This window comes from Gilvibacter sp. CC01 (assembly GCF_055755295.1).
In genome coordinates, this window is record NZ_CM146909.1 from 1,438,849 (window position 1) to 1,496,519 (window position 57,671).

Here is a 57,671-nt window from a genome sequence, read left to right on the forward strand (position 1 = left end):
TGCTCAGCCTATTATTCCGATCACTACGGAGGTAGAAATGAACAATACCTTTAGCAATATTGTGGCTACTTTAAGCCAAGACCCAGAGTATGTGGATATGTTCGCAGCCGCCTTTGACAACGGGCAGATAGACCCTGATAATATTCTTAAGGCCTTGTCTCAATTTATGCTAATGATGGTCTCCGCAGACAGCAAATACGATCGTTATTTGCGAAACGACGGCACTACCCTGACCGCAGAAGAAACGGCCGGTCTAGGACTTTTTGAAGCCAAGTGTTCCAGCTGCCATGCTGGAGTGCTCCAAACAGATCAGACCTATCGCAATAATGGCCTAAGTATAGACCCTGAATTTAACGATCTTGGACGCTTTAGAGTGACCGGGCAGCCAAGTGATAGCTTAAAGTTCAAAGTACCGAGCCTGCGCAACATAGAGGCTACTTTCCCTTATATGCACGACGGCGGATTGCCCGACCTTGAGGCTGTTTTAGATCACTATGCAAATGGCATTACAGACAGCCCTACTTTGGATCCCTTATTGAGAAATGAGGACGGCAGCTTGGGAATCCCGCTAACTGCTTTAGAAAAAGCGCAGATTATTGCCTTTCTAAAAACCCTCACCGACGACAATTTTATCTTCGACGAACGCTTCGCTGAATTCTAGCAAAGAAGCATTGAAAAGCCTTATTATTCCATACGTTTTAATAATATGTTAAAACGTTAATGTCCGGGCCTTTTGCCGTATATTTGCATACAATTTAGAATCAGTCTACAAAAGAATGATCAAAGTAAGTGATATAGCAAAAACCAAGATAGCCCAGCTCATGCAAGAGGAGGGCTTCAATACCGACACTGACTACGTTCGCGTAGGAGTTAAAAGTGGCGGCTGTTCCGGCTTGTCATACGAACTCAAATTCGACAATACTAAAGCCGATGAGGACAAGGTGTTCGAAGATAACGCAGTTCGCATTTTAGTCGACAAGCGCAGCTTTCTGTATTTGGTAGGAACAACCCTGGAATACAGTGGCGGACTAAACGGCAAAGGCTTTGTGTTCAATAACCCCAACGCTAACAGAACTTGTGGCTGCGGAGAAAGCTTTTCGCTCTAATTTTTAAGCAATAATCAATCCATGAATAAGTTTACCGAAGACGATTTAAAAAAGGAACTCGAGACCAAAGAGTACGAGTACGGATTCTATACAGATATTGAGTCCGATACCTTTCCTGTGGGATTGAACGAAGATATTGTTCGCGCCATTTCTAAAAAGAAAGAAGAACCCGAATGGATGACCGAATGGCGTCTGGAGGCTTTTCGATATTGGCAAGAAATGGAAGAGCCTGAGTGGGCTAACGTGAACTACGAAAAACCAGATTTCCAAGCTATTTCTTATTATTCGGCTCCTGCAAAAAAAGCCAAGTATGAGAGTTTGGACGAGGTAGACCCAGAATTGTTGGAGACCTTCAACAAATTGGGGATCTCCTTAGAAGAGCAAAAGAAACTGGCCGGTGTTGCGGTAGACATCGTAATGGACTCGGTTTCTGTAGCGACGACCTTTAAAGAGACCTTGGCCGAAAAGGGAATCATTTTCTGTTCCATATCCGAAGCAATTAAAGAACATCCTGAACTGGTTAAGAAATATATCGGTTCTGTAGTGCCGCAACGCGATAACTTTTACGCCGCCTTGAACTCGGCAGTTTTTAGTGATGGATCTTTCTGTTACATCCCTAAAGGCGTTCGTTGTCCTATGGAGCTATCGACCTATTTTAGAATCAACCAAGCCGGAACCGGACAGTTCGAAAGAACTTTGGTGATCGCAGACGAAGGTTCTTACGTAAGTTATTTGGAAGGTTGTACAGCACCATCACGTGATGAGAACCAATTGCACGCAGCTGTAGTGGAACTTATTGCCCTAGACGATGCCGAGATCAAATACAGTACAGTACAGAACTGGTATCCAGGAGGTAAAGACGGAAAAGGTGGAGTTTACAACTTTGTGACCAAGCGCGGGCTTTGTGAGACCAATGCCAAAATAAGCTGGACACAGGTAGAGACCGGATCCGCAGTAACCTGGAAATATCCAAGCTGTGTTCTTAAAGGAAATAACTCGATCGGAGAATTCTATTCTATCGCGGTGACCAACAATTACCAGCAAGCCGATACTGGAACCAAGATGATCCACCTTGGGAAAAACACCAAGAGCACCATTATCTCTAAAGGTATCTCTGCCGGAAAGTCGCAGAACTCTTACCGCGGATTGGTACAGATCAACTCCAGAGCGGAGAACGCACGTAACTTCTCACAATGTGACTCGCTATTGATGGGGAACGAGTGTGGGGCGCATACTTTCCCATACATAGAGGCTAAGAATAAATCCGCAACCATAGAACACGAGGCGACCACCAGTAAGATCGGGGAAGACCAGATCTTCTACTGTAACCAACGTGGTATCGATACGGAAAAGGCCATTGCCTTGATCGTGAACGGATTCAGTAAGGAAGTACTGAACAAACTTCCAATGGAATTCGCTGTGGAAGCTCAGAAACTATTAGAAATCAGCCTAGAAGGCTCAGTAGGATAAAAATGAGAAAACTAGTTAGTCTATTTTTTGTTTTAGCCCTTCTTGCTAGCTGTGCAGAAGAGCAATCGACAACTACTAAAACGTACAAAGGCAACTTTTTGCTGTTCGAAGACAATGCCGTTTTGGAAGTTAATGAGGTGATGTACACCGTAACTAACGATGCCATGACGCAAGAGTTGGCTACCAAAGCAGCAAATTGGCAAAAGACACCTTACGATATGGTTCCAGTGACCTTGGAAGCCGTTGTTAAGGCAAAACCAGCTAATGCAGAAGGTTGGGATTCTATTCTGACCATTAAGAAAATTGTAGAAGTAAGTCCGACAGCTGTTGGACCCGATATAGAAATTGAAGAAACAAAACAGTAAGATGTTACAGATAGAAAATTTGCACGCAAGTGTAGAAGACAAAGACATTCTAAAAGGAATTGACCTGCAGATCGGTGCCGGAGAGGTACACGCTATTATGGGTCCAAACGGTTCTGGAAAAAGTACCTTGGCCTCTGTTATAGCAGGTAATGAGGACTATGAAATGACAGAAGGCAGCTTGCTGTTAGAAGGCAAAGATATCTCAGAAATGGATCCGGAAGAGCGCGCCCACAATGGCGTGTTTCTTTCTTTCCAATATCCGGTAGAGATTCCGGGAGTATCGGTAACCAACTTCGTAAAGACAGCCATTAACGAAACGCGCAAAGCCAAAGGCATGGAAGAAATGCCAGCCGCAGAGATGTTGAAAAAGATCCGCGAAAAAGCAGCGCTTTTGGAGATAGATCGCAAGTTCTTATCGCGTTCTCTGAACGAAGGCTTCTCCGGAGGTGAAAAGAAACGCAACGAGATCTTCCAAATGGCCATGCTTGAACCTAAGTTGGCTATTTTGGATGAGACCGATTCTGGTTTGGATATTGACGCCTTGCGCATTGTTGCAAACGGGGTGAATAAACTCCGCAGTGAAAATAATGCTGTTCTAGTGATCACACACTACCAACGTCTTTTGGATTATATCGTTCCGGACAAAGTACACGTACTAATGGACGGAAAGATCGTTAAATCTGGAGATAAAGATCTGGCTTTGAAGCTAGAAGAAAAAGGATACGACTGGATCAAAGAAGAAGTAAAAACGGCCTAATATGAGTTTAAAAGACAAACTGATCTCGTCTTATATGGCCTATGAAGATACCTTGGATCATCAACATGTGATTCACGATATTCGCGCTGCAGCCATTAAGAACTTTGAGAGCGGAGGGTTCCCATCGCGCAAGCAGGAAGCCTGGAAGTACACCCCGCTAGACAAGATGCTCAAAGCAGATTACACCGTTTTCCCAAAGAAATCGGATGCTTTGGAGTACAAGAATGTTAAGCAGTACTTCTTGCACGATGTTGACACTTACAAGGTTGTGTTTATCGATGGCGTTTACAGTTCTTTCTTGTCGGAGACAACACACGACGGCATAGACGTTTGCTTGCTTTCTGCGGCCTTAAGCAAAGACAAATACCGCCCTGTAATTGAAGCTTATTTTAATAAAGCTGCGGAGACAGACAGCATAACATCACTCAATACAGCTTTTGCCAAAGAAGGCTCTTACATTCACATCCCTGCACACAAGGAAGTTGAGAAGCCTATTGAGATCATCAACTTTGCTACAGGAAGTGAAGCGGCGCTGATGATTCAACCGCGCAATCTTGTTGTTGTTGGTGAGAATGCACATGTACAGATCATTGAGCGTCATCAGAGTTTGGCAGAACATCCGATCTTGACCAATTCGGTTACGGAGATCTTTGCAGAAAAGCGCGCTTTTGTTGATTACTACAAGGTGCAGAACGATGTTGAAACCGCTTCGCTGATAGACAGCACTTACATAAAGCAAGAACGCGACAGCAACTGCCGCGTGCATACTTTCTCCTTTGGCGGAAAACTCATTAGAAATAATTTGAACTTCTACCAGCAGGGAGAACATTGTGATTCCACGCTGAAAGGAGTGACCATTATTGAGAAGAAACAACATGTGGATCATTCCACCTTGGTACATCACCAGTCTCCGAACTGCGAGAGTCACCAAGACTATAAAGGCATCTATGACGATGCCGCTGTAGGGGTGTTCAACGGGAAAGTTTTGGTGGATAAGATCGCTCAGAAGATCGATGCTTTCCAGCAGAACAACAACATCCTTATCAGTGACAAGGCGACCATTAACGCCAAACCACAGTTGGAGATTTTTGCAGACGATGTGAAATGTTCGCACGGTTGTACCATTGGTCAATTGGATGAAGATGCACTGTTCTATCTGCGCTCTCGTGGTATTGGAAAAAAAGAGGCCAACGCCCTTTTGATGTACGCCTTTGCCAATAACGTTTTGGAAAGTGTTAAGATCCCAGAACTCAAAAAGCGTATCAACCTGTTGATCGCCGAAAAGATCGGAGTTCAACTCGGTTTTAACCTATAAGTAAGCCCTCAGACTTGATGAATCAAACAGCCAAAATACCCTTTGATGTTACCGCTATTCGCAAAGATTTTCCAATCTTAAAACGCGAAGTGAATGGCTATCCCTTGGTGTATTTTGACAATGCCGCCACCTCGCAAAAACCGCAAGTGGTCATTGACAGTATTGTTGATTATTACAGCAATTACAACGCGAACATCCACCGCGGAGTACATGCGCTTTCTCAAGAAGCGACAGACGCTTACGAGGCTGCACGTAAAAAGATTCAGAAGTTTATAGGGGCAGAAAAACAACACGAGGTAATCTTCACATCTGGGACCACGCACAGTATCAATATTGTGGCCAACGGTTTTAGCAACCTTTTGCACGAGGGAGACGAGATCATAGTGTCGGCCATGGAGCATCACTCCAACATAGTGCCATGGCAAATGCTTTGTCAACGTACCGGAGCGGTTTTAAAAGTGATCCCGATGAATGAGGAAGGTGCTTTGCAAATGCAGGAGTACAAATCCTTATTAAAGAGCAAGACCAAACTCGTATTTGTAAACCATATTTCCAATGCTTTAGGCACCATTAATCCTGTAAAAGAGATCATAGAATTGGCCCACCAAACCGGGGCAGCCGTTTTGATAGATGGAGCACAGGCCTGTGCTCACCAGAAGGTTGATGTGCAAGGTTTAGATGCCGATTTTTACGTGAGTTCCGCCCATAAGATGTGTGGTCCTACCGGTATCGGTTTTCTCTACGGCAAAGAAAGTTGGTTGAATAAATTACCGCCTTATCAAGGTGGAGGTGAGATGATCAAAGAAGTGAGCTTTGAGAAAACAACCTATTCGGAACTGCCGCACAAATTCGAGGCAGGAACTCCAAATGTCTCTGGTGGTATTGCCTTTGGAATCGCAATAGATTATTTGAATTCGATTGGTTTAGAAGCTGTCGCAGCCTATGAGCATGAGTTGTTGGAATATGCCACTAAGCAGTTGCTCGAGATTCCTGGACTTCGTATTTATGGAACCTCGGCCTCCAAGACCTCAGTTATTTCTTTTAATTTAGAGGGCGTGCATCCGTATGATGTTGGCACCATTCTTGACAAATTAGGTATAGCAGTGCGTACCGGACACCATTGTGCACAGCCTATCATGGATTTTTATCAGATCCCTGGAACTGTGCGGGCGTCCTTCTCATTTTACAATACTACTGAGGAAATTGATCGTTTGGTAGCTGGAGTAAAACGCGCACAGCAAATGCTTAGTTAAACCTAAATTTGAAGTCTATGCGAATCGCAATACTATTAGTACTCAGCTTAATGCTGAGTTGTAACGGCAGTAAACAAAGTGCTACCAACGGTAAAGCTAAAGCCGATATGGAGCTTAACGGAAATTATAAGATCGTGTCTATGAATGGCGAAGATCTGAGCAGCGAAGGCATGGAATTGACCTTTGACGCTAGCGGAAATAGCGTGAATGGCTCCTCTGGCTGCAACAAGATCTTTGGAAACTTTTCTCAGAATGGCAGCAGCATCAGAATAGAGGCCCTAGGGTCTACCAAAATGTTCTGTGAGGGTCGCATGGAATTGGAAAAACAATTCATGCAGGGGCTCGGTGCTGTTAATGGAGTTGCTGTTTCAGATGACGGCAAAGTCAATCTTGTCAATGCAGACACAGTTTTAATACAATTGGAAAAAATAGAAGAATGACCATAGCGGAAATTCAAGAAGAAATAATTGAAGAATTTGCATTCTTTGAAGATTGGATGCAGCGCTACGAGCATATGATCGCCTTGGGGAAATCCTTGCCCCTTATCGATCCGCAGTACAAAACAGATGAATTCATCATCAAGGGCTGCCAGTCTAAAGTATGGTTACATGCCGAACTTCAGGACGGGAAAGTCATGCTTACGGCAGACAGTGATGCGATAATTACCAAAGGAATAGTCGCCTTGTTGATCCGTGTATTTTCTGGACAATCTCCAGAGGCCATTGTAAATGCAGATCTCGCCTTTGTAGATGAGATAGGTCTTAAGGAGCATTTGTCTCCAACCCGAGCCAATGGCTTGGTTTCTATGATAAAACAAATCAAACTATACGCCGTGGCGTATCAATCTCAATTAAAGGCATAAATATGAGCGAGCAAACTGTAGATACTGCAGAACTAGGAGAAAAGATCGTTAAGGTCTTAAAGACCATTTTTGATCCGGAAATTCCAGTTGATATTTATGAATTAGGACTAATTTACGACGTGCTTGTCAATGAAGACATGGACGTTAAAATACTAATGACCCTAACCACACCAAACTGTCCGGTGGCAGAAACCCTGCCCAAGGAGGTAGAAGATAAAGTTAAGTCCATCAAAGCTGTAAAAGACGCCGAAGTGGAGATCACCTTTGACCCACCTTGGAGCCAGGACCTGATGAGCGAGGAAGCCAAACTGGAACTGGGCATGTTGTAAAAATTTAAGGTATGAGCACATACGGAATCGATGCCATAGCTGTCTATATCCCCAAATTGTATTTGGATATCGCAGATCTGGCCGAAGCACGAGAAATCCCTTATGAAAAACTGAGAAAAGGACTTGGCCTAGAGCAAATGGCCTTGCCCGATACAGATGAGGACGCTGCTAGTTTTGCAGCCAACGCACTCTGGAAACTCATTGACGACAACAACCTGGATCCGCGAGAAATTGGCCGCATCTACGTTGGAACAGAAAGTGCTGTAGACGGTTCCAAACCCACTGCAACCTATGCCACAGAGTATGTGGAACAGCGTTTAGCACCTCAATATGGCAATCGCTGTTTTAAAAACTGCGATGTTGTTGACCTGACCTTTGCCTGTGTTGGTGCTGTAGACGCCATGCAAAATTGTTTGGACTGGGTAAAAGGAGGACAGAACAGAAAAGCAATTGTCATTGCTTCAGATCTTTCTAAATACGAATTACACTCCACAGGAGAATACACCCAGGGTGCAGGAGCAGTAGCTGTTTTGATCACTGCGGACCCTAAAATAGTAAGCCTTGGAGATACATGGGGCATTGGAATGCAAAGTGTGGGCGACTTCTTTAAGCCACGCCGTAGCTTTGTTAAAGAAGACCTTTTAAAAGAGTTGACTGAATCCGCAGCTATTTCTCTACCGAAATCTGAACAGACAGGTTCCTTATGGTCGGACCCACATCGCATTGTAAACGTTTACCGCGAAGAGCCTGTTTTTGACGGGCAATATTCGAATGCCTGTTATTCCGACAGGATCACAGAAGCATTAGCGCATTATAAGGAGCAAAAAAGCACTGCCAATTTTATGAATTGGGACTACTTGGTCTTTCATTTGCCTTATGCCTATCACGGGCGTCGCATCATTTTGCGCAACTGGTTGGATTGGATCAAAGACAGCCCAACTTACGAAGCCTTGATAGCAGAGGTCGGTAGTCCAGATGAGGACCCTAAAGGCTGGAAACGGGCTGTTGCCAAATCGAGCTTATACACCAAGTTTGTCTCAGATCATATAGAGATTACGGAACGCGCATCTTCTGTAATTGGAAACATGTACACAGCCTCTATTTTCATGGCATTGGTGAGTTTGCTTATGCATGCCCAAGAAGATGGCATTGATCTAACAGGCAAATCACTTGGATTTATCGCTTACGGAAGTGGTTCCAAATCTAAGGTGTTCCAAGGAGAAGTGCTCTCGAGCTGGAATGCTGGGATAGCCAAAATGGATCTGAAAAAACAGTTGCAAGCCCGCAAGCAGGTGGATATTAATGCCTATCAGCAATTGCATACCGGGGCCCAACAACAACCCTTGGTTGTATCTGATGATATCGTACTTACCCATATCGAATCAGAAAAAGAAACCGCTATTGGTCTTAGAACTTACGCGCAAAACAAGGCCTAAAGTATGGAAGAACCCATTGTAAATAGAGTGGCCAAAAGCCCATTGATCAACCTAGATCTGGAAGCTTTGTTTCCAGAGGTGGAAGTTGTTGATCTCGACATTTCACAATGGCTGGAAGCCGGTTTCATTCTAAAGGAAAAAGAGTTTCGCGCGCATTTACAAAAAACTGATTTCAGTGTTTATCAAGACAAGGTGATAGCCGTGCATTGTAGCACCGATGCAATTTTACCAGGCTGGGCCTTTATGCTGGTCGCTTCTTTAGTGAATCCTGTGGCAAAGACTGTGGTTTTAGGAGACAAATCTACAGCAATGACGACTTATGCGCAGCAATTCATGGAGCAGCTAGATTTAAGCGAATTTCAAGACAAACCTGTTATTATTAAAGGCTGCGGAGATCGTGACATCCCAGAACAAGCCTTGATCGCCTTGAGCAACAGACTGCAAGGAGTGGCCAAAAGCGTACTCTTTGGCGAAGCCTGTTCTTCTGTGCCCATATACAAGCGCAGGTAAAACATCGAAGTTTTACGTCCTTTCATCCAAATTCCTAAACTTTAATACACCTCGATTTCTACAGGAATTATATGCCGTATCTTTGCATGGTAACTAATTAAGAGGGATAGCGCCCTGTTTTATCAATAAAAAACACTCAAGCAATGAAGAGAATTGCACTACTTTTTGCCCTATTGGTATTACCCGCACTCAGTTGGGGACAAGAAACCGAAGAAGAACTAAAAGCTGCCATTGCAGTTAAGAAAGACTCTATCGCTGCCATTCAAGGTCGCGCAAACGGACTACAAGCACAATTGGACGCCCTGCCGGGTTGGAAATTTGGAGCTTTTGGAACCGTAGGATTCAACGTTTCTGAATTCAGTAATTGGTATGCGCAAGGAACGCCGAATGTATCTTCAGGAAATATCGGGATCACCTTTAACAGCTTTGCCAACCTAAAACAAGAAAAGTTTTTCTGGAGAAACGCACTTAACGTGAATCTGGGCTGGGTTAAGTTTGACGATCAAGATGACCCAACAGACGATGACAGCTTTCAAGAGGCTACAGATGTATTCAACATCAGCTCGCTTTACGGTCGTAACATTGCGAAGAACTTAGCTATTTCCGGTTTGGCCGAATACCGTTCTACTATCTTGAACAACTTTAACGATCCTGGGTATTTGGATCTTGGTGTGGGTGCCACTTGGACACCTATCGAAAACTTAGTTGTGGTAGTACACCCGTTGAACTACAACTTTGTATTTGCAGATAACGACGCCGTGTTCAATTCCTCTTTAGGAGCAAAGATCTTGGTAGACTATACCCGATCTATCGGAAAACTAAACTTTAAATCCAACCTATCGGCATTCCAGAGTTATGAGTCTAGCGACTTGTCTAACTGGACTTGGATCAACTCCTTGGGCTACACCCTTTGGAAAGGTATCGGTATTGGATTTGAATTGGGTCTAAGAGGTAACCAACAAGAAGCTCTGGCAAATGCCTTGGCCAATGTTATGGACGGTGACCCAACTCCTACTTTCGACAATGTAGACAACGATATTCAGAGCTACTGGCTCTTTGGTGTGAACTACAAGTTCTAAATCCTTAGTATTGAAAACAAAAAGAAAGCCGCTTTAAAAAGCGGCTTTTTTTATTCTTGATCTCCCTCTTCGTAAGACGGATAAAGGAAATGATTATACGGAAAACGCGTGATATGTATCTCGCGAACTTTCTCGTAAACCGTCTTTCTGAATTCTTCGAGATTCTCTTTGTTCAAGGCGGATATAAAAATGGCATCCCCGTTAGCTCGGGCCATCCAGGTACGTTGCCACTGTTCTAAAGTATTGTGCTTGTTTGTGCGCTCTGTGGTAAGATCATCTGCTGCAATGACCTCATGGGTATAGGCATCGATCTTGTTGAAAACCATAAGTGTGGGCTTATCGGTACAATGAATCTCATCTAAAATACCATTTACAGATTCGATATGCTCCTCGAAGTTCGGATGCGAGATATCTACCACATGTAACAACAGGTCTGCTTCGCGAACCTCGTCCAGAGTACTTTTAAAGGATTCTACCAATTGCGTTGGCAGCTTTCTGATAAACCCAACAGTGTCACTCAACAAAAATGGCAAATTGCCGATCACTACCTTTCGCACCGTAGTATCAAGTGTTGCAAAGAGTTTGTTCTCTGCAAACACATTGGATTTAGAGATCACATTCATCAAGGTGGATTTTCCCACATTGGTATAACCAACCAAAGCCACGCGCACCAAAGCTCCACGATTTCCACGTTGCACGGCCATTTGTTTGTCAATGGTCTGAAGTTTCTTTTTAAGCAAGGCGATTCGATCTCTTACGATACGACGGTCTGTCTCAATTTCCGTTTCTCCAGGACCACGCATTCCAATACCCCCGCGCTGTCGTTCCAAGTGCGTCCACAAACCGGTTAATCGAGGTAATAAGTATTCGTATTGCGCTAATTCCACTTGTGTTCGGGCATAACTAGTCTTGGCCCTTTGGGCAAAGATGTCAAGAATCAGCCCGGTTCTGTCTAGGATCTTACAGCGCAGTAATTTTTCTATATTATTCTGCTGCGCAGGAGTGAGTTCGTCGTCAAAGATCACCGTAGTGATGTCGTTCTCATTTACGTACTCCTGCAGCTTTTCCATTTTCCCTGTTCCGATAAAGGTCTTAGGATTTGGACGTTCCATGCGTTGGGTGAATCTTTTGGTCACCTCTCCTCCGGCCGTGTAGGCCAAAAATTGGAGTTCGTCCAAATAGTCCTCTAGGGTATCGGCATCCTGACCCTGAGTCACTATGCCGACCAACACGGTTTTCTCGTAAGCTATTTCTTTTTGCTCTAGCATGGGTGCAAAGGTACAAAACCACTTGATTCGATGTATTTTTTACTGCTTCAATTCCTTATAAAAAGGGAGGTTGCAGCGAATTTTCGTAATTTGACCAACTCCTTCAGCTATTCGCATGAAACAACAGAACATTGCCTTTTACAATTTGGAGAATCTGTTCGATCTCCACGATGATCCATATACTTTGGACGATGATTTTACACCCAAATCCGAACGCCGCTGGAACCGAAAACGCTATGAAAAGAAACTTAAGAAGCTCGGCTCCGTAATTGCCAAAATAGGTGTGGACGAACTTGGAGAACCTCCGGCAATTGTAGGAATCGCCGAGGTGGAGAACAAAACCGTGATTCGCGATCTAGTTGGCAGCAAACACCTCAGAAAATACGGCTATCGCTATGTGCATTTTGATGCTCCAGATGAGCGCGGTATTGACACGGCACTACTCTACCGAGACAGCCATTTTGAAGTGTTAGACAGCAAAACGGTAGCGGTATATGTGAATAATTTGGATGGACAAAGAGACTATACGAGAGACATCCTCTACGTTAAGGGCCTTTTGGAAGGAGCTCCAGTACATCTTATGGTCAACCATTGGCCTTCTAGACGAGAAGGAGCCGAACTTACCGAATACAAAAGAGTAAAAGCAGCTCAGACCTGTTTGGAAGTGGTGGAGAGCATTCGAGCAGAAGATCCAGAAGCAGATATGGTAATTATGGGCGACTTTAACGACAATCCAGATTCTGCAAGTATTAAAGAAAATCTAGTTCCATCGGCCTTTTACAACCCCATGGAAATGCTTCATACCCGCAAACGCGGCAGTTCCAAATACAGAGACAGTTGGTATCTGTTCGATCAGATTCTGGTAAGCGAATCTTTGAGAACCAAAGACAAGTTTGGACTCCGGTTTGAATCCGCAGATATTTTTGACCCTCTCTACCTCAGGGAATACAGCGGACGATTCAAAGGAAATCCGTTTAGGACCTATGTTGGGAAGAAACATTTAGGCGGATTCAGCGACCATTTTCCCGTCTATGCGAGCTTCTCAATTCATAAATTTTAGGATTTCAACCCCGCGTTTGTCGATGAATTCTGTCGCTTATCTATTATTATAGATTGGGGGTTGAACTATCATAATTTTGGTTAAATTAGTGTTTCCATTGGTTTGGCTAAGCGGCTATAAACACTGCTTTACCCCTTAAAATACCAAGCGTGAAACATCAAAAATTTGCATTGATATAACTAAACAGGAATGAAAAAACTCTACACGCTACTACTCGTATTTTGTGTTCTTGGTTTACAGGATGCTGACGCTCAGCAAGATCCGCAGTACACCCAGTACATGTATAATATGAATGTGATAAACCCGGCCTATGCAGGGTCTAAAGAATCCCTGTCAATGACAGCGCTTTACCGCAGACAATGGTCTGGTTTTGACGGTGCTCCAGAGACCATCACTTTTTCTGGTCACGCGCCGATAGGTGAGAAAACAGGACTTGGACTTTCTGCCATTAAGGACGAACTAGGTCCAGTGAAAGAGACCAACGTATTCATCGATTTCTCTTACACCCTTCAGGTAAGCGATAATGCTAAGTTAGCCCTTGGTCTTAAAGCCGGTGCCACCTTCCACGATGTAGCTTTGTCTACATTATTGTTGACAGACCCAGGAGATCCATTCTTCTCTCAAGATATTAACAACACTTATCCGAATATCGGTGCCGGGGCGTTCTTCTACACCGACAGATTCTACCTGTCTGTGTCTGTTCCGAACTTGTTGAATTCGGTACACTTGGACGAAAACGGTCTGAAGTACGGTTCTGAAACCAATCACTTCTTTGCCGCCACAGGATATGTATTTGATATTTCAGAAAATGTGAAGCTTAAGCCACACGTTCTGGTTAAAGGGGCCTTTGATGCACCCTTCTCTTTTGATGCGAACCTAAACGCACTGTTCTACGAAAAATTCGAGCTGGGTGCCTCTTACCGTCTAGACGACTCTTTTAGCGGTCTTATCGGTTTTCAAGCCACACCAAACTTTAGAATCGGATACGCTTACGACAGCGTAGTTTCTGATCTGGATGTGGTGACCAGCGCATCGCACGAAATCATTCTAACCTTTGATATCTTCTTAAATAAGCGCGTGCTCAAGTCGCCTAGATATTTCTAATCCTATTCTTCGAAGAACATGAAAAAAATATACCTCTTTATATTCGCACTAACGGTTAGCACGGCCAGCTTGACTGCTCAGAACAGAGATACAAAGGCAGCCGACAAGCACTACGATCGCTTGGAATATACCGAAGCAATTGAAGACTACGAGCGCCTTATAGCTCGCGGTAAAGCTGATTCTTACGTTTACGAGCGTTTGGCGAACAGCTACTACAACATTAACGACACAGAAAAAGCGGCTACATATTACAAGCGTATTATGGACGACAGCGATGTAGATGCAGAAGCCGTATACAATTATGCGCAGAGTTTAAAGGCAAACGGCGATTTCGCTGCATCTAATGATGCGATGAAAAAGTTCGCGGGCATGAAGCCAAGAGACAAACGCGCTGTTGAGTTCATGAAGAACCCGAACTACATTCCTGGACTGCTTAACAGCACTCCTCAGTATACTGTAGAGAACGCCGGAGACATCAACTCCGAATTTTCGGAATTTGGTGGTACCATGAGTGGCAACACTATGTTTTTCTCCTCTGCCAGAAATACGAGCAGAAGAGACTACGGGTGGAATGACCAGCCATTCTTAGATATCTACGCCGCCAATTGGACCGATGGAACTATTGGCTCCGCAGAATTGATCCCTGGTGATGTAAACACCAAGTTTCACGAAGGAACTGTAGCATTCTCTGCCGATGGGAACCGCATCTATTTTGACAGAAACAACTATTATAAAGGAAAGTACAAAAAAGATGAAGACGGTGTAAACCAACTGAATCTGTACTCTGCAGAATTGGTAAATGGTAAGTGGGTTGACGTAAAGCCGCTTCCGTTTAACAGCAGTGAATATTCTACAGGACATCCTGCCTTAAGTAAAGATGGTAAGACACTTTATTTTGTGTCAGATATGCCTGGAGGTAAAGGTATGGCCGACATCTACAGTGTGAGTGTTAATGCTGATGGCAGCTATGGCACGCCTAAAAATGTATCTGCTGTAAACACCGAAGGAAAAGAAGTTTTCCCTCATGTTACCGACTCTGGAGTTCTGTTCTTCTCTAGTGACGGACATCCAGGTCTTGGTGGTTTAGACGTTTTCAAATCAGAAGGCAATGAAGTAACCAACCTTGGAGTACCTGTAAATAGCGGAGGAGATGACTTTGCCTTTATGTATGACGAGGCGAGCATGAGCGGATTTGTTTCTTCGGATCGCGAAGGCGGTAAAGGAAGTGACGACATCTATCAGGTAGCTGGAATTCCTCCTTGTGATGTGAACATGGTAGTAACCGTGGTAGACAATGTAACAGGATCAGTTATAACAAATGCTAAAGTTGATATTTACGACAGCAGCCGTAATCGTTTAGGCACTAAAATGACCAACGATCGTGGGCAAGTTGAATTTATGGGCGAGTGCGATGTGAACTACACCTTGACCGCAGAAAAAGAAGACTACGAAAGCGGTACTGCCGTAGCTAGTTCTTCTGAAGATGGTCCGTTGCCTGTACGCATTGGTCTAGATCCTATAGAAGAGATCATTCAAGAAGATCGTGTGGTACTAGAACCTATTTTCTTTGACTTCGATAAGTCTAACATCAAGCCGCAGGCTGCTTTTGAGCTAGACAAACTGGTTCAAGTTATGAAGAAGTATCCGAACATGGTGATCCGTGTTGAAAGTCACACCGACAACCGCGGTGGTAACCGTTATAATATGCAGCTCTCTGAACGCAGAGCGCAATCTACTGTTCAATACGTGATCTCGCAAGGAATTGACGCCAGCCGTATTAGCGGAATTGGTAAAGGTAAGACCGATCCATTAGTGGATTGTTCTGGCGGATGTACCGATGAGCAACATCAGCAAAACCGTCGCTCTGACTTTATCATAGTGGAGCGTTAGAAAAACTAAAAATTGCTTGGAAAAGACAAGTAACTAACCAACCAAGTGAACCCTCCGTTGCCATAAGCTTCGGAGGGTTTTTTAATACTTGATAAATCGATCGCGATGCATTCGCCCTTGATCATCACTCAACTCAATAATATAAGTTCCGGCAGAGAAGTCAGAGACATCTAATTGGCTTTTATAATCCCCGCAAAAGATCAGTTGTCCAATTACAGAATAAATTTTTAGGGATGGATAGCTTAAGGTAGTTTCAAAATTTAAAGTCTCAGTTACAGGATTTGGAAACAAGGTAATGCCTCCCAATTCCTGCTCTTCAACGCTTAACGGACTTATCACCGACAATGCAAAATCCACCAAAAACTGAAAACGGTCTGTATTTCCTGAGTATTCAATACTATGCACTAAGGTGTGTCTATCTCCAATTCCTAAATCATCATAAGCCTCTATAATGATGATCCCATTTTCGGGATCATGGCTATCATCGGTACCAGGTTCAAAACGGTAAACGAAAAATATAGATGGCGAATCTAGATTGACCTCATCGGTTGGCAACCACCACGAAGGATTTGCCCAAATACCATCTGGCAAGGCATTGTACATATACAATCCTTTTACATTGGGATTCGGTCTATGACCGTAGATCCAACTCACAATGGAACCTCTTGAAGAGCCACCAATAATCTTATTGGTCATATCAAAGTTATAGACTTCGGCGTTGGCTTCAAGCCATTCGAACATAAGTTCAGCATCTGCCCATGCAGTTTCTACGTCTTCTATTGAAGTCAAGCTTGTAATTGACTCCCAAGAGACCACAGAGATTCCAACGTTTTTTAGATCGTCCGTAATGGAGCTTGGCAAGTCCGTAGTGCCGCCGTTTGGATGGGCATAGATAAATACTGGAGTAGGTGCGCTAGATGGCGCAATCCAAATGTCTAGAAACTGACGGTCTTCTGGGCCGTATGAAACTCCCGTATGGTCTTGGGCGCTTAGACTGAAGCTAAAAAGGAGGAAGAGAAAGATGGGGCTTATCTTTTTCATGGTAGGATGGTTTTTTCAAATTTAGTGATTCTGTAGATATATAGTTGACTCCCAGAATTCTAAAAGGTTTAAAACAAAAAACCCGCCTGTTTCTAGGCGGGTTCTTAAGTGTATATAAAATCGTTCTTAGATTCCGGTCACCTCTACATTATCTACGTGATAACGCGTAGATGCACCAGATTCAGATCCGGTGTACAAGAATGCAAAGTGTACAGTACCTTCTAAACAAGAAACATTTACAGGACCTACAGCTTCAAAAGTTCCGAATCCACTAGAAGGACCTACAGGAATAGTTGCATCCAATAAGTTCCAATCTGCTGTGGTTGGATCTCCGGTGAAGTTAGTAGAGAAAAGTACACTCAGTACAGTTCCGTTGTCAAAGTTAGCTTGTACGTCGAACATAAGTTCTTCTGCAGTAGTTCCATCCATATCGATACCTGGAGTTACCAACCAGGACTCGATAGTATCTTCTCCACTAGAGAAAGCGGTGATCTGCGCATAGTTGTTTCCGCTAAAAGTACCCAATACCCACTCGGTGCTTCCGCCCACAGTGTTTACGTTGGTCCATCCGGCAGAAACGAGATCTGCAAGGCTACCAATTCCTTCAAAGTCTTCGCTAAAGAAAGCTGAACCTCCACCAGAAGGCCCACTACAAGCTGTGAAATCAGGATCGCAACGTTCAGATACATCACCAAAGGCAATATCAGCTGGCTCGTTGATTACCATAGTGAAGAAATCATCAAAGAAATCACGAGATAGGATCCCGTCTATAGCTCCACGACCGTTTGGCAACAATAGTGCTTTAAAGTCAGCAAAAGTAGAGGTTTGTACAATGATAGAACCGCCTTCACAACCTTCAAGGGTACGATCGCCGTCAAACTCGTCTGTCGGCTCTGCAGCAAAGGTCAATGGGTTTTCACCAAGTACGTCGTTTCTGTTGAACTGTACATCGCTAATGCGGATGTATACATTCTCTAGGTCAGAATCACCACCAGAAGCGCTGATCTCTGCCAAAGTGGTCTCACGAGGCACGATAGTAGCAACCTCATCGGTTCTAAAGATTCTCCAAAGGTTTTCATCAGAACCTTCACCAACCAATACAGATGGAGGCAATTTGTCGATGAAGTCTCCTCCACCTAATCCAAGGCCAAGTACTCCATTGGTAACCGCCACAGTCAATCCGTCTAGTTTAACTAAGATCTTACGACCTTTTTCAAAACGGGTAAACAATGGGTTTACGTCTACCAACACCTTAACTCCAGTTGTTGGGTTCTCTGCTTTGTCTTGAATAACGATCTCCTCGAACCAGTTTCCACCTTCGTCGCTAGAGACAACATATCCTTCTACCACCAAGTTGTCCTCTGCAGTAAAAGTTACTTCGCTATCGCCATCGGCAACAGCCTGCTCAAAGATACCTCTAAGGGCATCTATCGTGATCACATTACCTTCTACCTCTACAATGTCTACAGTGGTGTTAGGCAGGTCAAATTCATCGTCCTGAACACAGGAGAATCCTACGGCTACAAAAAGTAGCACGGCCATTAGTTTATATAGATTCATGATTTTCATGATTAATTTTTTAAAAGCTATTAAAATCGTAAATATAAGTTGACATAGTATGTCGTACCGTTACCAAAGAAGTAGCGGTTCCCGAATACAGGACCTCCTGTATTGTTTTGATCGTCTAATACATCGCGGTAGTTGGCAAGTCGTGACTGCTCAAATCCACCGGTAACATATTGCTGATCCAAGACGTTGTTAATGGTTGCAAAGAAACCTACAAAATAGTCTCCAACCTTCCATGATTTACCTCCCACAACGTTAACCAAGAAGTAATCGTCTAGTTGCTCTTGTTGCAACAAACCACGAGCAACTTCCGGGTCGTAATCGTTAAAGGTCAATCCGTCTACATCTTGAGTAAATGCATCTGTTCTGCGAAGCGTACTGGCATCTACATAAGCATTGCTGAAGTAGTTAGTTGTAAGTCCAACCCACCAGAAATCTGGGTCGCGGTATTCGAAACCGATCTGGTAAGCGCGCTCCGGACCACCAGCTACGTGGTAGTTCTTAAGTTTGGCAGTACCGTCTCCAATAGTGAATGGCTCCAAAGATGGCAATCCTGTATTGGAATCGATAAAGTCATCACTGTAATAAGCTACATTAGGGTTGTTTGTAAAGATGTACTGGCCTACAGAGGCAGCCGCCTTTACTTTAATAGTTGGAGTAAGTTGTGCTTCAACTCCCATCTCAACACCTAAGTGACGTTGATCTATTCCAGTTGTAACTTCCTGTGTAAAGGCAGAAGAAGTAGCTCCAAATTGATTTTCTGTAAAGAAGAACCCAATGTCAGATCCGTCTTGTACTTGGGTGTAGAATCCGGTGATACGTCCTTTAACGATAGGTGAGCGGTAAATGTAGCTCAAGTCTGCCGTTTGGATCTTCACCTCTTCGATTCCTGCAGAAACGATATTGTTCTGACGCGCATTAGCAAAAGTATTTCTGATGCTCGGCGCGTTGGTAAAGTAAGCTCCGTTCAGGTCGATCAAGTGACGTCCGGTCACTTTATAGGTCATTCCACCTTTAATACCGTAAGTGCTAAAGTTCACCTTTTCGCTGTCTCCAAAAGAACTAGCTCCAGGGTAATTTCCGTTTTCAAACAGTCCGGTACGTTGGTAGCTGGTAGAACCAATGTTAGCTCCAACAAAGAAATCTACTTTGTTGTACTTGAATTGCGCCTGAGCGAATCCTGTGATCACATCAGCGTTGATCTCATAGTTGTACTTATAACGATCGCCAAGACCTGCTAAACGATTAGGGTTTCTTAAGTCTGACTGTGCTCTTAGGCCAATGTCTGTGTTAGAATCGTCTCCGGCAAAGAAGTCTACATCTAAATAACCATTAGCTCCTAAAAGGTCTTTTACAGCTGCAAAGTTCTCACTCTTTAAGTTTCTGTAGTTCAAAGAACCGTTCAAAGTGATATTCTCTGTAAGCTGCGTGCTCAAAATAGTGTTAGCGGTAAACTGTGTATCGTCTGTGCGATCTTCTTGCAACACATAAATAGCGTTTCCACCGTTGGCTACAGAGATCTCGTTAGCGCGATACAAGGCTACCCAGTCCAGTTGACCTCCGTTCACAAAACTCTGACGGGCCAAAAAGGCATTTTGAAAGTCTTGAGCGGTAGGACTGGCATCCTGCAAAAAGAAACTCGGGAGGTTTTGGTAGTAATCTGCGTTCGGGTTACGAGCACCACCTAAATACGCTTCTTGCCCGTTGAACTCAACCAAACGTGTACCTCCGTTGTCGATTCGGGTGTTCCCGATCTTTCCGAACTGATAAGCCACGTTGGTGTTCAAGGTGGTGTTCTCACCTATGTTCCAGTAGTGGTTCAACATGATCACCGGCTCTTCGATCTCACGCTCGCGACTGTTGCGACGCTCTCCGTTCAAATCACCCCAGTTCGGGTTGTAACGGATCCCTTTAAGATCGCGGATCTCTTGGGTCAATGGAGCCGAACGTCCTCTGCGGTTTGGCGTATACAAAGCAGAGAAGTTCAAACTGTGGTTGTCGTTGATCTTTTTCTCTACGGATGCAAAAAAGGAATTAGCATCGTATAAAGTACCGTGAATGTATCCTTCTTCACCAAATCTGCGCGACAACAAAATGCTGTATGCCCATCCGTTCTGGTTCACACCACTGTTATAAGAGCCCATTACTCGACCTGCATAAGATCTGTTGGCCATGGCGTAAGATACGCGACCCCCTTGTCTGTACTGACTGGCGCGCATTACAATGTTGTTAACCCCAGCCAAATCACCGAATTGGTATTCGTTGGCTTTGATTCCCATGGTAAATTCACGGTTGCGCTGGGCGTCGTTAAGACCTCCCCAGTTCGACCACTGCGGGCGACCGTTGAATTGTTTGTTCATTTCAATACCGTTGATCAGTACCTTTCCGTTCGCATTGTCATAACCACGCGGTCTAAAGAAAGTAGCACTAAAATCAAAGGCTGCTGCGTTCAAAAACACGTCGTTAGAAGCTTGTAAAAGCCCGGAGATGTTGTAAGCAGAGCTGCTTTCATCGTCCAATTGGTTATCAGAAAGACTGATGATCCCAATCTGAGCTTCGACCTCGGTAAGGTCGATCTCCATTAAAATACGATCGATGTTTACGGTTTGCCCATTTAGAATAGTGATGGGCAGTTGCTGGGTAAGATACCCTGTTTTAGATACCACCAAGACCTGCTCGCCAAGTGGGAGTTCCGGATCACTGATCGCAAAACGACCTTCGGCATCGGTCAAATTTCCAAGCGTGGTTCCTTTGATAAGAACCCGAACCTCATTGATAGGTTCACTGGAATCGGTATCAACAACAACACCTGTAACTTGTGTTTGAGCTGTAGCGAATCCGCAGATCAAAACAAGAAACAAGCTGGCAAAGAATTTCTTCATGCTGTTTAGTAGTTGAATTGATGAACTTATTCTGTCTTTCTTTTGAATCTAGAAAAAGCTTGAATAAGTTCGATTATTAAATAGTTAATTAATGGTCCACAAAACTACGTCTTTTACAGAGAATAACTACTTTTGGCCTAGGTTTTGTTTACCCATTTACATAAATATAATATTGCAGCTTGATATGAATATCAGATCTCTTGTTTTTGGCCTTATATGCTTGATTTCTACAGCAGTTTTTGCACAAGGACAAAAATCCTATAAAGTAAACGCCATTGCTTTTTACAATGTAGAAAACCTCTTCGACACCGAAGATGACCCCATCACATTTGACGACGACAGAACCCCTGAAGGACGCGATCACTGGACCGAAGAGATCTACGCCGCAAAGCTTGCCAATATGGCCAAGGTTATTGCCGATGTGGGTCGCGATGTAACAGGTACAGCGCCAGCGCTTATTGGAGTGGCAGAAACAGAGAACCGCAAAGTGTTAGAAGACTTGGTCAATCAGCCGGAATTGTTGCCTTATGACTACGGGATCATTCAGTTCGATTCGCCAGACCGCCGAGGGATCGATGTGGCACTACTATATCAAAAGTCCTTATTTACTCCCACGAATTACGAAGCAAAACCCCTTCTTATCTACGACAACGAGGACCGTGACAAACGTGTTTACACCCGTGATCAATTGGTAGTTTCTGGAATGTTAGATGGAGACCTGATCCACGTTATTGTGAATCACTGGCCTTCTCGCTCCGGAGGGGAAGCTCGCAGCCGTTACAAGCGTGTGCAAGCTGCAGAACTTAACAAGAGCATCATCGACTCTTTGCACAGTGAAGATCCCTACGCCAAGATCATCACCATGGGCGACCTTAACGACGACCCAACGAACAAAAGTATAAAGAAAACCCTAGGCGCTAAAGCTGACAAGGACAAGGTTGGCCCAAAGGAATTATACAACCCCATGGAAGCCATGTTTAAAAAGGGACTTGGAACCTTAGCCTACCGCGATGGCTGGAACCTTTTTGATCAGATCATTTTGTCTGATGCGCTTTTAGAAGAGGACTACAGCAGCTACCGCTACTACAAGGCTGAGATTTACAACAAGGCTTACCTTTCTAACCCTAGAGGGCGTTATAAAGGCTATCCATATCGCTCATTTGCTAATGGTGGCTTTACTGGAGGCTATTCGGACCACTTTCCTGTTTTGGTCTACTTGATCAAGGAAATAGACTAAATACACAAGTAATTGATATTTCGTAGCTTATAAGGATATTTTGTATCTTAAGGCTATGAATATTCCAACAGAAGCTAAAGACATCCTCATTTTAATAGGCGTTATTTGCCTTATTTGGGGTTTTGTGACCTTCTTTACCAGAAACGGAAGGTATCACCGTAATCGGCGTAATAAAAGAGCGAGAAAGCAGGTTTAGGCGAAGCTTATCAATTAGTCACTATTATTTTAACGCGACTCCGAGCGAGGCTGTAGAAAACCAGCTAGCAGCGGTTGGGTTTGAGATTCATTGTGCCGATCTGAGCCGCTAGGCTCAGGAGCTTTCAATGAATCTGTGGCTGAGGGTAGCTAGGTTTTCAAAGCCGAGCGAGCGTCGCTAGACCTTTTTGTCTACTTTTTGCGGCAATGGGAAAAAGTAGAAAATAAAGGTATAAGGACTTGTCCTTGAAAGTTAAAGCTGGAGTATGATTGTTAATGATCCTTTCGTCCATGCGCAAGGGATTGCAACAAACTACCCCTCCTTTGCATGCTTCGGCGGGCAAAGCGTGTAGTGTGGAAAGCCCGGTGCTGCGCAGCAGTATGCGCCAAAAGCTTAATCAAACCACTGCCCCCAAGGAATACGGCTCAATAAAAGCACAAACGCAAGGGTATAAAAGATCATCAAGGTCTTGAACTTTGGCCTGGAAACCAATTTCTTCTTGTGCTTTGAGTAACCAATGGTGATTAGAACAACAACGATCAACATTACCGTTGGATGCTCCACCGCATTCAAACGCAATACAGAGTCTTTCATAACCGTCCCCATACCATTGTCGCTAATGGATTGGAATCCTAGCGGAGAAACGAAATAAAGCACCAAACCGATCAGGAGTTGAATATGCGTTACGATAAGGGCGAACAAAGAAATGCGAAAATCCTTGGCGCCATAGTCACGCTTACTAAAAAAGCCTAGCAAGGCATTGAAGGTGGCCAAAAAGACAACAAGAACGACCAAATAGGCCCAATACGAATGCAAAAACTGAACGGTGGTATACATGGTTAAATGAAGTTGTTTAAACAAAGGTAAGACATAAAAAAATAACCCTGCAGTGAACTGTGTTCTACTGCAGGGTTAAATATTTGTTTAAGCTGTATTGCCTAACCTATTCGAATTAGTTGAATAGGTAACGCAATCCAAGCTGCATTTGCCATCTTGATGACTGTAGTCCGAAATCGTCGATTACACGAACACCTTCCTCGAACTGAGTAGGATCGAAAGTAAAGGCTGGGTTTGGCCCTGCAGTTACTGTTCTTAAAAGTCCTACGTTTCCTGGAACGAAGTTACGCTGACCCCAGTCTTTGTTCAACAAGTTAGTGAAGTTGAAGATATCCAAAGACGCCTGGAAGGTGTGCTTGGTATTTCCTAGCTTCAAGCTAAAGTCTTGTAGCACTTTGAAGTCAATTATGTGGTTCCATGGTCCGCGATCACCGTTACGCTCTGCGTACTGACCTCTGCGAGAACGCAAGTAGTCATCACCCTCGATAAATGCATCAAGAGCTGCCCACTGCTCAGCGCTAGTAAGACCACCATTATCTGATTGGTCTACCAGGTTGATCTCACCTTGGTTAGCAGGTACGTAGATAAGTGCGTTGTCACGAGAGTCATCGTTTAAGATATCGCGACCTTCACGGTATACATAGCTGAATGGGTTTCCTTGAACACCTTCGTAGAAGAATCCGAAAGTAGTCTTAAGATTCTCATTCCAAGTGATCTCGTAAGAAGCGTTAGAAGTAATACGGTGTCCTAGAGAGAAGTCTGAACGAGCATCTACATCAAGATCAGCATTCTTACCGTTTACAGTCTGACGGTTTCTCCACTGAGAAGAGTTCTGAGAAGATGTTCCATCAAATACTTTGAAGGAATCTCCATAAGACCAAGACACTTGTCCTTGGAATCCGTTCTCAAATGGCTTACGGATAGTAGCTGTAACGTTGTATGCGTGTCCAAGAGTTGTGTTAGACGCAAGGATGATTCTCTGGTAAGTTGGGTCGATCTCATCACTACGGCTATATGTTGGACGATTGTCAGCACCGTTCAAAGCACCGGTTGGGCCTTTTAGGTTCAAGTTCTGGTACAAGATGTCGTTGATAACATCAGTATACAAGAAGTCTGCAGAGGCTATAAGACCCCAGAAAGGAAGTTTCTGGTCTACTGCGATATTATACTTCATTACCTGTGGCAATTTGAAGTTAGCAGCGATAAGGTCTACGTTACCACCTACACCTCCAGAACCTGGAGCTGGATCTTCGAACTGGTTGTTCACGTCTGGCTCAAAATCCTGACCGAACTCAAAGTTGAATCCACCAGTGATACCATTGTTGTTGTAAGTACCACCTGGCCATACCAATGGTAGTCTAGAAGTAAATACTCCCATACCACCACGGATCTGAGTTTTGCTTTCTCCGTTTACATCCCAGTTGAAACCTAGACGTGGAGCAAACAATGGGTTAGCGTTGATAGACTGTCCAACACGAGCACCTTTAAGGTCTTTACCAGCAGCTTCTAGCAAGCCAACAGTACGGTTGTTAAAGTCATCATTTGCAAGTCCGTCTTCCCAGTAAGGGATATCAACACGAAGACCGAAAGTAACTTTCAAGTCATCTGTAGCTTGGAAATCATCTTGGGCGTAGAATCCTAGCTGTGAAGCTGAGAACTCGGCTGCACCAGCAGACTCATCACCAACAACACCGTTACCCAATAGGGAATAACCGTGCTGATATACATCGGCTTGCTGACCAGTAAGGAACTGGTTCAAACCGCTAGATACCAATACTCCGTTGTCGTCAAATTGATCTTCGAAAGTATAGTCACCAAAGTTAAAGGCGAAGAAAAGGTTCTTCACTTTAGCATATTCGAAGTTCGCACCCAAGGTAATGGTGTGGCGTCCGGAATAGATCTCAAAGTTGTTGTTGATAGTAAGTACATCTTGATCTAACAAGTTAGCAGTAGAGAACGGCTCAGCTCCGAAAGAGATAGTTCCGTTTCCGTCTTGGATATCAACAGTAGGGAATGGAGAACCTGCAGGGTCACGGTCATCACGTACAGTGGTGTAACCAATTACAAGGTTGTTCGCTACGTTGGTACCAGAATAACGCCATTCGAAAGCAGTAGAGTTGGTCGTAGTCAAGAAAGACTCAGATCCGTTGATGAATCCAATGTTGAATGGGTTAGAGTTACGTGCCTCCAAGTTGTCTCCTTTTACGTAAGAGTGACGCAAAGTAAACTTGTTAGCGTTGTTCAAGTTGTAGTCTAACTTGGCAGTGATCTTGTCACTAACTAATGTACGCGTGTTGGCGTTAAAGATTCCTGGGTCGTACCCGTAAGTAGAACGCAAGAAGTTAACCAGATTATTGATGTCTTCTAAAGAAGAACGCCCTTCGTACTGGCTAAAGTTGAATGGCTGAGGAGTTTCCTCATCCTGACGCTCGTAGTTAATGAAGTAGAATAGTTTGTCCTTAATGATAGGACCTCCTACACGTACCCCGTATAGCTTAGCTGAGAAATCATCAAGCTTTTCGCGAGCTTCACCTTCGTCAACAAGACCTGTAGGAGTTTTTCCAGCAAGGCCTTCATTACGTAGGTAGTAGTAAGCAGATCCCTGCACCTCGTTAGTACCAGAACGCGTAATAGCGTTGATAGATCCACCAGAGAAACCAGACTGACGCACATCAAACGGCGCAATGTTGATCTGGAAAGTTTCTACCGCATCCACAGAGAATGGGTTTACTCCAGTTTGTCCACCGTTAGTACCTGAACCTGCAAGACCGAACACATCGTTGTTTACAGCACCATCAATGTAGATCGCATTGTAACGGTTGTTCTGACCAGCAAGTGAGATAGAGAATCCGTCGTTACCTTCGGTAAGCTGAGCTTGAGGAGTAATACGCGCAAAGTCAGCGATAGAACGAGTAACTGCAGGTAGTGTTGCGATGTCTCTAGACGACACTGTAGTTTCTGTTCCTGTTTTCTTTGAATCGAAAACATTGTTTCGCTGTGCAACGATCAATACTTCGTCTAGCGCATTGGTAGATTCAGCAAGGTTAACACTAATTTTTTGAGAGTTACCCAGTTGTAAGAACACTCCGTTTCTAACAAAGTCTTCAAATCCAACGTAAGAGATGGTCACGGTGTAAGGACCACCAGCTCTCATGTTTGAGATACGATAAAAACCGTCGAAATCGGTTATCGCACCATAGGTCGTTCCAGTTGGCGTGTGGACAGCAACCACATTAGCCCCTAGAAGAGGTTCGGCGTTGTTGTCAAGGACACGACCGTTCATGCCCCCTGTAGTTACCCCTTGCGCAAATGCACTTGCGCCGAGTAACAAACAAGCCACGGTTAAATAGAAAGTAATTTTTCTCATAAAACAGTTAATTTTGATTGGTACAAAAGTATTACTAAGTGCTGTATTTTAACATTACCTTAAGGTTAAATAAGCACTTTTTGATACTTTCTTAAGATACAGCATTATACCGTTGAAAATCTGATAGAATTCATTATCTATCAGATAATTATTAACCGTTTTTTAAGAAATTTCTAAAAAATAATACAATCCAGCTTTTCCTTGAGCGGAGTGATATACTCAAAGTATTGAGGCTTGAGAGAATCTGCAAGGGGTTTGGAGGCTGGTAAATCTTGTAGAAACGGATCTACTTGTTGCCCGTTCTTCCAGAATCTGTAGCAAACATGAGGCCCGCCAGTGTTTCCAGTCATCCCTACCCAACCGATCACATCACCCTGACGCACATAGTCACCTACCTTGGCCTTACGGCTTTTCATGTGCAGGTATTGCGTCATATAAGTGCTGTTGTGCTTGATCTTCACATAATTACCGTTTCCACCTCTTCGGGCCGACTCGATTACGGTTCCATCGGCAGTAGCGATAATAGGAGTACCTACAGCAGCGGCGAAGTCTGTTCCTTTGTGTGGGCGAACTTTGTAGCCGTAATAGGCAATACGCCTCTTTAAATTATACCTACTAGAAAGTCTATAATTGAAGCGGATGGGCGATTTTAAAAAGGCCCGGCGCAGGTTGTTGGCTTCTTCGTCATAATAATCTGAAACTCCCAAGTCTGGGTCTTCCACAAAATTAAAGGCCAATAGCGGACGTCCTTTGTGCTCAAAATAGGCCGCTTTTATGTCTTCTATTCCGGCTGGAATAGTGTCGTTTATAAAACGTTCCGTGTAGACTACCTTAAAACGATCTCCTTGTTGCAGGGCAAAGAAGTTGATGGTCCAGGCGTAAATATTAGCCAAGCGATCGGTCATAGAAGCGCTAAGATTTTGCTCTTCCATGGTTTCTGAGAGCGAACTAGTAATGACTCCAGATGCCGTCTTCTCCACCAGACGGATAGGTTTTCGTCCGTGATAGGCTTTTGCCACGCTGTCGCGCAGATCTACCACAGTATATTCTATGCGGTTATTCTCGTAGATGAACACCTGGGCCTGATTCAGACTGTCTTTGGAGTTTAAGACCACATAAGGCTTTCCGGTCACTATGCGGCGTACGTCAAAACTGTCTTTAACAGTCTCCACCGCACTGTAAACCTTAGCTGCGGGCACATGGTTGTTATCCATAATAACGCCAAAGGTATCGCCAAAGCGAACCGTATCGCGTACTACATTAAAATCGTTAAGAATGAATCCGTAGGCCTCTTCTATCTTGGGCGCCTCGGTGATGGTTGCAACTTCCTCTTCTGGTTTCTCCTTTTCACAAGCCCAGCATAGTCCAAGCACTACACTTAGCCACAATAATCTTTTCAATGTTGTTTGGTTTTTGCGCTGTTATAAGCATGAGTAACCCACTCACGCCCCCAATTCTCCTTCTCTTCAGGACTCCAAAGATTAGGAAAATAATGGATTTTCTGAAAACTTGGTGGAAGAAATTCTTTCCAATTGGTTCCCCCGGTTGCCAAGACCGTTTGCCCTTCTTTGTGCAGGTACCTAAATGCCGCACCCATATGCATGAGCAACCAATTGACATTAGCGTTAACGTCGAATTTTCGCAATTCGTTTATAAGCGCTTGATTATTTATTTCTGATTCCGGCAAGGCCAAGTATTTGTGGTATAAGGTCTGCCCTTTTACCTCATTCATGATACGTATAAAGCGCGGGGTATAACGAAACTCAAACTGTTTTAGAGTCAAAGTTTTGTTCTGGGTTTCTAGATCTGTTGCGCCGCGCTTCCAATAGATCTGTTCGTACATATCCTCAATGGAATCTGCTTCGGAGTACTGATCTCTCAAGGATACATGGACCAAATGCTCCATAGGCGTGCTGTAGAACTCGATCATGCGGTACTGAGCCGATTGAAATCCACTAGCGGGTAAAAGTGACATGCGGAACTTTAGGAACTGCTCCTTTTCCATGCCACGTATCATCACGTCAAAAGAATCAATTAAAATCCTGAAGTAACGATTGATGCGTTCCAGACGTTTGGTAAAAAAGTCCGCCTGTTGCAATTTATCGTCTATGATCTGCTTTTGCTCATGAATTATGAGTTTAAAATACAGTTCGGTGATCTGGTGATAGGCAATAAAGATCTTCTCGTCCGGAAAATAGGTTCGCGGAATCTGTAAACTCAGGAGTGTGTCTAAGTGGATATAATCCCAATAGGTCAAATACTTGTCATAGAGCAAGCCATCTAGATAGGAATTCATATCCTGCCCAGAGTTCTTGAACTTCTCTTGTAATTGCTTTAGTTGGTCTTGTAGTTTTTCGTCCATTTAAGCTAGTCTTCGACTCGAAGTGTAAAAGAGTGTTTCAAGCCTTTGAATTCTACCAGATCGGCCTTGAGATTACCAACCGCCAAGCTCGCTTTTATGCGCACCGGAATGCGGTTCTCATCGTCAGAGACCCAAACGGTCAAACTCTCCTGCTCCTTAAAAACACGCCCGGCCATAACAGAGGGTCTAAACACCATACAAGGAATCTTACCAAAACGAGTTTTAAGCGTTTCCCTGTAGAGGAACTTTAGTCTGAATTTGTAGTTCTCTTTATCAAAAAACATATTCATCTCGGTAACATCGCCTTCTTGCATATTGGAAACATCCAAACGATTGCGCAGATAGTAAAAGGCCGAGACCATGTCTTGCGCATCCTTAGGAAAACTCAAAGTCTCCTTTTCATTGTGTTTTCTGTTAAAAACTAAGGCCTTGTTGGTATCGTGGTTAAAGTCGATTTGAATGTCTTTGGTATGGCCCCCTTCATCTATCTTTCTAATGAAACGATACGGAATATCCATTTCTGTATCTATGTAAGATTCGTAGTAATCCTCAACATTAAAGAACAGCTTGGTCACCCCCGTTGTGCGGCCTTCGCCTTTTACGTGGTAAACGATTTTTCCGTTAAAGGTCTTCTGATCTACTTCGAGTGTTGCATAACCGGCAGTTATTAGGCCGTAATGAATCCGGAACCGAAACCATTCGCCATCCCCATAGGCCTTTTTGGTTTGTCCCATAAGCCCGCTAAAGACGAGCAATAAGGTCAATGTTAATAATCGTTTCATAGTAGGTGGGCAATAAGTGTTTAATATGGGGATTGCAAGTTCTATTCCAAAAAGTAGGAAAAAGGCGGAGTTTAAATCCGCCTTTAACTATTATTTAGCGTTTTATAAGGTTCCACGGGCTTCTTGTTCGCGCTCAATAGCTTCGAAAAGCGCCTTGAAATTTCCTTTTCCAAAAGACTGAGCTCCTTTTCGCTGGATGATCTCAAAGAACATTGTAGGTCTGTCTAAAACAGGCTTGGTAAAGATCTGCAATAGATAGCCCTCGTCGTCTCTATCAATAAGAACGCCTAATTCCTTAAGCGGCTCTAGGTCTTCGTCTATCTCTCCCACGCGGTCCAAAACTGTGTCGTAATAGGTCTCTGGCACATAGAGGAATTCTACGCCATTGTCGCGCAGTTGCCCTACAGTTTCAATGATGTTATCTGTAGCCACGGCGATGTGTTGCACCCCAGCTCCATTGTAAAAGTCGATATACTCCTCGATCTGAGATTTCTTGCGGCCTTCTGCAGGTTCGTTTATGGGGAATTTAATACGACCGTTCCCATTAGACATTACCTTACTCATAAGAGCGGTGTACTCTGTGGAGATGTCGTTATCATCAAAGGAAACCAATTGTGCAAAGCCCATTACTTTAGCATAGAACTCGCACCATTTGTTCATCTCGTTCCAGCCTACATTACCCACCATATGGTCTATGTATTTAAGACCAACGCTCTTAGGATTAACTGGTTTGTCCCAAGCTTTATATCCAGGCAAGAAAGGCCCGTCATAAGCAGATCGCTCTACAAAGACGTGCACAGTTTCACCATAGGTGTGAATCCCAGAAAGGACCACCTTGCCGTTGGCATCTTCTCGCGTGATAGGTTCCATATAGGGCTCGGCGCCGCGTTTTACAGTCTCTTCAAAGCTCTTTTTGGCATCGTCTACCCAAAGGGCAACAACCTTTACGCCATCTCCGTGATCATTGATGTGTTGGTTGATAGGGCCTCCCGGTTTAAGCGGAGAGGTCAGTACCAAACGGATCTTATCTTGTTGCAAAACATAAGACACTGTGTCCTTGTTTCCAGTTTCCAATCCGCTGTAGGCAATTGGAGTAAAGCCCCAGGCATGCTCGTAATAAAAGGCAGCCTGCTTGGCATTGCCTACATATAGTTCTACAAAATCGGTTCCTAATAGTGGTAAAAAGTCATCGGCCTGAGGGACAATTTTCTCCAAAGCTTGTGATGTATTATCTGTAATCATTGTTTTTAATTTTAAGGGTGATGTAACTAAATAAACGCTTGATAAGAAAAAGCATTCCTTACCACATCGCCCTACAATGGGTTGACAATATGTTCTTATGTCTTACTCCAACCATGACTTAAAGTAATCGCCGTCTGCGATCTTCATCGCTTCTTCGGTCACCTTTAAGGGTTTAAAAGTGTCTACCATAACGGCCAATTCGTCTGTCTTTACTTGCCCGATGCTGCGCTCTGTCGCTCCCGGATGTGGCCCGTGCGGAATCCCCGCGGGATGCAAGGAAATGTGCCCGGCATCTATGTCGTTGCGGCTCATAAAGTCGCCATCTACATAATACAACACCTCATCGCTGTCAATATTGCTGTGATTGTATGGTGCAGGTATACTCTGCGGATGGTAATCGTACAGTCTAGGCACAAAGGAACACACCACAAAGGCATCGGTCTCAAAGGTCTGATGCACTGGTGGCGGTTGGTGGATGCGCCCAGTAATAGGTTCAAAATCGTGAATGGAAAAGGCGTAGGGATAATTGTATCCGTCGTAACCCACCACATCAAATGGATGCGTGGCATATACCATATCAAAGATGTCGTCCTGTTTTTTAATCTTGATCAAAAAGTCGCCTTTTTCATCGTAGGTTTCTAATTCCTGCGGACGGCGAATGTCGCGCTCACAGAAAGGCGAATGTTCCAAAAGTTGCCCAAACCAATTGCGATAACGCTTGGGCGTATAAATTGGCCTATATGATTCTACTATGAATAGTCGGTTATCGTCCGTGTCAAAATCGATCTTGTAAATAATTCCGCGAGGAACTAGCAGATAGTCTCCGTATTTGAAATCCAGGTTCCCCATATGGGTGCGCAGTTTCCCGCTTCCTCGGTGCACAAAGATCAGTTCGTCTGCATCTGTGTTCTTGTAGAAATAGTCTTTCTGTGACTCTGTAGGAGCCGCCAAAATGATGTTGCAATCGCTATTGGTCAAAATGATCTTACGGCTTTCTAGATAGTCTGCAGTAGGAGGCACTTTGAATCCATGAAAACGAAAGGATTGCATGTTGTTCTGACGTGCCACCTTTGGGGCAACGCTGTATTGATTGTCAATAGATTTAACCTGCGTAGGTCTGTGCTCGTGATATAAATTAGAAGACATACCATCAAAACCAATGGTGCCGAAGAGCTGCTCGGCATAAAGCGTTCCGTCTGGCTTGCGAAACTGAGTATGTCGCTTGTGTGGGATCTTCCCTAAAGAATGATAAAAAGGCATCTGTTTGAATTGTTACGTTAGTAAAGAGTCAGGCTATACCCTTGCGGGTCGTACAATTCCTTATTCCGGATTGCGCTTGAGCCTGTCTCGCAGCTTAAAAAACAGTCTGTAATTCCGTTTAGGTGCCATTACACAAATATCGAAAAAATATGCGTGCCATCGGTAGCGATTATCTCAATTATAGAACCTGAATAATTCAACTACTGTTCAATTCAGGTCATTAAAACCAGAAACCTAACGAAACATACCAACTGCTTTCCGCTACTTCTGGAGAATAACTGTAGACGAGCTGTAGCGGTCCTGCAAAGGTTTCGAAGCCATAACCCACACCAAAACCGCTATAATCTATGGCATCTATCCATGCATTGTTGGTAAATAGGTTATTGCCAATATTTGCAATGTTTACCATCCCAAAGAGGTGATTATTGGCAAAGAGCTCGTAATCTAAACGGAGGTCTGCCTTTAGGTAAGTATCTCCTCTAAAGCTCAAAGGTTCCAAGCCTACAAAGGGCATTAAATTTCCGGTTTGCCTAAAACCAAATCCGCCGAGAAAGAAGTCGAAAGCTCGGGTAGAATCGTCTCCGATCTTAAAGCCTCCTTCGGTACCTAGAATTAATGTAAAATCTCCAAAGCGCTTGGCTCCACCCAAACGGGCCTTAGCAATGGAAAACTCTTCAAATCTGTCATTGCGACCAGAAGCTGTGAGATAGACGTTGATTTGCCCTTCAAAGAAGAATCCTTTGGTTGGAAAATACACATCGTCTCGAGTGTCGAATTTTAGAAACCCGAGTAAACTTCCGTAATCGGTATCGTCAAAATAGGTTCTTGAATCGTCTGGAGTGAGCCCAAAGGTATCACTGAATTGAATCATCTTTTTGTGCTCAACTCCAACGCCAAATGCAAAGGCATTACCAAATAGGGTTTGCACGTAAAACTGATTGGTCCATTCAAAGTACTCTAAGGCCAGCCGATTGATCTGTCCCGGATCTATCAGGTCATTGAGAAACAATTCCTGCCCCACATTAGTCTCGAACTCGTTGAGATAAGACCGTAATCCGATACTCCAATAATAACCCTTGTCCACATAATAGTCGAAATTATAACGCAAGTTATCGCCTGCAACAAGGTCAAAAGAAGCAATGTCATTGTTGGTCAACAACCTTTTAAAGGTCACATTGACCAGCGCAGCACTTTTGTACAGATTATCGTAATGCGCTCCCAGACGAAGCAGCATTCTATTGTTGCTTTCTTTAAGTCTGATGGAAACTTTGGTGGAGTCGTCTTCGGTGCGGTTGAAGTCGTAATCTATGGCTTGAAAATTCCCGGTAGCCATAAGATTATTCACCCCGTCGCTAAAACTTGCAAAACTAGTCTCTGAAGGCGATCTGAGTCTGAGTTTACCCAACACATAAGAACGGCTGTATTTATCATTTCCGCTAATATCTACCTGATTGATCTTTAGCTTGGCCGAGGGCTGTTTTACATTGTAGATCAAAGCAGCCTTTTGCTGTTTACTTGCCAGTTCATTTAAGGCATCGAGCTGCTCCAAAGCGGCATCTACTCCAGATTGCACTATGGCCGAGCCTTGATCGAATGACACTACGGTAAATTCGTCTATGGCCGGATTGATATAGATGTCCGTTTTTGGGATCTTCGTTTCCATGGCCTGGATGGTTCGGAAATTATTTATTTGAACCAAAATATCTAAGGCCGACCCTAGTTCTTCTCTATCTCGCAGTTCGTCTTGAACGTCTATCCCGATAATGATATCCATTCCTTTGGCGCGCAGTTCATCTACCGGATAATTATTGACTACGCCCCCGTCAATAAGCACTCTTTCGTTGAGCTCCACGGGGCTAAAAAGCGATGGCAAAGCCCCACTGGCCGTTAAGGCTCGAGGCAAATAGCCAGATTCCAACATAACGGGTGTTCCCCTTTCCACATCCGTAGCCATACAAAAGAACGGAATTGGCATGGCCTTAAAGTCAACTTCGCCACCCAAATGTTGGGTGAGCTGCCAAAGTAGATTGTATACGTTTTGCCCTTTGGAGAGCGAGGCAGGCACGCCTACTTTGAAACCGTCAAAAGGTAGGGTTATTGCGTATTTCTCTGCATCTGCTTTTTCGTAAAAGGTACGCGCATCTCGCGGGAGTTCATCTTGAATGAGTTTGTCAAAATCTTGAGCTCTAAATATGGAGTCTAACTGAGCAGCACTGTATCCGGAGGCGTAAAGCCCTCCAACAATTGCTCCCATACTGGTCCCGCCAATATAGTCGATGCGCAAACCAGATTCTTCGATAACTTTTAGGGCTCCTATATGCGCCAAACCTTTTGCACCTCCGCCACTAAGCACCAAGCCTACTTTGACATCAGTGGTGTCTTGTTGGGCGCTTGAGACGGTTCCCATCAGCAATAAAAACACAAAAAGAAAAGCGGTTAGTCGCATGGATCAGGGGGTAATATTAAAGTGCCTGGCTATCAAACTGGCCTTGCTTACACCTACAAGTTGCTCCAATTCGCCAAAGGTTGCGTTGCGCACGCGCTTGGCACTCTTAAAATGTTGTAATAGGGTGATCACCGTCTTTTCTCCTATCCCGGGAATGGTCTCCAATTCGGTCTCCAATGCTTCCTTGCTACGCTTGTCTCTGTGGAAAGTAATTCCAAAGCGGTGTGCCTCATTACGGAGCTGTTGAATGATCCTTAGTGTCTCTGACTTCTTGTCTAAATAAAGCGGAATAGGATCGTCTGGAAAAAATAGTTCCTCTAAGCGTTTGGCAATACCGACTATGGCAATCTTGCCCCTTAGGTCTAAAGCTTCTAAAGCCTTTAGGGCCGATGAAAGCTGGCCCTTTCCTCCGTCAATGACAATGAGCTGCGGTAAAGGTTGTTCCTCTTCTAATAGGCGTTTGTAGCGACGGTAAACCACCTCTTCCATAGAGGCGAAATCGTCAGGGCCTTCTACGGTCTTGATGTTGAACTTGCGGTAATCGCGCTTGCTGGGCTTGCCATTTTTAAAGACCACACAGGCCGCTACAGGGTTGGTTCCTTGAATATTAGAATTGTCAAAACATTCGATATGACGCGGCTCCTCAGACAGACGTAAGTCCTTTTTCATCTGGGCCATGATCCGATTCTCGTGTCTGTTAGGGTCTGTGATCTTGGTCTGCTTAAAGCGCTCCATTCGGTAATATTTGGCATTGCGAATGGAAAGATCTAGAATGTGCCTCTTGTCACCCACTTTGGGAACATGTACTTTAATATCGTCGCCCAAGTCTAGCTTAAAGGGCAGATAAATCTCCTTGCTCTGGGAATTGAATCGCTGCCGCATTTCTACTACAGCCAGACTGAGTAATTCCGCGTCCGACTCGTCGAGCTTCTTCTTCATTTCCAAAGTATGCGACCGTATTATAGAACCGTAGGACAGCTGTAAAAAGTTCACATAGCCATAGCTTTCGTCCGAAACTATCGAGCATACATCCACATTGTTGATCTTGGGGTTCACTATGGTGGATTTGGCCTGGTAGTTCTCTAGCACGGTAAGCTTTTCTTTAATGCGCTGGGCGTCCTCGAACTCCATGGCCTCGGCATGGGCTTTCATCTGCTGTTTAAAGCGCCCAATGGAATCTTTAAAATTTCCTTTTATGATCTCTCGGATAGCTTCGATATTTTGATTGTACTGCTCTTCTGAGTACTTGTTTTCACAAGGCCCCAAACAGTTACCCAAATGAAACTCCAAACAGACCTTGTACTTGCCTGCGTCTATCTTTTGTTGCGCTAAGTCGTAATTACAATTGCGCAGCGGATACAACCCTCGAATAAGATCCAACAGCGTGTGCACTGTTTTCATGCTGGTGTAAGGGCCAAAGTATTCTGACCCATCTTTAATAACCTTTCGCGTGGGGAAAACTCTTGGAAAACGCTCGTTTTTTATACATATCCACGGATAGGTCTTATCGTCTCTGAGCAACACATTATAGCGCGGCCGTTGGTTCTTGATCAGATTGTTCTCTAACAAAAGGGCATCACTTTCGGTTTCTACGACTATGTGTTTGATCTTCGCGATCTTTTTGACCATAAGCCGAATTCGACCGTTGTCGTGCTGCTTGGTAAAGTAAGAGGAGACGCGTTTTTTAAGATTCTTGGCCTTGCCGACATACAACAGTTTTCCCTCCTGGTCATAATACTGATATACGCCGGGAGCAGCTGGAAGTGTTGCGATCTGAAGTTTTACGGAAGCCTTATCCACAACTCAAAGATACAGCTTGTTGCTCATTTAAAACAGCAGCCTCTGGATGCAATATTCATAATTCTGCATCGGCAGAAATCCAGACAGCTATCACTTGCGTAAGTATCACAAACAACCAAAACAAAAACAATGTTGCGTCCTATTTTTCAAATTCTATTTATACTATTGAGTTCAACTAGCCTATTGTCACAAAACCTACAAGGTTACATCACAGATGCCTCTGGCTTAGCCTTACAAGACGTAGTGGTGATAAACAAGTCCAAGGTGAAACACACCCATAGTGATGCCAATGGATTCTTTATGCTAGAAGGTGTTCAAGTTACCGATGAGATCCAGTTCTCTCATATTGGTTTTGAGACTTTAATCTTTATTGCTGCGGATTTTTTAACGCAAGAACAAAATAACTGGGCCCTTCAAGAAGCGAGACTTTCGCTGTCTCAAGTGGTGATCAGTCCGGCCGTAGGTTTAGATGTACAAATAAGTGATGTGGATCTAAAATTGAATCCGGTGCTTTCCTCTCAGCAACTACTGCAAAGGGTGCCCGGACTTTTTATCGGACAACATGCCGGTGGAGGAAAAGCAGAACAGATCTTCTTGCGCGGGTTCGATATAGACCACGGAACAGATATTAATTTGAGTGTCGATGGCCTTCCGGTCAATATGGTATCACATGCGCATGGCCAAGGTTACAGCGACTTGCATTTTGTGATCCCCGAAACGCTTGCGACCATAGATTTTGGCAAAGGTCCTTACCAAGTAGCTCAAGGCGATTTTACCACTGCCGGTTATGTAGCCTTTAAAACCAAGGACCAAATAGAACAAAACAGCTTGAGTGTAAGCTATGCTGATTTTGCCAGTTTTAGGACTGTTGGCATGTTCAAGCTTTTAGATGGCCCAAAGACCCAAGCTTATGCTGCCGGATCTTTCAATGCCTTTGACGGCCCTTTTATAAGTCCGCAGAACTTTAATCGTGTAAACCTATTTACTAAGTTCAGTACGCAAATAGCACAAGACGAGAAGTTGGAATTTAGCGCTTCACATTTTGCTAGTAAGTGGACAGCATCTGGGCAGATCCCTTGGCGAGCAGTGCGTTCTGGACAGATAGATCGCTTTGGGGCCATAGACGATACAGAAGGTGGAAATACCTCGAGATCTAATTTGGTGGTCAATCACTTTAAGCGCCTCAACAATGGCAGTAAGCTAAATTCTACCCTTTACTATTCTCGCTATTACTTTGAACTATTTTCGAACTTCACCTTCTTTTTGGAGAATCCTGTAGATGGAGATCAGATCAGGCAATTTGAGAATCGTGAACTGATGGGTTTTCAGACCACTCTTGACCATAAATTCGACTTAGGAAATAAGACTGTTAAGTATGAGCTTGGGGCCGGATTGCGCTACGACAATGTAGACGATTTGGAACTTGCTCGCACCAAAAATCGGAAAGAAACCTTGGAGCAATTAGCCTTTGGAGATGTTGACCAAACCCACGGATTCCTATTTGCCTCTGCGAATTTAAAATTTGGGAAATGGCGCTTGAACCCAGGCTTGCGCCTTGATGGATTTCAGTTTGATTATACAGACGGGCTCGCCACCAACTTCTCTAATCCTACGGCGAATTCACTGAGACTGAGCCCAAAGTTCAATCTCTTCTATGAGCCAAGTAATAGCGTTCAGTTATACTTAAAGAATGGTCTGGGGTTCCACTCTAATGATACCCGAGTTTCTGTAACTCCAGGAGCTGTAGACAGCAGTTTGCCAAAAGCCTTTGGAACAGACCTCGGGCTGAACTTTAAACCCAACGACAAGCTCTTTGTGAATTTTGCCCTTTGGCATTTGTACCTGGAACAAGAGTTTGTTTACGTCGGTGACGAAGCCATAGTAGAACCTAGCGGGGAGACCCGTCGTCTGGGCTTTGACCTCGGATTACGGTATCAGCCTACGCCATGGCTGTATCTGCAACAGGACCTGAACTATGCCTACGCCCGAAGTTTAGATGCTGCCGCTGGGGAGGATTACATTCCTTTGGCCCCAACTTGGACAGCCATGGGATCTGCCACCGTTGACCTTGCCGATGGTTTTAGTGCCGGATTGCGGTATCGATTTATTGACGACCGCCCTGCAAATGAGGACAACTCCATAGTTGCCGTGGGATATTTTATCAACGATGCCAATATTGGCTATAGCGTGGGCAATTGGCGCTTTGGCATCTCGATAGAAAATATTTTTGACACCGAATGGGAAGAAACCCAGTTTGCAACCAACAGTCGTTTGCAGAACGAAGCGGTTGCGGTGGAAGAGATCCATTTTACCCCTGGAACACCCCGTTTTATCCGAGGGCAGATCACCTACAGATTCTAATTTCACCTAAGCGGCTGATTTTTTGCTATTTTGCAGTAGCAAACCATTTGAAGCGGCTCATGAACATCGCTATTCTATCGCGCGGCGCGCAATTGTACTCGACCCAAAGTCTGTTTAAGGCGGCCGAACTGCGCAACCACGATGTGGAGATCATAGACCCCATGCACTGTGTGCTCAGCATAGAAGATGGCGAACCCAAGGTGCATTATCTGGGCGATGAGATAGACGACCTACACGCCATTATTCCACGTATAGGTGCGAGTAATACCTACTTCGGATCTTCTGTGGTCCGGCAGTTCGAAGCGCAGGGTGTCTTTACTACCGTGAGCAGTGAATCAATAATCACTTCACGCGATAAATGGACTTGTTTTCAACTCTTGTCTCGTGCTCGAGTGCCAACTCCTATGACCATTTTGGGCAACAACCGCGATCCGGAGAAGCTCTTAGAAGGATGGAAATCGTTTCCGGTTATCATTAAATTGCTCAAAGGTACGCACGGCCAAGGTGTGATCTTGGCAGAAAGTCGGCAAAGCGCACTTTCTACCTTAGAGACACTAAACAGCCTAGGGGCACGTTATGTGCTGCAAGAGTTTATTGCGGAGTCTAAAGGCACCGATCTACGAGCTATAGTGGTTGGAGGCAACGTGGTCGCTGCCATGAAACGCCAAAGCAAGGACGGTGATTTTAGGTCTAACCTGCATCGGGGAGCCTCCGCAATTCCGGTTAAACTCGATTACAAACAAGAAGCGCTAGCCATACGCGCAGCCAAGACTCTTGGTCTTGGAGCCTGTGGGGTGGACATTTTACCTTCTCAAAAAGGGCCTTTGGTCTTGGAGATCAATTCCACACCAGGGCTAGAAGGCATAGAAAACACCACGGGCATAGATGTGGCTCGGCACTTTATCAGCTATATAGAAAGAAACAAACGCTAATGGCCAAAAACCAAGCAAAACACCTGGAGATCTGTGGCGAGGTAATCGCTCCCGGAGCTTCCATGGAGATCAACCTAAGTATCGCAACCCTGCATACGCAGACCAAGATTGATGTGCCTATAATTATTGAGCGGGCCAAGGTAGACGGTCCTACAGTACTTTTCACTGCAGGCATACACGGCGATGAAGTGAACGGAATAGAGATTGTGCGACAACTCATTGCCAAAGGGATCAACAAACCTAAAATAGGCACCGTGGTCTGTATCCCAATTGTAAACATCTTTGGATTTATTCAGAAGTCGCGAGAGTTTCCAGATGGTCGTGATCTGAACCGTGTTTTTCCAGGGAGCCGATCTGGGTCCTTGGCGTCGCAGTTTGCATACCAGCTCACTCATCAGATCATGCCTAACATAGACTACTGTATGGATTTTCACACGGGAGGCAGCAGCAGGTTCAATGTACCTCACATCCGCATCACCGGAGCAGACAAAACCCAGAACAAACTGGCAGAGGTATTCAATGCGCCCTTTATACTGCACTCCAAAAACATAAAAAAATCGTTCCGCAGCTATTGTGAGAAAAACGATATTACTGCCCTGCTCTTTGAGGGCGGAAAGTCTAACAGCATTGACAATATTGTAAGCAACACTGGAGTAAACGGAGCTAAGAGAGTGTTGAACGAGTTGGGTATGTTGCGCTCTAAGTTCAAGGTGAGTTCTCCTAAGAAAAAATCCGTAGTAATTACACAAAGCCGCTGGCTTAGAGCGTCTACTTCGGGTATGTTCAAACCGGCAGTAAAAGCAGGAGAAAGTGTGCCTGTAGGCCATGTGCTGGGACACATAACCGACCCGTATGGCAAGGTCCATTATTGGATCCGTTCTAATGCTGCGGGTTATGTGATCAATGTGAACGAGGCGCCTATAGTTTACCAAGGTGATGCGCTGTTTCATATCTCTACGGCCAACTTATGACCAAGGCAGCCCTTCGTAAAGCGTACAAATCAAAGCGCCAAGCCCTATCTGAAAAGGAGCTGGAAGATGCCAGTTTGGCTATTGCCAATGCGGCCTTGCAGCTTCCAATTTGGGAGGCCCGCTATTACCATATCTTTCTCCCAATTAGCCGCCAGTTAGAAGTCAATACCGAATACCTTTTACACATCTTGCAGGGCAAGGATAAAAGTGTGGTGGTCCCTAAAAGTAAGTTCGAAGATATGAGCTTGACCCATATCTTGTTGGAAGATCACACCCTAATTAAAGAGAACCCTTGGGGTATTCCGGAACCCATAGATGGAATAGAAATTCCCCCTAATAAACTCGATGTGGTCTTTGTGCCGCTACTGGCCTACGACAAACAGGGGAACCGCTTGGGTTATGGCAAAGGCTTTTACGACCGTTTTTTGGCAGCGTGTAAATCTAAAGTAATAAAGATTGGACTTTCTTTCTTTGCTGCGGAAGATGAGATCCCGCATAGCGATACTGATATTCCACTGGACTATTGTATTAGCCCAGAGCACACCTATAAGTTCTAATCGTCGCTTAGTGAGGCTACCGTGTCTGGCTTTTTAGGGAAGGCCTTCTTGTGGAATACCAAGAGCATCAAAACTCCGCAGGTAATAGAAGCATCGGCAATGTTGAAAACGGGTTCAAAGAAGGTGAATCGCTCTCCGCCCCAAAATGGGATCCATTCCGGCAGATCGCCAGACCATAAGGGGAAGTACAACATATCTACCACCTTTCCGTAAAAGATAGGCGCATAACCGCCTTCTTCTGGCATAAAAGTCGCCACTTGGCCTAAGGAATCGTTAAAGATCATCCCGTAGAAAACCGAATCTATTATGTTTCCGAAAGCGCCGGCAAAGATAAAGGAGACTGCCGTGGTGAGTATACGCGAGGTCTGCTTCTTTACTGAATCCCACAACCAATAACCAATTCCGACTATGGCTACCAAACGGAACAAGGTCAAGAATAGCTTGCCGTATTGCCCCGGGATCTTTGCACCCCAAGCCATGCCTTCGTTCTCTATAAAATAGATGCGGAACCAGTCCTGTCCTAGGACACTAAAGCCGCCGTGTAATTGATAATGGGTTTTGATATACACCTTACTGAACTGATCGATCAGCAAAACGATAAAGATGATAATACCTGCTTTCTTTAAAGACATTAGAAGGTTTTAAGGCTACAAAAATACACTAATTTTTGGCTTTAAGACGGATGTTACCTTGTGGGGCAACAACGCTTATTTTATGGGTTCCACTTTGGGGTAATCGGTTGTCTATCTTATTAGGGTCACCCACCGTTTCTGCGTAGAGTCCGGCAAGACCTTTAACGTTTATATTTCCATCTGAAGTGGCCAGCACCCCGGCGGCCAAAAAATTCTTAGCATTGATATTTCCACCGTCTAAACGCAATTCCACTTGCGCGAACTCACCGTCTAAAGTCACTCTTAAACAACGTCCGGAAACGTTCAAATATTTTCCCTCAGGAATTTCTAAAGTAAGTTCTGCCGCTATGACCTTGTGTGCCCCCAATTTATCGTCCATTGGGGCAAAGCCCGGAGCAAAACCAATATTGACGTTCCAAGTACCGCCCACTTCGATGAGATTCAACACCAATTCTGCGGCAAATTCGCCTTCTGTGTTCATAAAGGCCTTAAAGCGATTGGTTTGGGATGTTCTAACAGTGAGTCTAGAAATATTATCCACATCTACCTGCAAAACCTGCAGCGTAGAGGCATCTATATCCTTAATGGTCTCTATTTGTGCCAAGGCCCAAGGGCTAAAGCTTAGCCACAGCAAAATGATGGAGAAATAACGCATAAGAAAAACGCCCCAAAGCGGGGCGTCTGTATTATTTCTGCATGTTTTTGGCTTCGATGCTCAAGGTAGCATGCGGCACCAATTTAAGGCGTTCCGGATTGATGAGTTTCCCGGTTACACGGCAAATGCCATAGGTCTTATTTTCTATACGGATCAAGGCGTTCTTTAGATCGCGAATGAACTTCTCTTGTCGAATAGCCAATTGCGAATTCGCCTCTTTAGACATTACTTCGGAGCCTTCGTCAAAAGCTTTGAAGGTAGGAGAGGTATCGTCTGTTCCGTTATTTGAATCGTTTTTGTAAGCGCTTTCAATAAGCTCGAGTTGCTTCTTGGCCTTATCCATCTTCTCCATGATGATCTGACGGAATTCTTCGAGCTCCTTATCGCTGTATCGGTTTTTAACTTCTTGCGCCATAATCCTAATATTTTTTTATCGCCAGTCGGGTTTCTATATCGTCAAATGCAACTTCCGTGCCTTCTTTTAGGTCGTCAGAAAACTCGAGACTCGCGGTTAAAGTTTCCGTTTTAATATAATCCAGATTTGCGGCTACCGCAGCTTCCAGTTCTGGGGCCTTTTGAATAGTTACAGACACCTTGTCTGTGACTTCAAAGCCCGAATCCTTGCGTACGTTTTGAATGCGGTTCACCAATTCTCTGGCAATGCCTTCGCTCTTGAGCTCCGGAGTGATGTTAACATCTAAGGCAACTGTGAGGGGACCATTATTGGCCACTAACCATCCTTCTATATCCTGCGAGCTAATCTCCACGTCAGGCAGGCCTAAAATAATATTTTTTTCATTAATTACAACTGCTATTTCACCTTTCTGCTCAATGGTTTGAATGTCTTCTTGAGTGAACTGTGAAACCGCCGCTGCAACGGCTTTCATGTCTTTTCCGAATTTTGGCCCGAGGACCTTGAAATTCGGTTTGATCTGCTTCACCAAAATGCCACTGGCATCGTCTAGCAGTTCTATTTCTTTTACGTTTACTTCGGATTTTACCAAGTCTGCAATAAGCTCAATCTCGGCCTTATCCGCAGCATCTAAAACAGGGATCATTATACGCTGCAATGGCTGACGCACTTTGATCTGCTCTTTCTTGCGTAACGAGAGTACCAAGGAAGATATTGTTTGCGCCTTCTGCATGCGGTGTTCTAAAGCGGAATCGATCAAGGCTTCGTTGGCCTTTGGGAAATCGCTTAAGTGAACCGACGTTGCCGATTCCAAGCCACAAACAGCATTGAGATCTTGATACAATCGATCCATATAGAATGGAGCTATCGGAGCACTGAGTTGCGCCACACGATGCAAACAAGTACATAGGGTCTGATATGCAGAGATCTTGTCTGGGCCGTAGCTACCTTTCCAGAAACGGCGACGGCACAAACGCACATACCAGTTACTCAAGTTCTCTTGCACAAAGTTCGAGATGGCTCGGGCAGCCTTGGTAGGCTCGTAATCGGCATAGGCCTCATCCACTACTTTGATAAGGGTATTGAGTTCTGATAGGATCCAACGGTCGATCTCTGGTCTGTCTGCTACTGGAACATCTGGCTCACTGTAGTTAAAGCCGTCCAAGTTAGCGTACAAACTAAAGAAGCTGTAGGTATTATAAAGCGTTCCGAAGTATTTGTTGCGCACCTCACCAATACCATCAATGTCAAACTTGAGGTTGTCCCAAGGATTCGCATTTTGGATCATATACCAACGGGTGGCATCCGGTCCGTATTTATCTAGGGTTTCAAAAGGATCGGTGGCATTGCCCAAACGCTTGGACATCTTTTGGCCGTTCTTGTCCAAGACCAAACCATTCGACACTACGTTCTTGTAAGCCACGTCGTCAAAGGTCATGGTAGCAATGGCGTGCAAGGTGTAGAACCAACCACGGGTCTGATCCACTCCTTCGGCAATAAAGTCTGCCTTGCGCCAGGTGTTCTCTACCATCTCCTTGTTCTCAAACGGATAGTGCCACTGGGCGTAGGGCATAGAACCAGAATCGAACCATACGTCAATGAGGTCACTCTCGCGCTTCATCGGCTTGCCAGATGGGCTCACCAAGGTGATCTGGTCTACAATATTTTTATGTAGGTCTACTTTAGCGTAGTTCTCCTCGCTCATATCGCCCACCACAAAGTCGGCAAACAGATCGGCTTCCATAAAACCAGCACTAACGGCTTCTGCCATAGCTTCTTTAAGTTCCGCCACAGAACCAATGATGCGTTCTTCTTTACCGTCATCACTGCGCCAGATAGGCAATGGGATTCCCCAGAAACGCGAACGAGAAAGGTTCCAATCGTTGGCATTAGATAGCCAGTTTCCGAAACGGCCTTCACCAGTTGCCTTAGGCTTCCAGTTGATCTCTTGGTTGAGTTCGAACATACGGTCTTTAAAGGCAGTCGCCTTAATGAACCAGCTGTCTAGAGGATAGTATAAGATAGGTTTGTCCGTACGCCAGCAGTTTGGATAACTGTGCACATACTTCTCCACCTTAAAGGCTTTATTGTCGGTCTTCAGGATAATAGCCAGCTCCACATCTACGCTTTTGTCTGGCGCCTGTCCATCGGTATAATATTCGTTCTTTACGTACTTGCCCCCCAACTCGCCCAATTCAGGACGGAAACGCCCCTGCAGGTCAACAAGGGGTACCAAGTTGTCGTTTTCATCTTTGACCAACATAGGCGGTACTTCTGGCGAGGCCTCTTTGGCCACCTTGGCATCGTCTGCACCAAAGGTCGGTGCGGTGTGTACTATACCGGTACCATCTTCTGTGGTAACAAAATCTCCCCCGATCACACGGAAAGCGTTCTCTGGGTTGTCATGAGGCAAGGCGTAGGTAAGCAATTGCTCGTAGCGGCTTTCTACCAGATCTGCCCCCATAACAGTATCGACCACCAAAAATGGCACCTTTTTAGCTCCAGCTTCATAGGCTGCTAACGCAGTTGCGTCTTCTGCCTTTTCAAATTTGCCGCTGAATTGCTTTCCGATCAAGGCAGTAGCCAAAACCACAGTGATGGGCTCAAAAGTATACTGATTGTAAGTCTTTACCACCGAATATTCGATCTTAGGCCCAACGGTCAAAGCCGTGTTAGACGGTAAGGTCCAAGGGGTAGTGGTCCAAGCCAAGAAATGCAAGTCAGTATACTGTTGCAACTTAGCTGGCAAGGTTTCAGTTATGGCTTTAAACTGCGCCACAACTGTGGTATCGGTAACGTCTTGGTAAGTTCCTGGCTGGTTCAGCTCGTGCGAGCTTAAACCAGTTCCGGCTTTAGGCGAATACGGCTGAATGGTATAGCCTTTGTACAGCAGGTCTTGCTTGTAGATGTTCTTTAGGAGCCACCAAACGGTTTCCATATACTTGGGCTCGTAAGTCACATACGGATCGTCCATATCTACCCAATAACCTACACGTTCGGTCATGTTGTTCCAAACGTCTGTATAGCGCATTACGGCCTTTTTACAGGCTGCGTTGTACTCTTCTACCGTGATCTTTTTGCCAATGTCTTCTTTGGTGATGCCGAGTTCTTTCTCCACGCCCAATTCAATTGGCAGGCCGTGAGTGTCCCATCCGGCCTTACGCTTTACTTGGTAGCCTTTTTGGGTTTTGTAGCGGCAAAAGATATCTTTAATGGCGCGGGCCATAACGTGGTGAATTCCAGGCAATCCGTTAGCCGATGGTGGGCCTTCAAAGAACACAAAAGGTTCTCCGCTCTCACGACTGGTCACACTCTGTTCAAACACCTGGTTTTGCTTCCAAAAATCAAGTACTTCTTCCGCAACTTTGGGAAGGTCAAGTCCTTTATATTCAGCAAATTTCGCGCTCATTTATGGGTCTTTTCTAATAAGGGAGCGAAATTAAGGAATTTTGGTCAAATTTCCTTTGCAATCAGGGTTTATAAGGTATTGAGGATTTTTGCTTTAAAAGAAAGGATGATTTTATGATGTTTGAGCTTGATTCAAGGACTAGTCCTTGAAAAACACAGGATTTTAAGACAAAAGAATAAGCAAAAAAAAAGAAAACCTAAAAAGAATACTTAACCGCCATAACCAAATTCCTCCCAGGAGCAGCGATTCCAGAAGAATACGGGCGGTAACGCTCGTCAGTAAGGTTCTCTAAGTTAGCCGTGAACAATAAAGACTCACTAAGCTGATATTGGGCTCCCAAATTCAAGGTCATCCAATCTGGAGCAAAAGGGTTTCCGTTCTCGTCTAGGGCATAGAGAAAAGCATTATTCTGCTGACTTGGCGCCAGATCTGTAAAGTCGAACTGGCCGTTGTATTCCACAAAGGCGTCTAGAGTAAGTTTCTTGCCGCGATAGGTCAAACGGGTATTTCCAAAAGGAGGAGCCGCATGGCGTATCGGCGCCTGAGAGCCGTCATCTTCTTCGGTATAACCGTCGGTAATGCTGTATTGTGATCTGAGGCGGAGGTAGTCTGTGAAATTAATGTTCAACCCAGCTTCAAAACCATAAACCCGTGCCTCTCCGGCATTTTGAATGGCCTGCACATTGCTCGGCTCGCCTTGATAATCAATAAGGGTCTGCCCGTCTAAAGTAAAGTCTCGGCGTACCAAAGCATCGTCTAGGTGGGTATAAAAGGTAGTGGCGTCTAATTGTACCACATTTTCAAAGTTCAAGGTGACTCCCAATTCTCCGCTGTAGGCGTATTCGGGTTTCAAGTCTGGGTTGGGCACCACCACAGAACCAGGTTCAGAGTCAAAGACCTTCCCTACATCGTCTATATTAGGCGCTCTAAAGGCTGTTGAGAAATTGAGCTTCCAACCAATGGTCGGGTTGGGGTTCCAGGCCAAACCGGCAGAACCGGTAAAGGCTCCTGTATTTATCTCGGCCTTGTCAAACGGAAAATCAAAGAAGGTATCGTCAAAGGTGGCATCCAAAAGCACATGACTGTATCGCAATCCGCCTTGAAAATTAAGCTGTGGGCTGAGCTTCCACTGTAAAGAAGAATAAGCGGCAATAGACTGCCAGGTAGATCCGTCCGGATAACGCGAAGCATCGGCTACCATAGTGCCATCAATGATATTGCGTTGGGCTCCGCTGGAGAACACTTTATTATATACATATTCGGCTCCGTAGAACAAACTGGCCGATCCTATTTGCTTGTTAAAGTTCAAGTTGGTGTTAATAGCAGCCACGCGTTCAGCGTTCTCAAAGAGAATATCCGATCCAAAATCGCGGTCGTTACGACTTTCCTTGAACTGCTGAAAGCTCCCAATCCATTTTGCCTCGTCAAAAATGCCGTTTTCTGCCTTGTGTTGCACCTGCAGCTTGGTGGCCAACCATTCTTGGGGCCCGTAAAACCATTCAGCAGAGCGCAATTGCCCCTCGCTTCTGCGGATGAGTCTGTCGTAGCGCGGCACATCACCGGTGGAAGTATAGAACAAGCCCAAGTCGAAATCCCAGCGTGCGCTTGGGTTGTAGCGCAGCTTTTGCATCAAATTGAATTGGCTATAAGCAGTACCCACTTGCCGTTCAGGGTCGTCATTGCTGCTGATCACATCTTCTCCACCAATGCGCTCCACAAAATCAGGGCGCAAATAATCTTCTGGGCCACGAGAACCCATGCGTAGATCGCCAAAATCGCTAAAGGTTACCGAAGTGAGAAAAGCCCACTCTTTCATCCCGATATTGAAATCGATATGGCCGGTCTTTTCGTTATTGGCCGAGGAATAACGCGTAAAGGCATTTCCAGAGAGCGACATACCCTCTACAAAGGAGAAACCTGGTCTTTGGGTAAAAAAGTTCATCACCCCACCAACGGCGTCCGAGCCATAGACCACAGAACCCGGGCCTAAGATAACCTCGGTGCGCTCTACCGTAAACGGATCTATAGAGATCACGTTTTGCACGTTTCCGGCGCGGAAAATAGCATTGTTAAAACGGATCCCATCTACAGCAATTAAAACCCTATTGGTAGAAAAACCACGGATCATAGGGCTTCCACCACCCAGTTGACTCTTTTGTACATATACTTGGCCACTGTTCTCTAAAAGGTCTGCGGCGGTCTGCGGATTGAACTTACTCACGTCTCGCTGCGAAACGGTAAGCACCTTTTGAGCAATGTCTTTCTTGTCTTGAACAAACTTGGTCACCGAAAGAACCACTTCTTCCAACTGATCGGAGTCTTGGGTAAGTACTACGCGGTTGTTCTCCTGAATGATACGCGATTTTCTAAGCTGCCGCGTCTTGTGCGAAATATGCTGAAAAATAATAGGCTCGTTCTGCGGAAACGCATCCAGATTGGCCTTGCCGTCCAAGTCTGTGATGGTCGCAAAATCTTTGCTGAAGGTATAGATGGCGACCCCAGAAATAGGTTGTTGGTCAGCATTGCTAACCACCTGTATTGTCTGGGCGTTGCACAGCGTTAATCCCCCCAAAAATAAGAGCGCAAACAGGGTATTTCGCATGAAACTAAAACAGTTGATTCAACACCGTCAAAGACTGGGGTGCTTTATAATTTTGCAAATGTAGCTGATAATACCTCAAAAGCAAATTAAGCACCGCCAATCGGCCTGATTTTGGCACTTTGACGCTTGTAGATGCATCAAAATCTATACCGAAAAACTGCTTAAAATGCCCAACTACCTCCTCGCAATTGCACATCGGGTCAATGACCGCTTCGGTGAATCTGCCTTCAAGTAGATGAAAACAAGGCAATTCCATTGCCTGATCGTCTGGGTAAAAGCCCAAATAACGACTCAGTTGCAATAAAAAAACAATATGAAAATTCGCAAAACTGTTGGCTTCATCTAACCAAACAAAGGATTCCGCCAAATAGTCGAACAGCGGCTTGTTGGGCTCTTCTTCTTGAATGGAGTGCTGCAGCATCTCTGCCAAGAACATCACCAAAGCCTGTTTTACTATGTCTGTATGTAACTCTTGATAAGGCACCAAAAGACGCGCCTCTTTAATGTATTCCAAGTTGCGATTGTCCTTGTGGTTGGCCTCAATTTCTAGCAGACTAAGGGGTAAAAAAAGGGCCTTTTTAAGCTTGCCCTTCTTGCTTTTTAAAATACCGCGCAGCAAATAAGACTTAAGCCCGGCTTGCCGGGTGTAGCATTTTACAATTAGGTCGGCCTCGCCGTATTTTAAGGATGAAATGACCAGTGCAGGCGTAGTGACATGCATTAGCGAACAATCATGATTTTAGAGATCTTGGTCTCCAAGGCATCTTCTGTAGTGGCCATAATGAAGTATACTCCGGATTTTACCCGATACTTGCCAAAGGCCGTGGTGTCCCATTGCACACTACCTCCTTCTGAGGTCTCTTCAAAGACCAAATTGCCGAGCAGATCGGTGATCTTTACGTTGGCGCCTTCTGTAAGGCCATCTATGGTTACCGGACCGCTGTATTCTGGGCGTACCGGGTTAGGAAAAGCGTAAAGTCCTTGTAAATCGTCTCGTGGATCTGTAGCGCGCCCATTAAAGGCGACCAATCCGTTGGTGGTTGCAAAATAGACCCGTCCACTCAGGCCGTCAATGGCAATGTCTTGCACATTGTTAGACGGCAGCGGAGAATTGTCTTTGGTAAATCGTTGCAAGGTCTCCTGGCCGTTGGCCGAAAAATAAAAGACCCCAGAGGTTGCAGTAGCCACCCATTTGTTGTTGGAGCCGTCTACCTCTATATCGGTAATGGGCTGCTCAAAAAGCAGCTCTTGCGGCACACCGTTCTCTAGTATGATGATCTGGTTGGTGTCTATATTACTGCCCTCTTCAAATACACCTCCAACATTGAAAAAGACACGCAGGCCTTGGGTAGTTCCTATCCAAAGGCGGTTATTGTTGTCGAATTCTAAGGCGCGGACATCGTTAAAAGGCAGGTTCCCACTGCCAATACCTTCTGCTATCCTTCTGAATTCTCCGGATTGCGGATTGTGCGCAATAACACCGTTCTGTGCAGTTCCGAAGTAAACAAAACCTTCACGACTCACTTTGAGTTCAGTAAGGGCCAGATCTCCATCTGGGATCACTGAGGTCACATCCGTAGAGGCAATTCCTCCGCCGGGTGTTAATCGTTTTAAACCATCGTCTACCAAAGATTGCACGAACCACAAATTCCCTTCCCGATCAAAGTCGGCCCCGTAAATACGGATGTCTGTAATTTCTGTGGATATGGTCTCTAGCGGGCTGTTGCTGTCGTCTAAAAGTATAGTAGGCACGCCTTCTCTAAGCTCCATAAGACCCGAATTGAACGAGCTGAAATAGACCTGAGAAGTGTCGGCCGGATTTATGGTCACGTTGACTATATCGTTGGCCTGAAAGATCTCGTCATAGCTGTAGTTGCGCCAAGTTTCATTAAACAAACGGCTCATTCCAAAACGACTCAAGGGGAATGGGTTAAAAGAAACCGTAACATCACCAAAGGTGGCATAGAGTTGATTGGGCGCCGCGTCTATGGCAAATACGCGATTGCGCAAAGGTCCGTCTGGTAATATCTGCGTGGGTGTATTGCTGCCAAAAGGAACCTCTAAAAGTCCGAACTCTCGGGTTCCCATATAAATGTTGTTGTTTTTAGCAGTTGCAACATTAAGACGATAGTCAAAACCTGGTAAACTGGTTACAAAGGCAACTTTTTCAAAATCGGTATTGTAAACGTGTACTTGTGTAAGTGTGGTAGCAATAAGGTATTCCTCTGTGGCATGAAAATCTACGATACCCTCATCCAAGGTCTCTAAAAGGGTAAAGCCGCCGCCTTCATTCTGTCGAGAGATCTGCCCTGCGAATCGAGACAAGTAGAGTGTTCCGGCAAAGTTTACCACCCCGCGCTGGGCAGTAATAACAGTTTCCCAGAGGTTAAAGTCTATAAGATCTGGACTGGATTGATCTGCCCTTTTTAAGCCTTCTAAAGGCGACAAAGCATAGATAAAACCATCTACTACAGTAGCCTGAATGATCCTAAGTCTGGTGCCTCCAGTTCCTATAAAAAAGGTGTCTCCAAACTCCAGTGCGTTGAGATCGTATTCCGAAAGACCAAAGTCTGTACTGATGTACAGTATGTCTTCAAATTCATAAAAATGGTTGATCTTTTTTTCATCTGGAGGGATGGTAGGCTTGTCTAGAATATCCACCACAGAAACAACCTCTCCATCGTCTAAGACCACCTCGATGAGGCCGTTCTCATAACCGATTATGGTCAAGTCATTGGCCTGACTGTAATAAATGGCAGAAATAGCCTCGCCAGATAGCCCCTGTATAGAAGAAGTAGTTTCAAACTCGCGAGTAGTGAGGTCGAACTCGTAATAGGCATTCTCTGCAGCCACCACCAGCTCATTAGGACCTTCGGCAATATCCATGGTCGCGTTATAGGAAAAGTACCCTACCCAACTGTCCTCAAAATTTTGAGCAGTCGACCAGAGACCCATCAGCAAAAAAACAAAGAATAGTGCAGATCGCATGCAGGAAGCTTTTCTTCTAAATAACACGCTAAAATAGTTTTTATTGCTAGAACTGTCTTGGCGTTATCTCTAATTGCCAAAAAATAATTTCTATAACTCTAATTTTTAGCTTAAGCAGAGACAACCCCAAGGCAATTCTCTCCTTTATCCATCTACAAAAAAGCCGCCGAAACTATTGCTTCGACGGCTTGAATATCTCTTAAAAGTGCTATTTATACCACTCCTTGCGCTAGCATCGCATCTGCTACCTTTACAAAGCCGGCAATATTGGCTCCTTTTACGTAATCTACGTAACCGTCACCGTCTTTACCGTACTTCACACAGGCATCGTGGATGTCGTTCATGATCTTGTGCAAGCGCTCATCTACCTCTTCTGCGCTCCAGCTGATACGCAACGAGTTTTGAGACATCTCTAGACCCGAAGTAGCTACACCACCAGCGTTAGAGGCCTTTCCTGGAGAGAAAAGGATCTTCTTATCGTGAAATACTTCTATCGCTTCTGGAGTACAAGGCATGTTCGCCCCTTCTCCAACACAGAATACGCCATTCTCCACTAGCATCTTGGCTTCTTCGCCGTTAAGTTCGTTCTGAGTAGCACATGGTAAGGCAATATCGCCCGCAATGCTCCAAGGACGAGCTCCTTCATGGAAACTAGCCGATGGATATTGGTTAACGTACTCTTTGATACGCCCGCGCTTATTGTTTTTAAGATCCATGATAAAGGCCAATTTATCGGCATCAATACCATCCGGATCGTGAATGAATCCGCCAGAATCACTCATGGTCACAACGTTTCCGCCCAATTCAGTGGCTTTTTGACAAGCAAACTGGGCTACGTTTCCAGAACCAGAAATCAATACGGTCTTGCCTTTAAAGCTCTCTCCTCGGGTTGCTAGCATGTTTTGCGCAAAGTATACGTTTCCGTAACCGGTAGCTTCCGGACGGATTAGTGATCCACCATAAGCCAAACCTTTTCCTGTCAAAACTCCGGTAAACTCGTTGCGCAGACGCTTGTACTGCCCAAACATATAGCCGATCTCACGACCACCTACACCGATATCTCCGGCAGGAACGTCCGTATCTGGTCCGATGTGGCGGGCCAATTCGGTCATAAAACTCTGACAGAAGCGCATTACTTCTGCATCTGACTTTCCTTTAGGGTTGAAGTTGGATCCTCCTTTACCACCGCCCATAGGCAAGGTGGTCAAGCTGTTTTTAAACACTTGCTCGAATCCTAAGAATTTAAGAATGCTCAAGTTCACAGAAGGGTGAAAACGCAATCCGCCTTTGTAAGGACCAATGGCCGAGTTGAATTCAATACGATACCCTTTGTTTACCTGAATGTTGCCAGCGTCGTCTGTCCATGGCACGCGGAACATAATGGTACGCTCAGGCTCTACCATACGCTCTAAAAGCTTGGCGTTCTGATACTTTTCGTTGGACTCGATGAATGGGATCACAGTTTCTGCTACCTCAGTTACGGCTTGCATGAATTCCGGTTCGTTCGGATTGTCTGCAGCAACCGCATCGATAAAGTCTTTAATGCTTTGTTTCATTTTTAGTTTAATTTAACGCTCCGGAGCTCTACTCCTAAAGCGTCGCTAAATATGCTTTATTAAGGTTGATTCGTCGTTCCCCGGCGGAGAACCTAACCCGATCTACGAAAACGTTTGCGTAAATCGGGGCAAAGATAGCCTATCTCTATAAATGAGGCTTTGTTTTTCATAAAATTCGCACTTAAAAAAGCTTAATTTCCTTGTTAAGGGTATTTTTATATATTTGCTAAGTCTCAAATCAATCCGTAATACCATGAAAACCAGATATGCATTCTTGGTCTTCGTCTTATTTTTAGCGGGCAGTTCTGCCGTACGTGGCCAACTTGGGTTTTCGCACGAGGTAGGACTTCTGTCTGGTCCGGTCGCCTTCCAATCGGACTATGGTCTGCACAATAACTTCGAAACAAACAAAGGAAACATGGGTATCGGTTTTGCCCTTGTTCACTATATCAACTTCGCATATAGAGCGGATTGTAACTGTTATGCTCGCGATACCTACTTTAGCGATCACTTCAAAGTTCGCTCTGAGATCGACTTCCATTACACCAAGTTGAATCACTTCGGAGAAGAGGCAGAAAGCCCTATAGATGAAGGACAAGACTTACGCGACATGGAAGGTCGAGGCCAAGTATTTGAGATCGGAACCGGATTGGAATACTTCCCTTTTGAGTATTAGAGACTATGTGGCGGGAGCTTACCGCTGGGCACCTTATGTGGGCGTCGGATTCCATTATGTAAGTTTTAACCCACGCACGACTTCGCGTCAGCCGGGTATCATCGGACTTTCACCAGAAAACACCTTCGATCCATTTATTGGCGGGGTAAACGACCAACAAGACAACACTTGGTCTATTGTTTGGGGAATAGGAACGCGTTTTAAATTGAGTCCTTTAAGTGACCTACTTATCGAATCGCGTTGGCACTACTACCTCTCTAACTGGGTAGACGGCCTTAACCCTAACGACGAGACTTATCTAGCCGATAAGTACAACGATTGGATCTACTGGGTTCAGGTAGGGTATGTGTATTACTTGGATTAAGCCAAGGCTTGTTTTAAATCAGCAACTAGATCTTCTGCATCTTCGATCCCCACACTGAGGCGGATCAAGGAATCCTTTATTCCTGTTTTTTCACGTTCCTCTTTAGGAATGGAGCCGTGCGTCATGCTTGCTGGATGTCCCGCAAGCGATTCCACACCTCCCAAGGATTCTGCCAGGGTAAAGATTTTAAGCTTTTCTACCACATTCACGGCGCCTTGATAGGAATCGTCTACAGTAGAAAAACTCATCATGCCTCCAAAATCCTTCATCTGGGCTTTAGCCACCTGGTGGTTGGGATGGTCCTCAAACCCTGGCCAGTACACCTTATCGATCTTTGGATGACCTCTTAAAAACTCTGCTACGGCACGGCCGTTCTCACAATGACGCTGCACACGCAAATGCAAGGTCTTAATTCCTCGCAATACTAGAAAGCAATCTTGCGGCCCAGGAACAGCTCCACTAGAATTTCTAATGAAATACAACCTATCTGCTAACTCTTGATCCTTAACAATTAAAGCGCCCATAATAACATCTGAATGCCCTCCGAGGTATTTGGTAGCAGAATGCATGACTATATCCGCTCCAAGGTTCAAGGGTTGCTGTAAGTAAGGCGTGGCAAAGGTATTATCTACCCCCAAGAGCAGCTTATTGGCTTTGGCCACCGCAGCTATTGCTTTAATGTCTATGATATTCAGCATGGGGTTGGTAGGAGTTTCTACCCAGATCAACTTGGTATTCTCATTGACATAAGAAGCCACCTTGTCTGCATGCTGCATCCCCACGAAATGAAACTTCACACCAAACTTTTCAAAGATCTGTGTGAAGAGTCGGTAGGTTCCGCCGTAAAGATCATTGGTAGATATCACCTCATCACCTGCTTTGAGCAACTTGAGTACCGCATCAATAGCAGCCAATCCAGAGCCAAAGGCAAAAGCGTGATTTCCATCCTCCAAAGCAGCCAAAGAAGCTTCTAAGGCAGATCGGGTGGGATTACTGGAACGGGCATATTGATGCCCTTTATGGCCTCCAGGAGTAGTTTGCGAATAGGTGCTGGTCTGATAAATAGGTGGCATGACCGAGCCGTAAGCCGGATCTATTTCGTGTTGCCCGCCGTGTATGGTTTTGGTATTGAACTTCATCGCCTAAATTTTACTTTATAAAAATACGTTATCTGGGACTCATTATTAAATTAGTGGCTACCTTTAAGCACATAAAACTTGCCCGTGAATAATCGCCTGTATTTTCTTTTGCTTTCCTTGCTGATGTTGTCTGCTTGTAGCGATCCTAGCAGCTTGAATTTTATTCAAAAAGAGGTAAATCCCGGAGCTCTGATGCTTTGTGAACAAAGCCGATGTCCGGAGATCTCGGTTTTTTATGTTGAGGCCGATCCTGCAGATCCCAGAGCGGCTTTAATCAATCCGCAGATAGAAAAACAATTGGGAGAGATAATAAGCAGTACCGTAATGCCTGGCGACAGTTTAATTGCTGGCGTGCAGCCTGCCGTAGATGCCTTTATAAAGAGCTTTCAAGATTACTACGGAGACTTCCCAGAAGATGCCTTGACCTACGAATTAGAATTGGAGCATAGGCTGAGCTTTCAAAACGAAGACCTTATAAGTCTCAGTACCGTTTATTACACTTATACGGGAGGAGCCCACGGTTATGGTAGCGAGGCCTATTTGAATTTAAACCCGGAGACAGGAGTAGCATATACTTTAGATGAGCTCATCGATGATGTAACAGAGTTCACCGCCTTCGCAGAACGCAGTTTCCGCACTCAAAATGGCATTGCCTTGGACGCAAACATCAGTAGTGGCCAATTCTTGTTCGATGAGGACACTTTCTTTTTACCTGACACCTACGGATTCACCGATACTGGCATGGTCTTCTATTACCCAACCTATAGCATTGGCAGTTATGCAGACGGCCCAGCGACCTTGACTTTCAGTTGGAAACAAATAGGGCCTTGGCTCAATATCCCAGTGCCCGCTTTATAGCCATCACGTAGCCCAAATGCAGGCCTTCGTGAAAATTGTTGAACTCAATGGCTTCGTCCACATTGGATAAAGTTGTACCCGTCGAAACTGTGTATTCCTTATAGCGGCTAAAGAGTCCTTTGTTGTAATCGGCTCGGGTTTTATCCAGCAAACTAAAAAGTTGCTTGCGCAGCAGATCCACTTCTGTTTGGCCAACATTAGCGGTAACCTGACTTCCTTTTCTGTAGTCGGATACTTCTTGTTCGCTAAGCCCCATAGGCAATCCGGAAAGATTATACACCAAAAGCTGTTGGGTAACCACCACGTGTTTAATGTTCCAAAAAATGTTATTTCTAAAATTAGGTGGCACTGTGTTGAGCTGCTCTAAACTGAGATCGGCTAAGAATCTGTCCAGGATTGTTCGGGTTTTATAAGAGGTATATATGCTGAATTCCATATTCAAATTTTTATTAAAGGTAGTTCATTTGGAGTGGATTGCCGTATTTTTGTAAAGAAGCTGAATCAACCAAAAATACCATCATGCGCACTGTATTTCACCTTGGCACTTGCAATACTTGTCAACGTATTTTATCGGAGTGGAAACTCCCGTCGGATGTAAAATTACAAGACATCAAAACAGAAGCTATCACGCCCGAACAATTGGACCACATGCAACAATTGGTAGGTAGTTACGAAGCCTTGTTTAGCAAACGCGCTCAACTTTATCGCGGCCGTGGATTACACGAAAAAACCTTGAG

The 57,671-nt window shown here is 44.7% G+C and carries 46 protein-coding genes and 1 pseudogene (2 of these 47 only partly in view); 24 read left to right on the top strand and 23 right to left on the bottom strand.

What is annotated here, in order from left to right:
• The 13 genes from AC0J2F_RS06815 to AC0J2F_RS06875 form a co-directional block, all read left to right on the top strand.
• Positions 1 to 661 carry the 3' portion of a cytochrome-c peroxidase gene (locus tag AC0J2F_RS06815; RefSeq protein WP_473009373.1) on the top strand. Its footprint begins 416 nt before the window's first position, so 661 of the gene's 1,077 nt are visible here — the last part of the coding sequence; the start codon falls outside the window, past its left edge; the stop codon is at positions 659 to 661.
• A gap of 115 nt (positions 662 to 776) precedes the next feature.
• The gene (locus AC0J2F_RS06820) at positions 777 to 1,106 is read left to right on the top strand and encodes a HesB/IscA family protein (RefSeq protein WP_087524047.1); all 330 of its coding nucleotides are present in this window, start codon (positions 777 to 779) and stop codon (positions 1,104 to 1,106) included.
• A 21-nt stretch (positions 1,107 to 1,127) separates the two neighbouring features.
• Positions 1,128 to 2,576: a Fe-S cluster assembly protein SufB gene (sufB, locus tag AC0J2F_RS06825; RefSeq protein ID WP_473007007.1), complete on the top strand. Its 1,449-nt coding sequence runs from the start codon at positions 1,128 to 1,130 to the stop codon at positions 2,574 to 2,576.
• A 2-nt stretch (positions 2,577 to 2,578) separates the two neighbouring features.
• Positions 2,579 to 2,941 carry a hypothetical protein gene (locus AC0J2F_RS06830; RefSeq protein WP_473007008.1) on the top strand — a complete coding sequence of 121 codons (363 nt, stop codon included), beginning with the start codon at positions 2,579 to 2,581 and terminating at the stop codon, positions 2,939 to 2,941.
• Between the two features lies 1 nt (position 2,942).
• Complete coding sequence (gene sufC / locus AC0J2F_RS06835; protein WP_473007009.1) at positions 2,943 to 3,698, top strand: Fe-S cluster assembly ATPase SufC; 756 nt, start codon at positions 2,943 to 2,945, stop codon at positions 3,696 to 3,698.
• A 1-nt stretch (position 3,699) separates the two neighbouring features.
• Positions 3,700 to 5,013 (top strand): Fe-S cluster assembly protein SufD, encoded by a 1,314-nt coding sequence (gene sufD, locus AC0J2F_RS06840; RefSeq protein ID WP_473007010.1) that lies wholly within the window; start codon positions 3,700 to 3,702, stop codon positions 5,011 to 5,013.
• A 17-nt stretch (positions 5,014 to 5,030) separates the two neighbouring features.
• Positions 5,031 to 6,266: an aminotransferase class V-fold PLP-dependent enzyme gene (locus tag AC0J2F_RS06845; RefSeq protein ID WP_473007011.1), complete on the top strand. Its 1,236-nt coding sequence runs from the start codon at positions 5,031 to 5,033 to the stop codon at positions 6,264 to 6,266.
• A 17-nt stretch (positions 6,267 to 6,283) separates the two neighbouring features.
• Positions 6,284 to 6,706, top strand: coding sequence for an META domain-containing protein (locus AC0J2F_RS06850; RefSeq protein ID WP_473007012.1), 423 nt, complete (start codon positions 6,284 to 6,286; stop codon positions 6,704 to 6,706).
• Complete coding sequence (locus AC0J2F_RS06855; protein WP_374957178.1) at positions 6,703 to 7,128, top strand: SufE family protein; 426 nt, start codon at positions 6,703 to 6,705, stop codon at positions 7,126 to 7,128. Before AC0J2F_RS06850 ends, AC0J2F_RS06855 begins: the two co-directional genes overlap by 4 nt.
• A gap of 2 nt (positions 7,129 to 7,130) precedes the next feature.
• The gene (locus tag AC0J2F_RS06860; RefSeq protein ID WP_087524039.1) at positions 7,131 to 7,457 is read left to right on the top strand and encodes an SUF system Fe-S cluster assembly protein; all 327 of its coding nucleotides are present in this window, start codon (positions 7,131 to 7,133) and stop codon (positions 7,455 to 7,457) included.
• Between the two features lie 11 nt (positions 7,458 to 7,468).
• The gene (locus AC0J2F_RS06865; RefSeq protein WP_473007013.1) at positions 7,469 to 8,893 is read left to right on the top strand and encodes a hydroxymethylglutaryl-CoA synthase family protein; all 1,425 of its coding nucleotides are present in this window, start codon (positions 7,469 to 7,471) and stop codon (positions 8,891 to 8,893) included.
• 3 nt (positions 8,894 to 8,896) lie between these two features.
• Positions 8,897 to 9,403, top strand: a complete 507-nt coding sequence (locus AC0J2F_RS06870; RefSeq protein WP_473007014.1) for a DUF2480 family protein — start codon at positions 8,897 to 8,899, stop codon at positions 9,401 to 9,403.
• Between the two features lie 143 nt (positions 9,404 to 9,546).
• On the top strand, positions 9,547 to 10,482 hold the full coding sequence (locus AC0J2F_RS06875) for a DUF3078 domain-containing protein (RefSeq protein ID WP_473007015.1): 936 nt from the start codon (positions 9,547 to 9,549) through the stop codon (positions 10,480 to 10,482).
• Between the two features lie 50 nt (positions 10,483 to 10,532).
• Here AC0J2F_RS06875 and hflX read toward each other — a convergent pair whose 3' ends face one another.
• Entirely contained in the window at positions 10,533 to 11,750 is a 1,218-nt protein-coding gene (gene hflX, locus AC0J2F_RS06880) for a GTPase HflX (protein ID WP_473007016.1), read from the bottom strand.
• 115 nt (positions 11,751 to 11,865) lie between these two features.
• Between hflX and AC0J2F_RS06885 the strand changes: the two genes are divergently transcribed.
• The 3 genes from AC0J2F_RS06885 to AC0J2F_RS06895 all read left to right on the top strand — a co-directional run bounded on the left by AC0J2F_RS06885 (position 11,866) and on the right by AC0J2F_RS06895 (position 15,804).
• Positions 11,866 to 12,810 carry an endonuclease/exonuclease/phosphatase family protein gene (locus tag AC0J2F_RS06885; RefSeq protein ID WP_473007017.1) on the top strand — a complete coding sequence of 315 codons (945 nt, stop codon included), beginning with the start codon at positions 11,866 to 11,868 and terminating at the stop codon, positions 12,808 to 12,810.
• A gap of 189 nt (positions 12,811 to 12,999) precedes the next feature.
• The gene (locus AC0J2F_RS06890) at positions 13,000 to 13,914 is read left to right on the top strand and encodes a PorP/SprF family type IX secretion system membrane protein (protein WP_473007018.1); all 915 of its coding nucleotides are present in this window, start codon (positions 13,000 to 13,002) and stop codon (positions 13,912 to 13,914) included.
• An 18-nt stretch (positions 13,915 to 13,932) separates the two neighbouring features.
• Positions 13,933 to 15,804: an OmpA family protein gene (locus AC0J2F_RS06895; protein WP_473007019.1), complete on the top strand. Its 1,872-nt coding sequence runs from the start codon at positions 13,933 to 13,935 to the stop codon at positions 15,802 to 15,804.
• A gap of 81 nt (positions 15,805 to 15,885) precedes the next feature.
• Here the strand turns inward: AC0J2F_RS06895 and AC0J2F_RS06900 are convergent, their stop codons facing one another.
• The 3 genes from AC0J2F_RS06900 to AC0J2F_RS06910 all read right to left on the bottom strand — a co-directional run bounded on the left by AC0J2F_RS06900 (position 15,886) and on the right by AC0J2F_RS06910 (position 21,293).
• Entirely contained in the window at positions 15,886 to 16,845 is a 960-nt protein-coding gene (locus AC0J2F_RS06900; RefSeq protein WP_473007020.1) for a T9SS type A sorting domain-containing protein, read from the bottom strand.
• A 126-nt stretch (positions 16,846 to 16,971) separates the two neighbouring features.
• Positions 16,972 to 18,405, bottom strand: coding sequence for a DUF5689 domain-containing protein (locus AC0J2F_RS06905; protein WP_473007021.1), 1,434 nt, complete (start codon positions 18,403 to 18,405; stop codon positions 16,972 to 16,974).
• A gap of 29 nt (positions 18,406 to 18,434) precedes the next feature.
• Positions 18,435 to 21,293 carry a carboxypeptidase-like regulatory domain-containing protein gene (locus AC0J2F_RS06910; RefSeq protein ID WP_473007022.1) on the bottom strand — a complete coding sequence of 953 codons (2,859 nt, stop codon included), beginning with the start codon at positions 21,291 to 21,293 and terminating at the stop codon, positions 18,435 to 18,437.
• 184 nt (positions 21,294 to 21,477) lie between these two features.
• Here AC0J2F_RS06910 and AC0J2F_RS06915 point away from each other — a divergent pair, with 184 nt between their 5' ends.
• Positions 21,478 to 22,530, top strand: a complete 1,053-nt coding sequence (locus AC0J2F_RS06915) for an endonuclease/exonuclease/phosphatase family protein (RefSeq protein WP_473007023.1) — start codon at positions 21,478 to 21,480, stop codon at positions 22,528 to 22,530.
• A gap of 589 nt (positions 22,531 to 23,119) precedes the next feature.
• Here AC0J2F_RS06915 and AC0J2F_RS06920 read toward each other — a convergent pair.
• The 9 genes from AC0J2F_RS06920 to uvrC form a co-directional block, all read right to left on the bottom strand.
• Positions 23,120 to 23,563 (bottom strand): hypothetical protein, encoded by a 444-nt coding sequence (locus tag AC0J2F_RS06920; RefSeq protein ID WP_473007024.1) that lies wholly within the window; start codon positions 23,561 to 23,563, stop codon positions 23,120 to 23,122.
• A 115-nt stretch (positions 23,564 to 23,678) separates the two neighbouring features.
• Positions 23,679 to 26,930: a TonB-dependent receptor gene (locus AC0J2F_RS06925; RefSeq protein ID WP_473007025.1), complete on the bottom strand. Its 3,252-nt coding sequence runs from the start codon at positions 26,928 to 26,930 to the stop codon at positions 23,679 to 23,681.
• 173 nt (positions 26,931 to 27,103) lie between these two features.
• Positions 27,104 to 28,330: a peptidoglycan DD-metalloendopeptidase family protein gene (locus tag AC0J2F_RS06930; protein WP_473007026.1), complete on the bottom strand. Its 1,227-nt coding sequence runs from the start codon at positions 28,328 to 28,330 to the stop codon at positions 27,104 to 27,106.
• The gene (locus AC0J2F_RS06935) at positions 28,327 to 29,292 is read right to left on the bottom strand and encodes a tryptophan 2,3-dioxygenase family protein (protein ID WP_473007027.1); all 966 of its coding nucleotides are present in this window, start codon (positions 29,290 to 29,292) and stop codon (positions 28,327 to 28,329) included. Before AC0J2F_RS06935 ends, AC0J2F_RS06930 begins: the two co-directional genes overlap by 4 nt.
• A gap of 5 nt (positions 29,293 to 29,297) precedes the next feature.
• The gene (locus AC0J2F_RS06940; protein ID WP_473007028.1) at positions 29,298 to 30,074 is read right to left on the bottom strand and encodes a DUF3108 domain-containing protein; all 777 of its coding nucleotides are present in this window, start codon (positions 30,072 to 30,074) and stop codon (positions 29,298 to 29,300) included.
• 102 nt (positions 30,075 to 30,176) lie between these two features.
• Positions 30,177 to 31,316, bottom strand: coding sequence for a 4-hydroxyphenylpyruvate dioxygenase (hppD, locus tag AC0J2F_RS06945; RefSeq protein WP_473007029.1), 1,140 nt, complete (start codon positions 31,314 to 31,316; stop codon positions 30,177 to 30,179).
• 102 nt (positions 31,317 to 31,418) lie between these two features.
• Positions 31,419 to 32,576 carry a homogentisate 1,2-dioxygenase gene (locus AC0J2F_RS06950; RefSeq protein ID WP_473007030.1) on the bottom strand — a complete coding sequence of 386 codons (1,158 nt, stop codon included), beginning with the start codon at positions 32,574 to 32,576 and terminating at the stop codon, positions 31,419 to 31,421.
• 220 nt (positions 32,577 to 32,796) lie between these two features.
• Positions 32,797 to 35,022 (bottom strand): patatin-like phospholipase family protein, encoded by a 2,226-nt coding sequence (locus tag AC0J2F_RS06955; protein ID WP_473007031.1) that lies wholly within the window; start codon positions 35,020 to 35,022, stop codon positions 32,797 to 32,799.
• A gap of 3 nt (positions 35,023 to 35,025) precedes the next feature.
• On the bottom strand, positions 35,026 to 36,822 hold the full coding sequence (gene uvrC, locus AC0J2F_RS06960) for an excinuclease ABC subunit UvrC (protein WP_473007032.1): 1,797 nt from the start codon (positions 36,820 to 36,822) through the stop codon (positions 35,026 to 35,028).
• Between the two features lie 183 nt (positions 36,823 to 37,005).
• Here uvrC and AC0J2F_RS06965 point away from each other — a divergent pair, with 183 nt between their 5' ends.
• The 4 genes from AC0J2F_RS06965 to AC0J2F_RS06980 are packed head-to-tail and all read left to right on the top strand — an operon-like array spanning position 37,006 to position 41,643.
• Entirely contained in the window at positions 37,006 to 39,183 is a 2,178-nt protein-coding gene (locus AC0J2F_RS06965) for a TonB-dependent receptor (protein ID WP_473007033.1), read from the top strand.
• Between the two features lie 59 nt (positions 39,184 to 39,242).
• Positions 39,243 to 40,115, top strand: a complete 873-nt coding sequence (locus tag AC0J2F_RS06970) for a RimK family alpha-L-glutamate ligase (RefSeq protein ID WP_473007034.1) — start codon at positions 39,243 to 39,245, stop codon at positions 40,113 to 40,115.
• Positions 40,115 to 41,086: a succinylglutamate desuccinylase/aspartoacylase family protein gene (locus AC0J2F_RS06975; protein WP_473007035.1), complete on the top strand. Its 972-nt coding sequence runs from the start codon at positions 40,115 to 40,117 to the stop codon at positions 41,084 to 41,086. Before AC0J2F_RS06970 ends, AC0J2F_RS06975 begins: the two co-directional genes overlap by 1 nt.
• The gene (locus AC0J2F_RS06980; RefSeq protein ID WP_473007036.1) at positions 41,083 to 41,643 is read left to right on the top strand and encodes a 5-formyltetrahydrofolate cyclo-ligase; all 561 of its coding nucleotides are present in this window, start codon (positions 41,083 to 41,085) and stop codon (positions 41,641 to 41,643) included. The genes AC0J2F_RS06975 and AC0J2F_RS06980 overlap by 4 nt, the downstream gene beginning before the upstream one ends.
• On the opposite strand, the gene AC0J2F_RS06985 is transcribed toward AC0J2F_RS06980, so the two are convergent.
• The 8 genes from AC0J2F_RS06985 to gdhA form a co-directional block, all read right to left on the bottom strand.
• On the bottom strand, positions 41,640 to 42,275 hold the full coding sequence (locus tag AC0J2F_RS06985) for a lipoprotein signal peptidase (RefSeq protein ID WP_473007037.1): 636 nt from the start codon (positions 42,273 to 42,275) through the stop codon (positions 41,640 to 41,642). The genes AC0J2F_RS06980 and AC0J2F_RS06985 overlap by 4 nt on opposite strands.
• A gap of 28 nt (positions 42,276 to 42,303) precedes the next feature.
• Positions 42,304 to 42,930: a hypothetical protein gene (locus tag AC0J2F_RS06990; RefSeq protein ID WP_473007038.1), complete on the bottom strand. Its 627-nt coding sequence runs from the start codon at positions 42,928 to 42,930 to the stop codon at positions 42,304 to 42,306.
• A gap of 31 nt (positions 42,931 to 42,961) precedes the next feature.
• Positions 42,962 to 43,345: a TraR/DksA family transcriptional regulator gene (locus tag AC0J2F_RS06995; RefSeq protein WP_374957975.1), complete on the bottom strand. Its 384-nt coding sequence runs from the start codon at positions 43,343 to 43,345 to the stop codon at positions 42,962 to 42,964.
• Between the two features lie 4 nt (positions 43,346 to 43,349).
• The gene (gene ileS / locus AC0J2F_RS07000) at positions 43,350 to 46,751 is read right to left on the bottom strand and encodes an isoleucine--tRNA ligase (protein WP_473007039.1); all 3,402 of its coding nucleotides are present in this window, start codon (positions 46,749 to 46,751) and stop codon (positions 43,350 to 43,352) included.
• 196 nt (positions 46,752 to 46,947) lie between these two features.
• Positions 46,948 to 49,353, bottom strand: coding sequence for a TonB-dependent receptor (locus AC0J2F_RS07005; protein ID WP_473007040.1), 2,406 nt, complete (start codon positions 49,351 to 49,353; stop codon positions 46,948 to 46,950).
• A gap of 4 nt (positions 49,354 to 49,357) precedes the next feature.
• On the bottom strand, positions 49,358 to 50,074 hold the full coding sequence (gene recO, locus AC0J2F_RS07010) for a DNA repair protein RecO (RefSeq protein WP_473007041.1): 717 nt from the start codon (positions 50,072 to 50,074) through the stop codon (positions 49,358 to 49,360).
• Positions 50,074 to 52,341, bottom strand: a complete 2,268-nt coding sequence (porZ, locus tag AC0J2F_RS07015) for a type IX secretion system anionic LPS delivery protein PorZ (protein WP_473007042.1) — start codon at positions 52,339 to 52,341, stop codon at positions 50,074 to 50,076. The genes recO and porZ overlap by 1 nt, the downstream gene beginning before the upstream one ends.
• A gap of 212 nt (positions 52,342 to 52,553) precedes the next feature.
• Entirely contained in the window at positions 52,554 to 53,897 is a 1,344-nt protein-coding gene (gdhA, locus tag AC0J2F_RS07020; protein WP_473007043.1) for an NADP-specific glutamate dehydrogenase, read from the bottom strand.
• A 253-nt stretch (positions 53,898 to 54,150) separates the two neighbouring features.
• On the opposite strand from gdhA, the pseudogene AC0J2F_RS07025 reads away from it, so the two are divergent.
• A pseudogene (locus AC0J2F_RS07025) lies at positions 54,151 to 54,937 on the top strand (THC0290_0291 family protein).
• Here AC0J2F_RS07025 and AC0J2F_RS07030 read toward each other — a convergent pair.
• Positions 54,934 to 56,076, bottom strand: a complete 1,143-nt coding sequence (locus AC0J2F_RS07030) for a cystathionine gamma-synthase (protein ID WP_473007044.1) — start codon at positions 56,074 to 56,076, stop codon at positions 54,934 to 54,936. The pseudogene AC0J2F_RS07025 and the gene AC0J2F_RS07030 sit on opposite strands and share 4 nt — an antisense overlap.
• 84 nt (positions 56,077 to 56,160) lie before the next feature.
• Here AC0J2F_RS07030 and AC0J2F_RS07035 point away from each other — a divergent pair, with 84 nt between their 5' ends.
• Positions 56,161 to 56,934, top strand: a complete 774-nt coding sequence (locus tag AC0J2F_RS07035; protein ID WP_473007045.1) for a DUF3298 and DUF4163 domain-containing protein — start codon at positions 56,161 to 56,163, stop codon at positions 56,932 to 56,934.
• On the opposite strand, the gene AC0J2F_RS07040 is transcribed toward AC0J2F_RS07035, so the two are convergent.
• Positions 56,909 to 57,370 carry a DinB family protein gene (locus AC0J2F_RS07040; protein ID WP_473007046.1) on the bottom strand — a complete coding sequence of 154 codons (462 nt, stop codon included), beginning with the start codon at positions 57,368 to 57,370 and terminating at the stop codon, positions 56,909 to 56,911. The genes AC0J2F_RS07035 and AC0J2F_RS07040 overlap by 26 nt on opposite strands.
• An 83-nt stretch (positions 57,371 to 57,453) precedes the next feature.
• Here AC0J2F_RS07040 and AC0J2F_RS07045 point away from each other — a divergent pair, with 83 nt between their 5' ends.
• Positions 57,454 to 57,671, top strand: partial view of an arsenate reductase family protein gene (locus tag AC0J2F_RS07045; protein WP_473007047.1) — the 5' portion only. It continues 133 nt past the right edge of the window; the window shows 218 of its 351 coding nt (coding positions 1–218); it begins with the start codon at positions 57,454 to 57,456; its stop codon lies beyond the right edge, outside the window.

Excerpts from the sequence above, each read along its gene's own strand:
- AC0J2F_RS06820 (WP_087524047.1), top strand. The coding sequence starts at position 777 with ATGATCAAAGTAAGTGATATAGCAAAAACCAAGATAGCCCAGCTCATG.
- sufB (WP_473007007.1), top strand. The coding sequence starts at position 1,128 with ATGAATAAGTTTACCGAAGACGATTTAAAAAAGGAACTCGAGACCAAA.
- AC0J2F_RS06830 (WP_473007008.1), top strand. The coding sequence starts at position 2,579 with ATGAGAAAACTAGTTAGTCTATTTTTTGTTTTAGCCCTTCTTGCTAGC.
- sufC (WP_473007009.1), top strand. The coding sequence starts at position 2,943 with ATGTTACAGATAGAAAATTTGCACGCAAGTGTAGAAGACAAAGACATT.
- sufD (WP_473007010.1), top strand. The coding sequence starts at position 3,700 with ATGAGTTTAAAAGACAAACTGATCTCGTCTTATATGGCCTATGAAGAT.
- AC0J2F_RS06845 (WP_473007011.1), top strand. The coding sequence starts at position 5,031 with ATGAATCAAACAGCCAAAATACCCTTTGATGTTACCGCTATTCGCAAA.
- AC0J2F_RS06850 (WP_473007012.1), top strand. The coding sequence starts at position 6,284 with ATGCGAATCGCAATACTATTAGTACTCAGCTTAATGCTGAGTTGTAAC.
- AC0J2F_RS06855 (WP_374957178.1), top strand. The coding sequence starts at position 6,703 with ATGACCATAGCGGAAATTCAAGAAGAAATAATTGAAGAATTTGCATTC.
- AC0J2F_RS06860 (WP_087524039.1), top strand. The coding sequence starts at position 7,131 with ATGAGCGAGCAAACTGTAGATACTGCAGAACTAGGAGAAAAGATCGTT.
- AC0J2F_RS06865 (WP_473007013.1), top strand. The coding sequence starts at position 7,469 with ATGAGCACATACGGAATCGATGCCATAGCTGTCTATATCCCCAAATTG.
- AC0J2F_RS06870 (WP_473007014.1), top strand. The coding sequence starts at position 8,897 with ATGGAAGAACCCATTGTAAATAGAGTGGCCAAAAGCCCATTGATCAAC.
- AC0J2F_RS06875 (WP_473007015.1), top strand. The coding sequence starts at position 9,547 with ATGAAGAGAATTGCACTACTTTTTGCCCTATTGGTATTACCCGCACTC.
- hflX (WP_473007016.1), bottom strand. The coding sequence starts at position 11,750 with ATGCTAGAGCAAAAAGAAATAGCTTACGAGAAAACCGTGTTGGTCGGC.
- AC0J2F_RS06885 (WP_473007017.1), top strand. The coding sequence starts at position 11,866 with ATGAAACAACAGAACATTGCCTTTTACAATTTGGAGAATCTGTTCGAT.
- AC0J2F_RS06890 (WP_473007018.1), top strand. The coding sequence starts at position 13,000 with ATGAAAAAACTCTACACGCTACTACTCGTATTTTGTGTTCTTGGTTTA.
- AC0J2F_RS06895 (WP_473007019.1), top strand. The coding sequence starts at position 13,933 with ATGAAAAAAATATACCTCTTTATATTCGCACTAACGGTTAGCACGGCC.
- AC0J2F_RS06900 (WP_473007020.1), bottom strand. The coding sequence starts at position 16,845 with ATGAAAAAGATAAGCCCCATCTTTCTCTTCCTCCTTTTTAGCTTCAGT.
- AC0J2F_RS06905 (WP_473007021.1), bottom strand. The coding sequence starts at position 18,405 with ATGAATCTATATAAACTAATGGCCGTGCTACTTTTTGTAGCCGTAGGA.
- AC0J2F_RS06910 (WP_473007022.1), bottom strand. The coding sequence starts at position 21,293 with ATGAAGAAATTCTTTGCCAGCTTGTTTCTTGTTTTGATCTGCGGATTC.
- AC0J2F_RS06915 (WP_473007023.1), top strand. The coding sequence starts at position 21,478 with ATGAATATCAGATCTCTTGTTTTTGGCCTTATATGCTTGATTTCTACA.
- AC0J2F_RS06920 (WP_473007024.1), bottom strand. The coding sequence starts at position 23,563 with ATGTATACCACCGTTCAGTTTTTGCATTCGTATTGGGCCTATTTGGTC.
- AC0J2F_RS06925 (WP_473007025.1), bottom strand. The coding sequence starts at position 26,930 with ATGAGAAAAATTACTTTCTATTTAACCGTGGCTTGTTTGTTACTCGGC.
- AC0J2F_RS06935 (WP_473007027.1), bottom strand. The coding sequence starts at position 29,292 with ATGGACGAAAAACTACAAGACCAACTAAAGCAATTACAAGAGAAGTTC.
- AC0J2F_RS06940 (WP_473007028.1), bottom strand. The coding sequence starts at position 30,074 with ATGAAACGATTATTAACATTGACCTTATTGCTCGTCTTTAGCGGGCTT.
- hppD (WP_473007029.1), bottom strand. The coding sequence starts at position 31,316 with ATGATTACAGATAATACATCACAAGCTTTGGAGAAAATTGTCCCTCAG.
- AC0J2F_RS06950 (WP_473007030.1), bottom strand. The coding sequence starts at position 32,576 with ATGCCTTTTTATCATTCTTTAGGGAAGATCCCACACAAGCGACATACT.
- AC0J2F_RS06955 (WP_473007031.1), bottom strand. The coding sequence starts at position 35,022 with ATGCGACTAACCGCTTTTCTTTTTGTGTTTTTATTGCTGATGGGAACC.
- AC0J2F_RS06970 (WP_473007034.1), top strand. The coding sequence starts at position 39,243 with ATGAACATCGCTATTCTATCGCGCGGCGCGCAATTGTACTCGACCCAA.
- AC0J2F_RS06975 (WP_473007035.1), top strand. The coding sequence starts at position 40,115 with ATGGCCAAAAACCAAGCAAAACACCTGGAGATCTGTGGCGAGGTAATC.
- AC0J2F_RS06980 (WP_473007036.1), top strand. The coding sequence starts at position 41,083 with ATGACCAAGGCAGCCCTTCGTAAAGCGTACAAATCAAAGCGCCAAGCC.
- AC0J2F_RS06985 (WP_473007037.1), bottom strand. The coding sequence starts at position 42,275 with ATGTCTTTAAAGAAAGCAGGTATTATCATCTTTATCGTTTTGCTGATC.
- AC0J2F_RS06990 (WP_473007038.1), bottom strand. The coding sequence starts at position 42,930 with ATGCGTTATTTCTCCATCATTTTGCTGTGGCTAAGCTTTAGCCCTTGG.
- AC0J2F_RS06995 (WP_374957975.1), bottom strand. The coding sequence starts at position 43,345 with ATGGCGCAAGAAGTTAAAAACCGATACAGCGATAAGGAGCTCGAAGAA.
- ileS (WP_473007039.1), bottom strand. The coding sequence starts at position 46,751 with ATGAGCGCGAAATTTGCTGAATATAAAGGACTTGACCTTCCCAAAGTT.
- AC0J2F_RS07005 (WP_473007040.1), bottom strand. The coding sequence starts at position 49,353 with ATGCGAAATACCCTGTTTGCGCTCTTATTTTTGGGGGGATTAACGCTG.
- recO (WP_473007041.1), bottom strand. The coding sequence starts at position 50,074 with ATGCATGTCACTACGCCTGCACTGGTCATTTCATCCTTAAAATACGGC.
- porZ (WP_473007042.1), bottom strand. The coding sequence starts at position 52,341 with ATGCGATCTGCACTATTCTTTGTTTTTTTGCTGATGGGTCTCTGGTCG.
- gdhA (WP_473007043.1), bottom strand. The coding sequence starts at position 53,897 with ATGAAACAAAGCATTAAAGACTTTATCGATGCGGTTGCTGCAGACAAT.
- AC0J2F_RS07030 (WP_473007044.1), bottom strand. The coding sequence starts at position 56,076 with ATGAAGTTCAATACCAAAACCATACACGGCGGGCAACACGAAATAGAT.
- AC0J2F_RS07040 (WP_473007046.1), bottom strand. The coding sequence starts at position 57,370 with ATGGAATTCAGCATATATACCTCTTATAAAACCCGAACAATCCTGGAC.